The organism is Thiomicrorhabdus hydrogeniphila, assembly GCF_054656895.1.
This window is the reverse complement of sequence record NZ_BAAHXL010000001.1, coordinates 173,014-230,684: the sequence shown is the minus strand read 5'-3', so window position 1 is coordinate 230,684 and position 57,671 is coordinate 173,014. Positions and strand designations below refer to the sequence as shown.

General features: G+C 38.9%; 51 protein-coding genes, 2 tRNA genes and 3 rRNA genes (2 of these 56 only partly in view). 13 read left to right on the top strand and 43 right to left on the bottom strand.

All coding sequences use genetic code 11. The annotated features are described in order from the left end of the window. A protein-coding gene (locus tag ACYQ0E_RS00955) for a methyl-accepting chemotaxis protein (RefSeq protein ID WP_460186392.1) crosses the window boundary here: on the bottom strand, positions 1 to 424 show its beginning. It extends 1,289 nt beyond the left edge of the window; the window shows 424 of its 1,713 coding nt (coding positions 1-424); it begins with the start codon at positions 422 to 424; its stop codon lies beyond the left edge, outside the window. A 313-nt stretch (positions 425 to 737) separates the two neighbouring features. Between ACYQ0E_RS00955 and ACYQ0E_RS00950 the strand changes: the two genes are divergently transcribed. Continuing rightward, positions 738 to 1,604: an HDOD domain-containing protein gene (locus ACYQ0E_RS00950; protein ID WP_460186391.1), complete on the top strand. Its 867-nt coding sequence runs from the start codon at positions 738 to 740 to the stop codon at positions 1,602 to 1,604. 132 nt (positions 1,605 to 1,736) lie between these two features. Further along, the gene (gene recG / locus ACYQ0E_RS00945) at positions 1,737 to 3,809 is read left to right on the top strand and encodes an ATP-dependent DNA helicase RecG (RefSeq protein ID WP_460186390.1); all 2,073 of its coding nucleotides are present in this window, start codon (positions 1,737 to 1,739) and stop codon (positions 3,807 to 3,809) included. A 160-nt stretch (positions 3,810 to 3,969) separates the two neighbouring features. Here recG and ACYQ0E_RS00940 read toward each other — a convergent pair whose 3' ends face one another. Beyond that, positions 3,970 to 5,169, bottom strand: a complete 1,200-nt coding sequence (locus ACYQ0E_RS00940) for a methyl-accepting chemotaxis protein (protein ID WP_460186389.1) — start codon at positions 5,167 to 5,169, stop codon at positions 3,970 to 3,972. A 213-nt stretch (positions 5,170 to 5,382) separates the two neighbouring features. On the opposite strand from ACYQ0E_RS00940, the gene ACYQ0E_RS00935 reads away from it, so the two are divergent. After that, entirely contained in the window at positions 5,383 to 5,991 is a 609-nt protein-coding gene (locus tag ACYQ0E_RS00935; RefSeq protein WP_460186388.1) for a chorismate--pyruvate lyase family protein, read from the top strand. Between the two features lie 145 nt (positions 5,992 to 6,136). Here ACYQ0E_RS00935 and ACYQ0E_RS00930 read toward each other — a convergent pair whose 3' ends face one another. After that, a complete protein-coding gene (locus tag ACYQ0E_RS00930) occupies positions 6,137 to 6,724 on the bottom strand; it encodes a rhodanese-like domain-containing protein (RefSeq protein ID WP_460186387.1) in 588 nt (195 codons plus the stop codon). 115 nt (positions 6,725 to 6,839) lie between these two features. Continuing rightward, positions 6,840 to 7,955 carry a hypothetical protein gene (locus tag ACYQ0E_RS00925; RefSeq protein WP_460186386.1) on the bottom strand — a complete coding sequence of 372 codons (1,116 nt, stop codon included), beginning with the start codon at positions 7,953 to 7,955 and terminating at the stop codon, positions 6,840 to 6,842. A 16-nt stretch (positions 7,956 to 7,971) separates the two neighbouring features. Here ACYQ0E_RS00925 and ACYQ0E_RS00920 point away from each other — a divergent pair, with 16 nt between their 5' ends. Beyond that, entirely contained in the window at positions 7,972 to 8,478 is a 507-nt protein-coding gene (locus tag ACYQ0E_RS00920; protein ID WP_460186385.1) for a hypothetical protein, read from the top strand. A gap of 73 nt (positions 8,479 to 8,551) precedes the next feature. Here the strand turns inward: ACYQ0E_RS00920 and ubiA are convergent, their stop codons facing one another. The 17 genes from ubiA to mnmG form a co-directional block, all read right to left on the bottom strand. Further along, positions 8,552 to 9,409, bottom strand: coding sequence for a 4-hydroxybenzoate octaprenyltransferase (ubiA, locus tag ACYQ0E_RS00915; RefSeq protein ID WP_460186384.1), 858 nt, complete (start codon positions 9,407 to 9,409; stop codon positions 8,552 to 8,554). A gap of 28 nt (positions 9,410 to 9,437) precedes the next feature. After that, a complete protein-coding gene (locus ACYQ0E_RS00910) occupies positions 9,438 to 9,692 on the bottom strand; it encodes a hypothetical protein (RefSeq protein ID WP_460186383.1) in 255 nt (84 codons plus the stop codon). 27 nt (positions 9,693 to 9,719) lie between these two features. After that, positions 9,720 to 11,090, bottom strand: coding sequence for a bifunctional UDP-N-acetylglucosamine diphosphorylase/glucosamine-1-phosphate N-acetyltransferase GlmU (gene glmU, locus ACYQ0E_RS00905; protein ID WP_460186382.1), 1,371 nt, complete (start codon positions 11,088 to 11,090; stop codon positions 9,720 to 9,722). A 249-nt stretch (positions 11,091 to 11,339) separates the two neighbouring features. Next, positions 11,340 to 11,774, bottom strand: coding sequence for a F0F1 ATP synthase subunit epsilon (locus tag ACYQ0E_RS00900; RefSeq protein ID WP_460186381.1), 435 nt, complete (start codon positions 11,772 to 11,774; stop codon positions 11,340 to 11,342). A gap of 6 nt (positions 11,775 to 11,780) precedes the next feature. Further along, complete coding sequence (gene atpD / locus ACYQ0E_RS00895) at positions 11,781 to 13,163, bottom strand: F0F1 ATP synthase subunit beta (RefSeq protein ID WP_460188684.1); 1,383 nt, start codon at positions 13,161 to 13,163, stop codon at positions 11,781 to 11,783. Between the two features lie 28 nt (positions 13,164 to 13,191). Further along, positions 13,192 to 14,055, bottom strand: a complete 864-nt coding sequence (gene atpG, locus ACYQ0E_RS00890; protein ID WP_460186380.1) for a F0F1 ATP synthase subunit gamma — start codon at positions 14,053 to 14,055, stop codon at positions 13,192 to 13,194. A gap of 15 nt (positions 14,056 to 14,070) precedes the next feature. Next, positions 14,071 to 15,612, bottom strand: a complete 1,542-nt coding sequence (atpA, locus tag ACYQ0E_RS00885) for a F0F1 ATP synthase subunit alpha (protein WP_460186379.1) — start codon at positions 15,610 to 15,612, stop codon at positions 14,071 to 14,073. Positions 15,613 to 15,627: 15 nt separating this feature from the next. Continuing rightward, positions 15,628 to 16,164 carry a F0F1 ATP synthase subunit delta gene (locus tag ACYQ0E_RS00880; protein ID WP_460186378.1) on the bottom strand — a complete coding sequence of 179 codons (537 nt, stop codon included), beginning with the start codon at positions 16,162 to 16,164 and terminating at the stop codon, positions 15,628 to 15,630. 10 nt (positions 16,165 to 16,174) lie between these two features. After that, positions 16,175 to 16,645, bottom strand: coding sequence for a F0F1 ATP synthase subunit B (locus ACYQ0E_RS00875; protein ID WP_460186377.1), 471 nt, complete (start codon positions 16,643 to 16,645; stop codon positions 16,175 to 16,177). A 61-nt stretch (positions 16,646 to 16,706) separates the two neighbouring features. Continuing rightward, a complete protein-coding gene (gene atpE, locus ACYQ0E_RS00870) occupies positions 16,707 to 16,997 on the bottom strand; it encodes a F0F1 ATP synthase subunit C (protein ID WP_040727240.1) in 291 nt (96 codons plus the stop codon). A gap of 150 nt (positions 16,998 to 17,147) precedes the next feature. Then, the gene (gene atpB, locus ACYQ0E_RS00865; RefSeq protein WP_460186376.1) at positions 17,148 to 18,002 is read right to left on the bottom strand and encodes a F0F1 ATP synthase subunit A; all 855 of its coding nucleotides are present in this window, start codon (positions 18,000 to 18,002) and stop codon (positions 17,148 to 17,150) included. Positions 18,003 to 18,013: 11 nt separating this feature from the next. Next, positions 18,014 to 18,370, bottom strand: coding sequence for an ATP synthase subunit I (locus tag ACYQ0E_RS00860; protein ID WP_460186375.1), 357 nt, complete (start codon positions 18,368 to 18,370; stop codon positions 18,014 to 18,016). Further along, complete coding sequence (locus tag ACYQ0E_RS00855) at positions 18,357 to 18,644, bottom strand: AtpZ/AtpI family protein (protein ID WP_460186374.1); 288 nt, start codon at positions 18,642 to 18,644, stop codon at positions 18,357 to 18,359. Before ACYQ0E_RS00855 ends, ACYQ0E_RS00860 begins: the two co-directional genes overlap by 14 nt. 249 nt (positions 18,645 to 18,893) lie before the next feature. Next, entirely contained in the window at positions 18,894 to 19,763 is an 870-nt protein-coding gene (locus ACYQ0E_RS00850) for a ParB/RepB/Spo0J family partition protein (protein WP_460186373.1), read from the bottom strand. Between the two features lie 18 nt (positions 19,764 to 19,781). Then, entirely contained in the window at positions 19,782 to 20,549 is a 768-nt protein-coding gene (locus tag ACYQ0E_RS00845) for a ParA family protein (RefSeq protein ID WP_460186372.1), read from the bottom strand. A 28-nt stretch (positions 20,550 to 20,577) separates the two neighbouring features. Beyond that, entirely contained in the window at positions 20,578 to 21,231 is a 654-nt protein-coding gene (rsmG, locus tag ACYQ0E_RS00840; RefSeq protein ID WP_460186371.1) for a 16S rRNA (guanine(527)-N(7))-methyltransferase RsmG, read from the bottom strand. A gap of 6 nt (positions 21,232 to 21,237) precedes the next feature. Further along, positions 21,238 to 23,136, bottom strand: a complete 1,899-nt coding sequence (mnmG, locus tag ACYQ0E_RS00835; RefSeq protein ID WP_460186370.1) for a tRNA uridine-5-carboxymethylaminomethyl(34) synthesis enzyme MnmG — start codon at positions 23,134 to 23,136, stop codon at positions 21,238 to 21,240. A 384-nt stretch (positions 23,137 to 23,520) separates the two neighbouring features. Here mnmG and ACYQ0E_RS00830 point away from each other — a divergent pair, with 384 nt between their 5' ends. Together ACYQ0E_RS00830 and ACYQ0E_RS00825 are read left to right on the top strand one after the other, a co-directional pair. Further along, positions 23,521 to 25,623: a TonB-dependent receptor plug domain-containing protein gene (locus ACYQ0E_RS00830; RefSeq protein WP_460186369.1), complete on the top strand. Its 2,103-nt coding sequence runs from the start codon at positions 23,521 to 23,523 to the stop codon at positions 25,621 to 25,623. Between the two features lie 38 nt (positions 25,624 to 25,661). Next, positions 25,662 to 26,261 (top strand): hypothetical protein, encoded by a 600-nt coding sequence (locus ACYQ0E_RS00825; RefSeq protein WP_460186368.1) that lies wholly within the window; start codon positions 25,662 to 25,664, stop codon positions 26,259 to 26,261. A gap of 60 nt (positions 26,262 to 26,321) precedes the next feature. Here the strand turns inward: ACYQ0E_RS00825 and ACYQ0E_RS00820 are convergent, their stop codons facing one another. The 11 genes from ACYQ0E_RS00820 to ACYQ0E_RS00770 form a co-directional block, all read right to left on the bottom strand. Next, positions 26,322 to 26,627, bottom strand: a complete 306-nt coding sequence (locus ACYQ0E_RS00820) for a hypothetical protein (RefSeq protein WP_460186367.1) — start codon at positions 26,625 to 26,627, stop codon at positions 26,322 to 26,324. Positions 26,628 to 26,650: 23 nt separating this feature from the next. Further along, positions 26,651 to 26,974, bottom strand: a complete 324-nt coding sequence (locus ACYQ0E_RS00815; protein ID WP_460186366.1) for a DUF4282 domain-containing protein — start codon at positions 26,972 to 26,974, stop codon at positions 26,651 to 26,653. Further along, a complete protein-coding gene (locus ACYQ0E_RS00810) occupies positions 26,971 to 27,135 on the bottom strand; it encodes a hypothetical protein (RefSeq protein WP_460186365.1) in 165 nt (54 codons plus the stop codon). Before ACYQ0E_RS00810 ends, ACYQ0E_RS00815 begins: the two co-directional genes overlap by 4 nt. 16 nt (positions 27,136 to 27,151) lie before the next feature. After that, on the bottom strand, positions 27,152 to 27,988 hold the full coding sequence (gene queF, locus ACYQ0E_RS00805; protein WP_460186364.1) for an NADPH-dependent 7-cyano-7-deazaguanine reductase QueF: 837 nt from the start codon (positions 27,986 to 27,988) through the stop codon (positions 27,152 to 27,154). A gap of 4 nt (positions 27,989 to 27,992) precedes the next feature. Next, entirely contained in the window at positions 27,993 to 28,394 is a 402-nt protein-coding gene (locus ACYQ0E_RS00800) for a hypothetical protein (protein WP_460186363.1), read from the bottom strand. Positions 28,395 to 28,558: 164 nt separating this feature from the next. Next, positions 28,559 to 28,673: ribosomal RNA gene (gene rrf / locus ACYQ0E_RS00795) — 5S ribosomal RNA — on the bottom strand. Positions 28,674 to 28,871: 198 nt separating this feature from the next. Further along, positions 28,872 to 31,735, bottom strand: a 23S ribosomal RNA gene (locus ACYQ0E_RS00790). A gap of 591 nt (positions 31,736 to 32,326) precedes the next feature. Beyond that, positions 32,327 to 32,403: transfer RNA gene (locus ACYQ0E_RS00785), tRNA-Ile, on the bottom strand. A 42-nt stretch (positions 32,404 to 32,445) separates the two neighbouring features. After that, positions 32,446 to 32,521 (bottom strand) — tRNA-Ala (locus ACYQ0E_RS00780). A 69-nt stretch (positions 32,522 to 32,590) separates the two neighbouring features. Beyond that, a 16S ribosomal RNA gene (locus ACYQ0E_RS00775) occupies positions 32,591 to 34,136 on the bottom strand. The 16S, 23S and 5S rRNA genes sit together here with 2 tRNA genes alongside, the layout of an rRNA operon. 576 nt (positions 34,137 to 34,712) lie before the next feature. Beyond that, entirely contained in the window at positions 34,713 to 36,443 is a 1,731-nt protein-coding gene (locus ACYQ0E_RS00770) for an ATP-binding protein (RefSeq protein WP_460186362.1), read from the bottom strand. Positions 36,444 to 36,611: 168 nt separating this feature from the next. Here ACYQ0E_RS00770 and ACYQ0E_RS00765 point away from each other — a divergent pair, with 168 nt between their 5' ends. Beyond that, positions 36,612 to 37,757, top strand: coding sequence for a histone deacetylase family protein (locus tag ACYQ0E_RS00765; RefSeq protein WP_460186361.1), 1,146 nt, complete (start codon positions 36,612 to 36,614; stop codon positions 37,755 to 37,757). An 88-nt stretch (positions 37,758 to 37,845) separates the two neighbouring features. Here the strand turns inward: ACYQ0E_RS00765 and ACYQ0E_RS00760 are convergent, their stop codons facing one another. The 10 genes from ACYQ0E_RS00760 to rpmH all read right to left on the bottom strand — a co-directional run bounded on the left by ACYQ0E_RS00760 (position 37,846) and on the right by rpmH (position 48,040). Then, positions 37,846 to 38,160 (bottom strand): hypothetical protein, encoded by a 315-nt coding sequence (locus tag ACYQ0E_RS00760; RefSeq protein WP_460186360.1) that lies wholly within the window; start codon positions 38,158 to 38,160, stop codon positions 37,846 to 37,848. 219 nt (positions 38,161 to 38,379) lie between these two features. Beyond that, the gene (locus tag ACYQ0E_RS00755; protein ID WP_460186359.1) at positions 38,380 to 38,973 is read right to left on the bottom strand and encodes a YigZ family protein; all 594 of its coding nucleotides are present in this window, start codon (positions 38,971 to 38,973) and stop codon (positions 38,380 to 38,382) included. After that, positions 38,973 to 42,038: an efflux RND transporter permease subunit gene (locus ACYQ0E_RS00750; protein ID WP_460186358.1), complete on the bottom strand. Its 3,066-nt coding sequence runs from the start codon at positions 42,036 to 42,038 to the stop codon at positions 38,973 to 38,975. The genes ACYQ0E_RS00755 and ACYQ0E_RS00750 overlap by 1 nt, the downstream gene beginning before the upstream one ends. Then, positions 42,035 to 43,135 carry an efflux RND transporter periplasmic adaptor subunit gene (locus ACYQ0E_RS00745; protein WP_460186357.1) on the bottom strand — a complete coding sequence of 367 codons (1,101 nt, stop codon included), beginning with the start codon at positions 43,133 to 43,135 and terminating at the stop codon, positions 42,035 to 42,037. Before ACYQ0E_RS00745 ends, ACYQ0E_RS00750 begins: the two co-directional genes overlap by 4 nt. Positions 43,136 to 43,294: 159 nt before the next feature. Next, complete coding sequence (locus ACYQ0E_RS00740; protein ID WP_460186356.1) at positions 43,295 to 43,882, bottom strand: histidine phosphatase family protein; 588 nt, start codon at positions 43,880 to 43,882, stop codon at positions 43,295 to 43,297. 12 nt (positions 43,883 to 43,894) lie between these two features. Further along, a complete protein-coding gene (gene mnmE / locus ACYQ0E_RS00735; RefSeq protein ID WP_460186355.1) occupies positions 43,895 to 45,256 on the bottom strand; it encodes a tRNA uridine-5-carboxymethylaminomethyl(34) synthesis GTPase MnmE in 1,362 nt (453 codons plus the stop codon). A 111-nt stretch (positions 45,257 to 45,367) separates the two neighbouring features. Further along, complete coding sequence (locus ACYQ0E_RS00730; RefSeq protein ID WP_460186354.1) at positions 45,368 to 45,697, bottom strand: hypothetical protein; 330 nt, start codon at positions 45,695 to 45,697, stop codon at positions 45,368 to 45,370. An 8-nt stretch (positions 45,698 to 45,705) separates the two neighbouring features. Further along, positions 45,706 to 47,385, bottom strand: a complete 1,680-nt coding sequence (gene yidC / locus ACYQ0E_RS00725) for a membrane protein insertase YidC (protein WP_460186353.1) — start codon at positions 47,383 to 47,385, stop codon at positions 45,706 to 45,708. 43 nt (positions 47,386 to 47,428) lie between these two features. Next, a complete protein-coding gene (gene rnpA, locus ACYQ0E_RS00720) occupies positions 47,429 to 47,851 on the bottom strand; it encodes a ribonuclease P protein component (RefSeq protein WP_460186352.1) in 423 nt (140 codons plus the stop codon). Between the two features lie 54 nt (positions 47,852 to 47,905). Further along, complete coding sequence (gene rpmH, locus ACYQ0E_RS00715) at positions 47,906 to 48,040, bottom strand: 50S ribosomal protein L34 (protein ID WP_040727210.1); 135 nt, start codon at positions 48,038 to 48,040, stop codon at positions 47,906 to 47,908. 583 nt (positions 48,041 to 48,623) lie between these two features. On the opposite strand from rpmH, the gene ACYQ0E_RS00710 reads away from it, so the two are divergent. Next, entirely contained in the window at positions 48,624 to 50,975 is a 2,352-nt protein-coding gene (locus ACYQ0E_RS00710) for an APC family permease (RefSeq protein WP_460186351.1), read from the top strand. 92 nt (positions 50,976 to 51,067) lie between these two features. On the opposite strand, the gene ACYQ0E_RS00705 is transcribed toward ACYQ0E_RS00710, so the two are convergent. After that, the gene (locus ACYQ0E_RS00705) at positions 51,068 to 51,511 is read right to left on the bottom strand and encodes a YqaA family protein (protein ID WP_460186350.1); all 444 of its coding nucleotides are present in this window, start codon (positions 51,509 to 51,511) and stop codon (positions 51,068 to 51,070) included. A gap of 170 nt (positions 51,512 to 51,681) precedes the next feature. Between ACYQ0E_RS00705 and ACYQ0E_RS00700 the strand changes: the two genes are divergently transcribed. The 5 genes from ACYQ0E_RS00700 to recF all read left to right on the top strand — a co-directional run. After that, positions 51,682 to 52,497 (top strand): sulfite exporter TauE/SafE family protein, encoded by an 816-nt coding sequence (locus ACYQ0E_RS00700; RefSeq protein ID WP_460186349.1) that lies wholly within the window; start codon positions 51,682 to 51,684, stop codon positions 52,495 to 52,497. A gap of 474 nt (positions 52,498 to 52,971) precedes the next feature. Next, entirely contained in the window at positions 52,972 to 54,351 is a 1,380-nt protein-coding gene (gene dnaA, locus ACYQ0E_RS00695) for a chromosomal replication initiator protein DnaA (RefSeq protein ID WP_460186348.1), read from the top strand. A 19-nt stretch (positions 54,352 to 54,370) separates the two neighbouring features. Then, on the top strand, positions 54,371 to 55,480 hold the full coding sequence (gene dnaN, locus ACYQ0E_RS00690) for a DNA polymerase III subunit beta (protein WP_460186347.1): 1,110 nt from the start codon (positions 54,371 to 54,373) through the stop codon (positions 55,478 to 55,480). A gap of 242 nt (positions 55,481 to 55,722) precedes the next feature. After that, the gene (locus ACYQ0E_RS00685) at positions 55,723 to 56,616 is read left to right on the top strand and encodes a cation diffusion facilitator family transporter (protein ID WP_460186346.1); all 894 of its coding nucleotides are present in this window, start codon (positions 55,723 to 55,725) and stop codon (positions 56,614 to 56,616) included. Further along, on the top strand, positions 56,613 to 57,671 hold the 5' portion of the coding sequence (gene recF / locus ACYQ0E_RS00680; protein ID WP_460186345.1) for a DNA replication/repair protein RecF. It continues 36 nt past the right edge of the window; the window shows 1,059 of its 1,095 coding nt (coding positions 1-1,059); its start codon is at positions 56,613 to 56,615; its stop codon lies off the right edge, out of view. Before ACYQ0E_RS00685 ends, recF begins: the two co-directional genes overlap by 4 nt.

Sequence of the window (57,671 nt, the reverse complement as noted above, 5' to 3'; positions counted from 1 at the left end):
CATCTAGCTCTTCAGAGACTTTATTTGTGATATCTGTGGCAAACTTTACCACTTTTATCGGTTTACCATTTTCGTCTAATACCGGATTATAGCTAGCCTCTAACCAGACTCCCTCACCGTTTTTCTTATGTCTATAAAAACGACCGGAGCAAGGAATACCAGCATTAAGGTTAGACCAGAATTGTTTATATTCGGCTAAATTTATCTCTTTACTATCTACAAAAATCTTATGATGTTGAGAAACGATTTCTTCTAAGGCATATCCCATCGTATTTAAGAAATTATCATTAGCGCTTAATATTGTTCCATTTAGATCAAATTCAATAATCGCTGCTGTTTTATCTAATGCAATTAAGAAAGAGCTTTGATCTGTTAACTTGAGCTGTAAGGACTTAACCTCGTTTTGATAACGTCTACAAAACATACCTATTTACCTCTTTAATGGTCTTAACCAACTACTTAGCATGTTCTTTTGCACGTAAAGTAATTCATTATTAATTTCTGGATTTTATCTAAGCGAATTACATACCAAACCTTTAAAAATTGATTAAATCAACTAAACGATAAGTATTTTTGTTGTCTGGTTCATTTTTTTCAATATGCTTTAAAGAATGATTTACTTTAAAATAAAAATTACATATGCATAGTGATTCACTTTAATTATGGTAAATACTGACTTTAAGAACGCTACTCGTTGTATAACAATTTAATATAGTTCACAGATAATGGTACAGTAAATGAAAGAACAGCTTGCTATAGCGGCATCAATCTTGACTAAAGTTAAGCTGCCAAAAATTTCAAATGAAGTATCTACCCTTCAAAATGAATCGTTTAAACCAGATCCCGATATTCTTACTATTGTTCAGTGTATTAATCGTAATCCAAAGCTTTTTACAAAATTCCTAAGTGTCGCGAGCTTTATGGCTAAAAAAGAGATCGTAACGGCTAGACAGGCCGTAGATACTCTGGGAACAAAAGGTATTTTTACCATTTTCTTTTCTAGTGCCATTGAATTTAGTTTTCAGGCTAAAGGTGATTCAGAAATTATTGTGAATCATGCCGTAAAAATAGCCACCGCAATGGCCGAACTCTCTAGAAAACTAAAAGACTTTAAATCAAGCGATGCCTATCTATACGGCTTACTTTATAACGTTGGCTACATTGTATTAAGCCAATACGCTCCTGAAAGATACAAAGCCTGTTATTTAGCCAGCTTAATGACCCCTTCCAAATGTCCAGAAATGGAGCTTGAAGCGTTTCGTACGACCAGCGCGCACATTGGCATTTACGTTGCTAAAAAATGGCGTGTTAAAAACTCAATTTACTGTGGAATTCTTTTCCAAAAAGAAGATGTTCAAAAATGTCCCAAAGGTGAAAACCAGGCCTATGAAATGATAAATCTATTAAATATTGCGCGCATGATTGTTTCTGAAGCCGAAGATGCTCGCTATGTGACTGAGGAAGTTAGAGAATCTGCAAAACGCTCTATGGAACGTTTAGACATCAGCAACCTTCAAGTTATAAGAGCTCAACAAAAAGTAAAAGAACTTGGTAAACAACTCCTATCTTTTCCAGAACCTCCTCCTGAAAGCGAAGAAGCCTAGCTTTTGCGCAAGATATAAAATTGCATTTAATGAATTTTAACTCAATCCTTTAAATTCAGCTTATTTCCAACCATTTCTACCAGGCCTGGTAGATTTTGATAGAATTTAGTAAATTTCATTAAGATCACGACTATGCTTGCAGAACTTTCTTTAGATAACTTAAAAGGCGTGGGTGCTAAACAGCTTGAGAAACTCAGCAAACTCGGTTTATTTGTTGTGCAAGATTTACTGTTTCACTTACCCATAAGATACCAAGACAAAACCAAAATTACCGCTATTGAAAAAGCACTTGTTGGAACCGAAATTTTAGTTGAAGGCGAAATATTTTCTCAAGCATTAACTCGTGGTAGAAGAAACAGCCTTCTCGTTAAGATTCAATCTGAAAACGGGGCTTTTTTAACCTTACGATTTTTTCATTTTCATTACCGCCAAGCACAGCAATTTACCCGCGGTAAGCATTTACAGGTTTTTGGCGAAGTTCGCTCTGGCCCTAATGGGTTGGAGATGGTTCATCCAAGTTATCAGTTTATTAACCTTGGCGACTCTCCAAAGCTAGAAACCACGCTCACCCCGACCTACCCTACAACAGAAGGATTAGGCCAAGTTTCATTATTAAAACTAATGAATCAAGCGATTGATTTACTCAAACAAAACCCGCTTAAAGAACTCTTACCCATACAGTTACTTAATGAATTAAATCTACCTGATCTAAATCATGCTTTGCTCACCTTACATCAACCCCAACCTACTGATGACTTAAGCAAAATCAAACAATTTACTCATCCTGCACAACAACGTTTGATTGTAGAGGAGTTAATTAGCCAACAAGCTGGACTACAACTATTACGTCAAACGGAACAAAAACGGTTCGCCCCCGCATTACCGCCAAGCCAAAACAGCAATGCCTTATTGGCTAGTCTACCGTTTATGCTGACTAACGCCCAACAGCGGGTTTTACAAGAGATACAACACGATTTAGCTCAACCTCATCCAATGCAAAGACTGGTACAAGGCGATGTGGGTTCAGGTAAAACCGTTATTGCCGCCTTAGCGGCCATTCAAGCGGCAGATGCAGGTTATCAAGTGGCAATAATGGCGCCAACAGAAATATTAGCCGAGCAACACCTTAATGCTTTTTTAGAGTGGTTAGAACCGCTTAATATTCCAGTTGCTTGGCTCAATGGTCGTATGAAAACAGCAGAAAGACGTTATCAACTGGCACAAATCGCTTCAGGAGAAGCCAACGTCATTGTAGGGACGCATGCGCTTTTTCAAGATGCCGTTGAATTTAAAAAACTGGGTTTAGTAATTATAGATGAACAACACCGTTTTGGCGTGCATCAGCGTTTAGCTCTACATGAAAAAAACAGTGACAAAAACATTCACACTCATCAGTTAATTATGACTGCTACGCCTATCCCAAGAACCTTAGCTATGACCGCTTACGGCGATCTAGATTTATCTGTTATAGATGAACTGCCACCAGGGCGTAAACCGATTGATACCGCAGTATTAAATAATGAAAAACGCCACCAAGTGATGGAACACCTTTACGCCAAATGCAAAGATGGGGTGCAAGCTTACTGGGTTTGTCCGTTAATTGAAGAGTCTGAACTATTGCATGCTCAAGCCGCAGAAGTCACTGCCACGCAATTTTCCGATTATTGGCCAGATTTAAAAGTTGGCTTGGTTCATGGACGTTTAAAAGGCGAACAAAAAGCCTTAGTCATGAACGCGTTTAAAGAACATCAACTTGATTTATTAGTAGCCACAACCGTGATTGAAGTGGGCGTTAACGTGCCTAATGCCAGTTTAATGATTATTGAAAATGCTGAACGTTTAGGCTTGGCTCAACTTCATCAGCTTAGAGGCCGTGTAGGACGTGGAGACTTGCAAAGCCACTGTGTTTTACTTTATCAAGCGCCACTATCCGAAACAGGTAAAGCCCGCTTAAATATTATGCGAGACACCACGGATGGCTTTAGAATTGCCGAAGAAGATTTAAAAATTAGGGGGCCTGGTGAAATACTCGGTACCAAACAAACTGGTGGCTTACAATTCCGTATTGCAGACCTTAAACGAGACAGCCAATGGATTCCTACCGCTCAACATTGGGCAAGTCTATTAGTCTCTGACAATCCAAAAATTGTAGATGCATTACAAAGCCGCTGGGTTGGCCATAAAATAGATTACCAACACGCTTAACTTCTCTTTTACGAAATTTTTTCACCTTTTTAATTCGCACCACACTCAGTGCAAAGGTCTCTATTAAAATTACTATTTCAGCAAGTTCATTTTATCGCTTTAGTGGTACGCATTAACTCAAAGCGACATAAACTCTTAATTAAAAAATATAAACTTGTCATTATTTCGTTTTAAATTGTCCAATTAATTTGCTTAGCTGATCAGATAAATCGCCAACATGAGTACAGGACTGAAAGGTTTGTTGTGCTCCATGTGAAACATTAATGGCTACATTACTGATTTGTTTAACATTACTACCCACTAATTCTGCTTGTTTTTTCTGATTGTCTGAGGCATAAAAAATTTGTGAGTTCATTTTATGTATATTGCTTACTGCCGTTTCTATCATTTTTAATGATGAACCCGCTTCATGAACTTGCTTAACACTTAAGGTTGCTTTATTACTACCCAAAGTCATTACACCAACGGCTTCTCTTGCCGCTTCTTGTAGCTGAGTGATGGTCGATTCTATTTTGATTGTGGATTCTTGTGTTTTGCTGGCTAAAATTCGTACCTCGTCGGCCACAACGGCAAAACCACGACCATGTTCACCCGCTCGCGCTGCTTCAATTGCCGCATTTAAGGCAAGAAGATTCGTTTGCTCAGCGATATCTTTAATGACATCTAAAATACTTCCAATAGTATCGCTATCGTGCTCTAAACGTTTAATTACTTCAGCCGCTTCTTGAACTTGCTGAGCCAGAGCTCCAATTGAAATAACCGTTTCATTCACCACCAAGTTGCCTTTTTCTGTTGCGCTATTGGCTTCATCAACAGAGTTTAAAGCACCTTGTGCTTGGCTAGACATCTCTTCAACAGCGCGGTTCATAATCTCAACGGCTTTTGCAACATTATCAGTATCTGTTTTTTGCTGATCTACTCCCGACTGGGTAGATTGCGTAACAGTAACCATGTCATCAGATGCCAGCGAGAGTTGTTGCGATACATGAGCGATACGTTCAATCATATTGCGTAAATTTTGTGACATTAAATTAAAGCTATTTGCCATGTCACCAATAAAGTCGTTGCTTTCCAAAGAACATTTGTGTGATACATCATTATTACTGATTGCATTAGCCACCTCTCCAATACGTTGTAGGCGTCTTAATAGCATTTTATTTAATAACCAGAAATTGATTAAACCGATACTGATACCGGCAATAATGCACGACAGAATAAACCACATCAACATGCCTTCTTTCCACTCTACAAAGAGGTTGGCAAAAATGGGAAATATCACCCCCATTAAAAAGCCAAATGTCATAAAGGCTAAAAACATACTTCTTAAAATACTGGGCTTACTAAAATCAAATGAAATCATTACGTTGTACCTTAAACAAAACTATATTGTTTAATGCAAAGCAATATAGAGTCCAATTTTTATCTATAAGTTTGAATTCATGCATAATCTATTAAGAAAATACTTATATCCCTAAAAGAAAATACGCTAATTTGGTTTGCTGGCAAGCGTAAGAGTGGTTTACAATCTTCACATCTGACTTTAAGCCCCTTTTTAAAACACTAGGAATCTGATATGCCTTTAGATAGAGTCTCTAAAATTAAAACCTTAATGCAAGAGAACAAAAGTGCTACGCGTTCCGTTTTACCTCAATTTTGGAAACCCGCCAAACTCATTAGTCGCATTACAACCTCCAAGCCCATGCAAAAATGGTTAATGACTCCAACCTCTTTAACGTCAAAATTAAGAGAAGTATGCCCAAGTTTACATGTCGTCATTATTTCTGAAAAATTAGAAGAACCATTATTAAGTGAAGCTAATGCACTTGGTATGCAAAGAAATGAAGCGGCCTGGGTTAGATGTATATTTTTAAAATGTAATGAGCAGAACTGGGTGTATGCTCGCACAATTATTCCTAATTTATCACCCGATAATCCGTGGTTTGATTTACAAAATTTAGGCACAAAACCTTTGGGGGAAGTCTTATTTGAGTTGCCAAGCATTCAACGCTCTGACTTTGAATTTGCTCGTAACACTTTAGATTTTTGGCCGTATTTGATGGAAAATATAAACATGTCAAATCTAGCTAAACAACCTGGATTTGCACGCAGGTCTATTTTTAAACAACAAAATGCACCTTTATTAGTGACTGAAGTGTTTTTACCAGGCCTGGTAAATCCTTAAAAGAGTCATTTATTATGAACGTTGAATAAATCAATTAAATGTATTTTTACCAGGCCTGGTAAATCTTTTAAATATAAAAAAGGCTCAATATTATGAGCCTTTTATTAGTAACAGCCGTTTTCAAACTTTAATTTAAGTCTTCAGTTTAAAAATCACCTTCAACTGTTGGAAAACCAAGCGCTTCCCAATCTAACATTCCACCACGATAGTAGTAAAAATTACCCGCTGGAAACCCTTCTCGAACCGATGCTTGAATGGCAATTGGACTTTGTGGGCAAACCGGGCCATTACAAAATGCCACGATTTTTTTAGCCTTTGTACAATCCCACTTACCGTTAGTGGTTTTAGAGCAACCCATCTCATCTAACCGCATAGAAACTTCGGTATAAGGAATGTTCTTGGCACCAGGAATCGTACCTTCTACAAAATTATCTTGTACACGCATATCCAACAAAATAAAATCAGGATCATTCATGCTTTTCAGCAATTCTATTTCCGTAATCGGGTGTACGCCTTTAACTGGAATAAGAGGCTGTAACCAACCTGAATTTTTGGCGCATTTAGTCATTTGACGAGTAATCACCATATCTTTACCATTTACTTTAACAGTAAAAGAAGTATCACCACGGTCTTCACTCATAATTCGCAGGTTTTCTTGCCCTGCTGCAGAAACATTTACCCCTACAACGGCTAACGTTAATGCCATGATTTTTATTGTTTTCAAGAGCGTCATACTAATATCCTCATTGCTATATGTTTTTATAGGTTCTCTTTTGCAACCCTATTTTTATTATAAGGATATCGCCGTATAGCGCCCAATTAATCCTTTTTAACAAGCCCTTCAAAAACTATGATTTATAAAAACGCATTTCAAGCATCATACGTAAACTGTAAATGGGTTCATTAAAGTGATCACTTTCATACCATGTAACCCTTGGCTCTATTTCACCAAATAGCCAGTTTTTATACAGCTGTTGTCTAACATTTACCCCCACTCCAACATTTTCAAACGTAACACCTTCGTTAATCGCGCTCCAGTTCGTATCTAAATAATAAGCCCTAACGGTGTAAGGAGATACCGTTTGGAATAAAACCCCTTTTTGATTCAATAATACTTGCCGGTCTTTACGCCACCAAGATGCGGTAGTTTGGCTACGTGTTACCCATTCTTTACTCGTTTGATAGTCGAAAACATGCTGCCCTTCCCAAGCAAATCCCTTCTCTCTTTCTAAATACAGCGTTTGCGTGCCGCGATTAGTGAATGCTTTATCCGCTTTTTTTATATAACGTACTTTGTATTTAGCGTACGGATTAGGTTCAATATAGTTAATAAACTTTAAACCGATATCGATTTGGCTAAACATATTCTTAGAATCGCCCAATAAAAACCGTCCCGCTAAAGAGTTTTCGGAATCATTGGGATTAGTGGCATTACTGCTTGAACGTGGCGTACTGCTAATGCTGTTTAAACTATTGGTTTGATTCAATTCTTCTTCATCAAAAGAAGAAACTAAAATTTTCCATCTATGATTCGTTTTTGGTAAATCGATTTGCGCTCTATAATTCACACCTCCGGAATTAGAACCTTTGCTGTAAATAGTAAACGGCGTGTACACAATAATTTGATTACCCTTATACACAGCATCCAAATCTTTACTGCCAAAAAAACGGTCTATTCCCTCACCAAACGATTGTACATAGTTGCCAACATAAGACTGGGTTTTTGATAAATTGCTGAGGTAATATTGAAGTTGTGAGCTGGGTATTTTTTCTAGTAATGGTTTGTCATCTTCTATTTTGCTAGGTTTATCTTCAATAACGCTGTCTGATTCATTTTGATTAGACCTTGTTTGAGATGTTTGCTCATCTGCTAAACTGACCGTAGAGATTAACGCACTTAAGCAAAATAAACCTTTTATAATAGGTCGCTTAACTCTATGCAATATACTGTCTTTTAATAACATGAAACGAACCTAATTTATGAGCGATAAAATCAATCAAATCCAAGCAACTTATTTTCCTGCTGAAGACAGAATACTCTTAAAAATAAAAACACTCAATGAACAGGTTTATCTTGCATGGATAACCCGTCGTTTTATGAATATCCTTATTCCCGTTTTACATGGTCAACACCCTACAACGGGTAAAACCCTGTTTGATGATAAAGCGAGTCAAGTACAGCAAATGGAAACTGAAAAAACACAACTTATTGGTGATTTTCAAAGCGAATACCAAACCCCTGAAGATCCAAAGTATCCATTGGGCGAAACCCCAATATTATTGGCTAAAATTGCCTTTAAAGAGATGTATACAGGTAATGCTCAGTTAGCGCTTGAACCAGAAAAAGGTCAAGGCATTATTTTGCCCTATCATGCAGATCTACTTGGCCCACTCATCAAGATATTTTCTCAAGCACTTGATGCTGCAGACTGGACGCTAGATATAGATCCCATTTTAGAAGTCCCTAAAGAAACCCGTTTGCAGTAAATTTAACTGTTTTTGAAATTCATGATTCTTTTCGCTTTTACTAGGCCTGGTAAAAGTAAATTTTACGCTAGTTTTAATGAGAATAAGCGAGATCTAAAACAATACCCAGTAATACAATCACCCCAATCCAATGATTTTGAATAAACACGGTAAAAGCAATTTTATCGTCATGTTGGGCAAGACGTTTTAAATCATAGATAAACCATGCTGCGACAATGACCAGGCCTGTAAAATAGATTGCGCTTAAACTAAATAAAAAACCTACCCATACCAATAATAACAACATGATTAACTGAAAAAATGCGGTGATCGGTACCAGTTTGTCTGCAAATAAAATAGCGGTGGATTTTACGCCAATTTTTAAATCGTCTTTTTTATCGCCAACGGCATAGGCGGTGTCATAAATGAGTGACCAAATCATGGTGGCCGCAAAGATTGGCCAAACTTGCCAGGGTACGTCATTTTGAACAGCCGCAAATGCCATAGGAATGGCCCAGGCAAACGCCGCGCCTAAAAAGGCTTGTGGCCAATAGGTGTGGCGTTTCATAAAGGGATAAAGTGCGGCCAAAAAGACCGCGCCAAATGAGAGGTAAACGGTAAGACTATTAAGCGTTAACACTAAACCAAATGCGATTAAACAAAGCACGCCAAAAAACACTAATGCCGCTTTGGCAGAAATTTCGCCCGATGCAAGCGGTCTATTACAGGTACGTTCCACGTGGCCATCAAAATTGCGGTCGGCAAAGTCATTAATTACACATCCGGCGGAACGCATCAATATTGCGCCAAATACAAACACAAATAACAAATAAAAGGATGGCATTCCATCAGAAGCCAACCATAGCGCCCATAAAGCTGGCCACAACACCAAATAAGTGCCCACAGGACGATTTAATCGAGTTAGAGCAATGTACGAACGTATTTTATTCATAGGGTGCTTGAGAGGTCTTTATATTAATTTAATCTAGGTTTTGTATCATTATCATAATCTCATCGTAAATTACGGGTGAGATTTCTAGATTAGCTTGTACTTGGCCTTGTCTATCTGAATAATTTAATAACACTTTGTTATTCTCTTTTTGCCAAGCAATCACATAACCGTAAGCAAGCAATTCTGTTTGCCCAACATCTTGATGTGTAATTTGCCAGGCCTGGTTTGCCATCTCTTTTTTAAATGGCTCGCAGAGTTTACCTTCGATTTGAAAATGTTTCATGGCTTATCCTAAAAGCTTAGATGGCTATTATTTATTCTTTTTAACAGGTTTCTGCCAAGTTGAAATGGTTAACTGTTTTGATCGTGAAAGTGTTAATTGTGCTTCTGGTGCATCTTTGGTAATGGTAGAGCCGGCACCAATTGTGGCATCATCACCAATTTGTACGGGCGCAACCAACTGGCTATCGGAACCCACAAATACACGGTCACCAATAATGGTTTTATGTTTATTTACACCGTCGTAATTACAGGTAATGGTACCAGCACCAATATTAACCCCTTTGCCCATATCCGTATCGCCAATATAGCTTAAATGATTGACCTTAGAACCTTCACCAATAATGGCTTTTTTGGTTTCGACAAAGTTACCAATTTTAGCTTCATTACCTAATTCTGTACCTGGGCGTAAACGGGCATAAGGGCCAATAATACAATCTTTGCCAACTATGCAGTCTTCAAGATGGCTAAATGGGTGAATAACGGTGCCATCTGCTATTGTGACGTTTTTTAAGATGCAATTAGCGCCAATTGTCACGTTTTCACCTAAAGTGACCAGGCCTTCTAAAATGCAATTTACGTCAATTTCAATATCCACTTGCGCAATAACTTCACCACGAATATCAATACGATTTGCATCAATTAAGGTTACACCTGCTTGCATCAATTGAATGGCTTGTTGTTTTTGATAACGACGTTCTAAATCTTGTAACTGAACCTTATCGTTCACGCCTAAAACTTCAATCTCAGAAGTGGGTTGTGTGGTTTGTACTGTAAAGCCATCATTAACCGCCATAGCAATAATATCGGTTAGATAGTATTCACCCTGAGCATTATCACTGCTTAATTGCGATAACCAATCATTAAGTTGCTGGCCTTTAACAGCCATAATACCGGTATTGACTTCATCAATTAACAGTTGCTCTACTGAGGCATCTTTTTGCTCAACAATCGCCTGCACGACACTGTGTTGATTACGCACAATACGGCCATAGCCAGTTGGGTTATTCAAGTTAATGGTTAGTAATGCAAGAGGGTTTTCAGATGAAACTAAAGACAATAAATCTTGCAAAGTTTGCAGTGAAGTAAGCGGTACATCACCGTATAAAATTAATACCGTATCGTCAGTATCAATCAAATGTGTAGCCATTTGCACAGCATGCCCTGTACCCAATTGTTGTTCTTGCATAACAAAGCTAAGGTTATCACCATTAACACGCTGTTCAACCAACTCAGCACCATGACCAATGACCGTAATAACCGAATCTGAATGCAAAGATTCTGCAGTATCGATTACATGTTGTAAAAGTGACTTTTGAGCTAATGGTTGAAGTACCTTAGGCAACTTAGAACGCATACGAGTACCTTTACCCGCAGCAAGAATAACAACTTTTAAAGCCATAGCTTTATATTCCTTAGAAACAAAAATATTTATATAAAAAAGCATTTTCTTACATAAATATTCTTTAAGCAAAATAGATGTATTTGTTAGATTAGTTGTAGTTGATTGTGGAGCAAGGTCAAGGAAACGTAAGTGAGTGTAGTGAACTACACGACACGTCGTTGACGAAGAGATTGCCCGCAAGCGACACAAATAATCAACAAAGAAAAAAAAAGCGGCTTGTAAGCCGCTTTTTCATTAGGGTAAGAATTAAGCCAACCCAGTTTTATGCAAACGATCACGAAGTTTCGAGATTGCTTGTATTTGAGCAACGGCTTCTGCTAACTCTACTTGAGCACGAGCAATGTCGGTCTCAGATTTAGCATTGGTCATTGCATCTTCAGCACGCTGTTTAGCTGCATTCGCTTCAGCTTCATCTAAATCAGCAGCACGAATAGCAGTATCCGCAAGAACGGTTACCACACTTGGCTGGATTTCGATAATGCCACCGCTGATGTAGAAGTGATCTTCTTCATCGCCGCTTACAACACGGACTGTTCCAGGCTTCAAAGAGCTTAGAAACTGGGTATGGTGAGGCATAACACCTACCTCACCATCGGCAGCCTGTGCATAAAGCATCTCAGCTTTACCTGAGAAAATTTCACCTTCTGCACTTACAATATCTACTTGCATTGAGACTGCCATAATTAATTACCCTTGGTATTTTTTCGCTTTTTCTAGAACTTCGTCAATGTCACCAGCGTACATAAATGCTTGCTCTGCAACATCGTCCATTTCACCACTTGCGATCATTTTGAAACCACGAATAGTTTCTTTTAATGGAACATAACGTCCATCTTCACCAGTGAATACTTTAGCTACGAAATATGGTTGAGAGAAGAAACGTTGCATTTTACGTGCACGTGCTACTAATGAGCGATCTTCTTCTGAAAGTTCATCCATACCTAAAATGGCAATAATATCTTTCAACTCTTTATAACGTTGTAGCGTTTGCTGAACGTTACGAGCTACATCATAGTGCTCTTGACCAACAACTAATGGATCAAGTTGACGTGAAGTTGAATCTAGTGGATCGATTGCAGGATAAATACCTGTTTCAGCGATACTACGATTCAATACAACAGTCGCGTCTAAGTGAGCAAATGTAGTAGCAGGAGCAGGGTCAGTCAAGTCATCCGCAGGTACGTATACCGCTTGGATAGATGTGATAGAACCTGTTTTAGTTGAAGTAATACGCTCTTGTACCTGACCCATCTCTTGTGCAAGAGTTGGCTGGTAACCTACCGCAGATGGCAAACGACCTAACAATGCAGATACTTCCGTACCAGCAAGTGTATAACGGTAGATGTTATCTACGAAGAACAGGATATCACGACCTTCGTCACGGAAGAACTCAGCCATTGTTAAACCTGTAAGGGCAACACGTAGACGGTTACCTGGAGGCTCATTCATCTGACCATAAACAAGAGCAACTTTATCAAGTACTCCTGACTCTTCCATTTCATAATAGAAATCGTTACCTTCACGAGTACGCTCACCTACACCAGCAAATACTGAGTAACCTGAGTGTTCGATCGCGATGTTACGAATAAGTTCCATCATGTTTACAGTTTTACCAACACCGGCACCACCAAATAAACCTACTTTACCACCCTTAGCGAATGGGCAAATAAGGTCGATAACTTTAACACCTGTCTCAAGAAGTTCTTGAGAAGCTGCTAATTCATCAAATGCTGGAGCTTCACGGTGAATAACATTCTTTTGTTCTGCTTCAACTGGTCCTGCATTATCAATTGCATCACCTAGAACATTGAAGATACGACCTAGCGTTGCTTTACCTACTGGTACAGAAATAGCTTCGCCAGTATTTGTAACAGCCATGCCACGCTTTAAACCATCAGATGAACCCATCGCGATAGCGCGAACAGTATCATCACCGATTTGTTGTTGAACTTCTAGAGTTAGGTCTAGCTCTTCAACTTTTAACGCGTCATAGATCTTTGGTAAATCAGCACCTTTAAACTCGACGTCGATTACCGCGCCGATGATTTGTACTATTTTTCCGTTCATAATCTTTAACCTTTTATTGAAACTATCAAACTTATACGGCTGCAGTACCAGCAACAATTTCTGAAATTTCAGCAGTGATCGCTGCTTGACGTGCCTTGTTGTAAGACAGTTTCAAGTCATTGATCATATCGCCTGCATTATCAGTAGCAGATTTCATTGCAACCATTCGAGCACCTTGCTCACAAGCTGAATTTTCTACTACTGAACCAAATACAGTTGCTTCAACATAACGACGCATTAATGTATCTAATGCCGTTTTGGCATCAGGTTCATATAAATAATCCCAATGTCCAGCGTCTGTTTTTTGTTCAGCCTCTAGAGGTACTAATTTACTAATAGTTGGATCTTGTGTCATTGTGTTCACAAAAGCATTTGCAGCTAAATAAACTTCATCAACTTCACCCTCATCAAATTTGTCTAAAACAACTTTAATGGTACCAACTAAGTCCTCAATATGAGGTGCGTCGCCTAAGTCAGAAACAGTTGCAACAACATTACCACCGTAACTACGGAAGAATGTTTGTGCTTTGTTCCCAACTAATGCAAGCTCAACTTCAACACCTTGCTCTTTCCATTGCTTAAGCATAGGAAGAGACTTACGGAATAAGTTTGAGTTTAAACCACCACATAGACCTCGATCAGAAGAGATCATAATAATAGCAACACGTTTAACTTGATCACGTACTTGAGTATAAGGATGCTTATACTCAGGATGTGAACCAGCAACATGGCTAATGACTCTCTTCACTTTTTCGACGTATGGTTTCGTCGCTTCCATGCGAGCTTGCGCTTTACGCATTTTAGACGCCGCAACCATTTCCATGGCTTTAGTGATTTTTTTGGTATTTGTTACGGAGCCAATCTTGGCTCGTATTTCTTTACTACCGCCTGCCATGGCCTACCCCTTATCTTAGTAAACGCCGTTTGCTTTGAATGATTCGATGCAAGCTTTAACGCCAGAGATGATTTCATCATCCCATCCGCCTTTAGCATTGATCGCATCAGCAACCGAAGCGTGTTCAGAATTTAGGTATGCATGTAATGCTGCTTCAAATTCAAGTACTTTAGAGACTTCAACATCATCTAAGTAACCTTCGTTAGCGGCATATAATGACACGGCCATTTCTGCAATAGTAAGTGGGAAGAATTGCTTTTGCTTCATAAGTTCAGTTACACGTTTACCACGCTCTAACTGTGCTTTTGTCGCTGCATCTAAATCTGATGCAAACTGAGCAAATGCCGCTAGTTCACGGTATTGTGCTAAGTCTAAACGAATACCACCACCAAGTTTCTTGATTGCTTTAGTCTGAGCAGCACCACCAACACGTGATACAGAAAGACCAGCATTTACCGCAGGACGGATACCTTGAGAGAACAAGCCTGTTTCAAGGAAAATCTGACCATCAGTAATCGAGATAACGTTAGTAGGTACAAACGCAGATACGTCACCCGCTTGTGTTTCAATAATTGGTAATGCTGTTAATGAACCAGTTTTACCTTTTACTTCACCGTTAGTAAATTTTTCAACATAATCCGCAGATACACGAGCTGCACGCTCAAGTAAACGAGAATGTAGATAGAATACATCACCAGGGAATGCTTCACGTCCAGGAGGACGACGAAGTAATAATGATACTTGACGGTATGCTTGGGCTTGTTTTGTTAAATCATCATAGATGATTAACGCATCTTCACCACGGTCACGATAGTATTCACCCATCGCACAACCGGCATAAGCTGCCATGTATTGAAGCGCAGCAGGATCAGAAGCGTTAGCCGCAACAATCACTGTGTTCTCCATTGCACCGTATTCTTCTAATTTACGCGCTACGTTATTTACTGTAGATGCTTTTTGACCCATCGCAACGTATACACATTTCACGCCAGTATTCTTTTGTGAAATAATTGCATCGATAGCGATTGCAGTCTTACCAGTTTGACGGTCACCGATGATTAACTCACGTTGTCCACGTCCTACTGGAATCATAGAATCGATTGATTTAATACCAGTCATCATTGGCTGATCAACTGATTGACGGTCAATTACACCAGGAGCGATACGCTCGATAGGTGAAGTAACCTTAGTATCAATTGGACCTTTACCATCGATTGGACGACCTAATGCGTCTACAACACGACCGTTCATTTCTGGACCAACTGGTACTTCTAAGATGCGACCAGTACAGGTAACTTTGTCACCTTCAGAGATATGGGTATATTCTCCAAGTACAACAACACCTACAGAATCGCGCTCTAAGTTAAGCGCCATACCAAAAGTGTTCTCGTCGAATTGAACCATCTCACCATACATCACATCTGATACACCGTGAACAAGTACAATACCGTCAGCTATGCTAACAACAGTACCTTCACTGCCAGACTCAGCTGAACCGTCAAAACCTTTAATACGGTCTTTGATCAGGCTGCTGATTTCAGAGGCATTCAATTGCATGTTTGTTCCTCTCCATTATTGGGCGATTGCTGCGCCAAGTTTGTTTAGTTGTGATAACGCTGAACCATCAATAGCCCAGTCACCCACAATAATTTTAATTCCTGCTATTAGTGAGTCATCAACTTCATAGTTGATTTCTACTTCAGCATCAAACTTAGCATTTAAAGCAGCACTTAATTTTTTCTTCTGCTCGACAGTCGCTTTTCTTGCTGAAATCACCGTTGCACGAACACGTTTCTCTTCAACTGCTTTTAAAGCTTCAAAAGCTTCAGCAACTTCAGGTAACGTATTCAAACGTTTATGTTCAGCCATTGCAGCTAGAAGGTTTTTGCCTTCTTTAGTCAAGCTGTCTCCCATAACACCTTCATATACAGAGATAATACTTTCTTCTGTGTAAGATGGGTTATTCAACATTGCAGCCATAGCATCATCACTTGTGATAGTTGCTAAGTTTGCAAGTTGTTCGGACCAGCCCGCTAAGTTTTGCTCTTCTAAACTAAGAGCAAAAACTGCTTCAGCGTAAGGTCTTGCAATTGTCATTAATTCTGCCATAGAGTTATCCTTAGATCTGTTTTACTAAGGCTTCAAGCATGTCGTTATGCGCAGCAGCATCAACTTCTTTTGCTAGAATTTTCTCTGCACCAGAAATTGCAATTGATGCAACTTCTTTACGAAGATCTTCTCTCGCACGACTAACTTCTTGCTCTATTTCTGCTTGGGCGGAAGCTTTAATACGGTCAGCTTCTTCAGTGGCTTTTACTTTCGCATCTTCTACGATTTCAGAACCACGCTTTTCAGCTTGACTTAGTACGTTTTGAGCTTGAGATTTAGCTTCTTTTAAGACTTCTTTAGCCTTCTGTTCAGCTAACTCAAGTTCATGCTTACCTTTCTCAGCGGCAGAAAGTCCGTCAGCAATTCTTTTCTGACGATCTTCCATTAGCTTAGAAAGCGGCCCCCACAGCACCTTGTTCACAAACCAAATTAAAGCAATAAATGCAATAATCTGGATGAGAAGCGTTGCGTTAATACTCACAGTGGTTACCTCGCCATTCGTTATTAATTAAATAAGTAGTACAGTTAAAGCATACTAAGGGTTATGCACCAATAGCAGCTTGCATTGCACCAACGAATGGGTTAGCAAATAAGAACCACATTGCGAATGCTAGGATGATGAATGGGAAAGATTCCATCAAACCAGCAAAAATGAACATATTAGTCATTAATGCTGGACGCATTTCTGGTTGACGAGCAATCCCTTCAAGAGTCTTAGAACAAATAAGACCCCAACCAATTGCCGAACCTAAACCAGCCGCAGCCAAAATTACACCTACACCAATTGCAGTTGCAGAATAGATATCAGCAATCATAGTAGCAGTTACTTCCATCGATTTTCTCCAAAGTTAAGTTAAAAATTAAAAGTTAATAAAAAGCTTTTTACTCAGTATTCTAGACACTTAGTAGGTGCGCTTAAACCCTTGGTGGCTCAGTGTACTTCTACACTGAGCCGCCTATTCTTATCATTGCTACTTAGAGACCTAGTGACCTTCGTCGTGAGCCATACCTAAGTAAACAATTGTTAGCACCATAAAGATGAAGGCTTGAAGAGTGATTACCAATAAGTGGAAAATCAACCAACCTAAATCTAATAGAACTTGTAACGGTGCCCAGAATAGGGCAGCGGCACCCACTGCTAATGTTCCACCAATCAAAGCGATCAGTAGGAATACCAATTCCCCTGCGAACATGTTACCGAACAAACGCAGAGCAAGAGATAGAGGTTTAGAAACTTCTTCAATTAACGTCATTACAACGTTTACTGGAATGAAGAACTTTCCGAATGGGTGAAATAGGAACATCTTAGCGAAGCCTACTACACCTTTAATTTTAATGTTGTAGTACAGAATCAGTGCAAACACAACTGCGGCCATACCCAATGTTGTATTCAAATCTGTTGTCGGTACTATCTTCAGATGAGCATGAGCATCACCTGTCACAATTTGAAATAAGTACGGAATTAGATCTACTGGAATTAAATCCATGAAGTTCATTAACCAAACCCAAATAAAGATTGTTAATGCTAACGGAGCAATAAGTGGATTATGCCCTGGGAATGCATCCCTGACATTTGTAGAAACGAAATCTAAAACAGATTCTACAAAGTTCTGAAAGCCACCTGGCGTACCAGACTCTAATTGCTTACCTAAACGTGCAGCCACAAATATAATCAATGCGCCTAATAAAAGACTTACAGCAATTGTGTCAAGGTTTAATGCCCAAAACGTCATTTGTCCTTTATCAATTGCTTCTTGTGCCTCAGCATTTAAAGCGAGTGTATTGTTAGTCAAGTGATGTTGAATATACTCGACAGTTCCCATCTTTTCAGCACTCAAGGGTCTACTCCTTAATCAGTCAAACGTCTTTTACCTTTCAAATCGAAAAGCTTTCCAAGCTGCATTAACACAAAGGTAATGACAACAGGAAAGGCTTCACTCTTATCAAGAAAAGACAGCCCCAAAACAAATAACACAGCTAATAGAACAAATCTAATCACTGCACTCATATATAAAACTAAAATCCCGTTTTTAGGGTCTTCTGTCGTACTTGCTTTTTGAAATGTGTACGTTAGCATCCATACATTAATCATTCCAATAAGCATTCCGTACGCTGCCCCAACGGGTTGGCCTAACAGACTGTAAATCATTACCATAACCAAGCCAATCATGGCTTGTATTTTTATGGCTTTATCAAGATTTTTCACTGTCTTGCTTCTCTTGATTTACAGGCTCTACATGGTTAAGCCTACTTGTTAATCTGTGTACTTTTTGCATACCACCAACAAAACCTAATACGGCGCACAACAACATAAATATTGGTGTTGTTTCAAATATTTGGTCTATGGCGTATCCAACCAAAAAACCTGCTATTAACATTGAGGTGAATATTGAACCTGCACTTAGCAGTAAATAATTCACGGCTGGTGATGGTTGCGCAGCTTTATTTTTTTTATCTTTATCTTGCTGCAATTCACTCACCTTATGGCAAACTCTGTTAATAATACGTTTTCATTGAACTAAGTTCAACCTAAATGGGCGCTCATGATAATGTTTTATCGGCTTAAAAGCTAGCCTATATAGCTGATATTTTAGTTTTTTTATACCATTATCAGTTCTGCTAACCATATAGTGTGATTTAATTTTAAATAAACACAACATAAGTAAGTAAATTAGGTAATTGCTAGCTTGGGTAATAAATTTTATTAATATCAATATTTTTTAAAAAAATTAAAATAATTTCATTAATCTATTCAGTTCTTCCAAATCACTGTAGCTTATTTCAATTTTCCCACGGCCATTTTCTTTGTGGTTAATTTTGACATTTGCACCCAACTTATCAGCCAATACATTTTGAGATTGCATAACCTGTTCTATATTAGGAATAGCGCGTTTTTTAGCTTCTGTAATCAGTTTTTTAGGGACTAATATTTGTTGAGCCGCCTCTTCCATTTCTCTTACAGACCAACCTTTTTCAATTGCTTTGTCAGCGAGAGCTTGTTGAGCATCTTCAGGCAGACTAATAATAGCGCGGGCATGACCCATGCTAATTAATCCTTGATGTAAGGCGGTTTGGATATTTTCTGGCAGTTTAAGTAAACGCAATAAGTTTGATACTGCAGCACGTGATCGTCCAACGGCATCGGCGACAGTTTGCTGTGTTAAATCAAATTCTTTTAGTAATCGTTTTAACCCAATAGCGGTTTCTATAGGGTTAAGATCTTCACGCTGAATATTTTCAATAAGTGCCATGGCTAACGTGGCTTGGCTATCCGCTTGGCGAATAACAACTGGCACCTTGTCTAGCCCTGCAAGTTTTGATGCTCTCCAACGTCTTTCACCCGCTATAATTTCATATTTATCTGTACCAATTGGACGTACAATTATTGGCTGAACAACACCTTGAACTTTAATAGAGTCGGCTAATTCTTTAAGAGCGGTTTCTGAAAATTGTTGTCTTGGTTGATATTGACCTGGTTGAAGCTGATCAACAGGTAATTTCTCAATACGTAAATCAGCACTACTGTTTTCTGATTTTTGTTTTGCGCCAAGCATCGCATGTATGCCGCGATTTCCCATTCCTGAACGTTTTTTTACCACGAAACTCTACCTTTATAGTTATAACTGGGTTTTACGAATTAATTCATTGGCAAGTGCTAGGTATGCAATTGCACCATTTGACGTTGCGTCATAGTCAAGTATTGATTCCCCGTAACTTGGGGCTTCTGCTAGCCGAACATTACGTGGAATAATGGTTTGCAAAACCTTCATTCCAAAGTGTGTCACCAATTCATTGGACACATCATTAGCAAGGTTGTTACGACGGTCATGCATGGTTCTAAGCAGGCCATCAATATGCAGTGTTCCATTTAACTGACTTTGCACCGTATCAATCGTATCCATCAATGCAGACAAGCCTTCCAATGCAAAAAATTCACATTGAACAGGTACAACAATGCCGTCGGATGCGGTAAGGGCATTTAAAGTCAACATATTAAGCGTTGGTGGGCAATCAATAATAATTACATCGTAATTATCACGCACTTTTTTAAAGGCTTTACGCATTCTTTTAGGCCCCATATCTTCTTCAAGAAGCGTGACTTCGGCCGCCGTTAAATCTCCGTTAGCGGGCATTAGGTCAATATTGGCTTGTTCAACATGAACAATAGCCGCTTTTGCTTTTAACTCACCCACCAAAACTTCAAAGATTGAAGCGTTAAGTTGTTCTTTATCAACGCCAATAGCAACGGTAGCATTTCCTTGCGGGTCTAAATCTACTAATAATACATTCTTACCCAAACGCCCCAATGCGGCTGCCAAGTTCACACTGGTTGTGGTTTTACCTACGCCGCCTTTTTGGTTTGCTACTGCAATAACTCTTCCCACGCTGTTTGCCTCTAAGTGGATTTTTTGATTAAGATTGGTATTCTGACTGTTTTATAGCTTTAACTAAAGTGCGCTCTGCATTTAAGTTAGGTACATGTAATTCATTTATTTTTTCTATTTTTACCAGGCCTGGTAATTTCTCTTCTAATTTTGATAAATCTTCAAATTCTTTTTGGCCTTTCATAGCCAACCAAGCACCATTAACAGGAATTAAATGATGCGTCCAAAATAACATATCTTCCATGGAGGCAAAGGCTCTTGAAATGACGCTATCGTATAAAAATTCTGGTTTATATTCTTCTACTCGGCTATGAATCACCTGGGTATTAACCAAAGCTAACTCGGCTTTAGCTTGAATTAAAAAACGCGTTTTTTTGCTGTTGCTGTCTAATAAATCTATTTGCTTATCTGGATAACAAATGGCCAAAGGAATCCCTGGCAATCCTCCTCCTGTACCCACGTCAATAATTCGTTGGCCTTGAATATAAGGCACGACAGCTAAACTGTCTAATAAATGCTTAACCAGCATTTCTTCTGGATCTCGTATAGCCGTTAAGTTGTAAACCTTATTCCACTTTTGTAGTAAGGTCAAATACGACATTAATTTACCAATTTGATCATCTGTTAAATTAAGTTCTAATGTCGTCACGCCTGAAACCAAAAGGCTTTTAAGGTGGTCCATACTCTATTAGGCCTGCTTTTTCTGTGAACGAAATTTTTTAATTTCAATGAGTAAAATTGAAACGGCGGCAGGGGTAATACCTTGAATGCGCCCCGCCATACCTAAATTATCAGGCTTATGATCGCGCAATTTCTGTTTCACTTCATTTGATAAACCTGAAATTTTATCTAAATCTAAATCATCTGGAATTTTAACCGACTCAGATCTTTTCATCTTATCAATCTGTTGTGTTTGGCGCTCAATATAGCCTGAATATTTTGCTTCTATCTCAATTTGATCTATCACGCCCTCATTTTCAACACCATCACCAAATACATCTAACGTTGCTAAGGCGTTATACGCCACATTGGGGCGTTTAAGTAAATCAAACAGAGTTTGTTCTTTACTTAGAGGTAAATCCATTAATTCTTCTGCTTTTTTAGCTTCCGAATGTGATGGATAAATCCAAGTGTCTTTGAGTCGTTGAACTTCTTTCTCTAAGCTTTCTAATTTGTTTTCATAAGCACACCAACGATTGTCGTCAACCAAGCCCATTTCTCGTGCTACTGGTGTTAAACGTTGATCTGCATTATCTTCACGCAACATAAGACGGTATTCAGCTCTTGAGGTAAACATACGGTAGGGTTCATTGGTACCCATCGTAATTAAGTCATCGACCAATACACCCAAATAGGCTTCATCTCTACGTGGGTACCAGGCCTCTTTATTTTGAGCTCGACGTGCCGCATTAATACCTGCCAATAAACCTTGGGCAGCCGCTTCTTCATAACCGGTTGTGCCATTAATTTGCCCTGCAAAATACAAACCATTAATGGCTTGTGTTTCAAGAGTTGGTTTTAAACCGCGAGGGTCAAAAAAGTCATACTCAATCGCGTAACCTGGGCGCATGATTTTGGCGTTCTCTAAACCTGCCATTGAGTGCACAATTTGTAATTGCGTTTCAAACGGTAAACTGGTTGATATACCGTTTGGATAAAGTTCATTAGTGGTTAAACCTTCTGGCTCAATAAACACTTGATGCTTGTCTTTATCTGCAAAACGCATCACCTTATCTTCAATAGATGGGCAATATCTTGGACCAACACTGTCAATTTCACCCTGATCAGAATACATGGGTGATTTATCAAGTGAAGCCATAATGGTATCGTGCGTTTTAGTATTGGTGTACGTGATATAGCAAGGCATTTGCTGTGGGTGCATAGACGCTTTGCCCATGTATGAGAAAACTGGAACAGGATCATCACCAGGTTGAATCTGCATGGCTTCAAAGTTAACGGTTCTGGCATCAATTCTGGGTGGCGTACCCGTTTTTAAACGGCCAACGGGTAAATTGAGCTCACGGAGTTTTTCAGCCAAACGATTAGCGGGTTCATCCCCCGCTCTGCCACCTTGATAGTTTTGTAACCCAATATGAATACGGCCTGCTAAAAATGTTCCAGCCGTTAAAACGACTTGGCTGGCGTAAAACGCTAATCCAATTTTAGTCATAACGCCACGAATTGAATCGCCATCTAAAATCATATCTTCAACAGGTTGTTGAAAAATCGTTAAGTTCTCTTGATTCTCTAAACGCATACGAATCGCTTGACGATACAATACGCGGTCGGCTTGAGCGCGCGTTGCTCTTACAGCAGGACCTTTTGAGGCGTTTAAAATACGAAACTGAATCCCAGCTTCGTCAATGGCCATTGCCATAGCACCGCCCATGGCATCAATCTCTTTAACCAAATGGCCTTTGCCAATACCACCAATGGCTGGATTGCATGACATTTGCCCTAAGGTATCAATGTTATGAGTCAATAAAAGGGTATTTAACCCCATTCGAGCTGATGCTAAAGCGGCTTCGGTACCCGCATGTCCACCACCAACAACAATTACATCATATGTAGAATATGCAGAACTCATAACGCACCTTTAAAGCACTGATACAGCTTTGAGAGACCTTTGCACGAGTTATAAGCAAAGGCAAAACATCTCCATAAATAAAACCGTATAACAGTATTGATATTTTAACCACTTAAATAGCCAGATATTTTAGCATACGAATCAACATTTTGCGTATCTTCAAATGCCTCTAAAAAACAAAGTTTGTAGCAAATTCTTATTTACCAGGCCTGGTAATTTGGTTATTGATTTAATTTCCATGTCATTTGTTGGCACAATGTGCTTAAATTTAATCATTGTACGAAGTTAAACGTAGCTGTTGGGGCATATATTGCTTATAGATATTTAATCGGAATATCGGTATTAGTCTTAAAAACGAACTTTCGTTTTTCTTTAGGGGGCTTTATGGTTTCAACAATAAAAAAATTGAGTACTGTTTGTGCATTGCTTATCTGCACACAAACAGTGAACGCCGCTGTTTCGACAAAAATGAAAAACATTGATATCTATTCCGATGCGGCAAAGTTTCAAAATACTGACATACTGCCTCCGTTACAAAAATCTCACCCAGACATCACATTACAAATACAAGAAATTAACCAAGTTGCAGGAACCCAAGGTGACCCCTTAAAAACACTCAGCACTCTACCTGGTGTGGTTAACGCCTATTCAAGTTCAGGTGCTGGGTTAAATAATGGGTTTTATGTACGAGGTAGCGACAGTAACGATAATGCTTTATGGGTAGACGGGGTTCCCATAGGTTATGCGTTTCATCTAGGAGGTTTATATTCTGTTATCAATCCAGATATATTAGCCGAACTTGATACTTACCAAGGTGGTTTTGGCGTTGAATTTGGTGATAAATTAGGCGGAGCCATTAATATTACCACCAGAACACCTAACCTTGATAAAACCGAGCAAAGCTTACAGTTAGGGTTTTATGATAGCTCTTACCGAATAGAAGGACCGTTAACAACCAATACGAGCGCTTACTTTGCCATTAGACGAAGTTACTTTGATCTTTTGTTACCACCAACAGGAACGTTAGGTAATAGTGATATTCACTATACTCAATTTCCTCAATTTTGGGATATACAAGCCAAACTGCATCATAGGCTAAAAAATGGATTTATCGATTTTAGTGTTATAAGCTCACAAGACCAACTTACTCTAAATATAGACAATGATGGCGACATTATTAAAGATCCCGCCATTGCTGGTAACCTAGGAGGAGATTACGGTTTTTCAACCTACTCGCTTAACTGGCAGCAATATTTAAATCAAGATTGGCAACAACAAATACGTTTTGGTTTACTTAGTAACCAATCTCATCGTTATATTGGTACACAATTAAGCAGTGACCCTAGCCCTAATAAGCCCTTTAGTAAAAACATTGATGGTCAAAACTGGTTTTTACTTCCACAGTGGAACTACCTAGCAGGCAATCATTTTGTTGTTAAGATGGGAATAGACGCTTATTCATACGCTTATAAGTTTAATGGTTACTGGTATCAAGAGTGCCAAGAAGGTTCCGTAGATTGCAATCTGACTCGTTTAAATAAAGCGTCACTCAATGAAACCATTAATGGTTCAGAAATATCACCCTACATTGAATATAAAAGGGACATAACCGACAAACTAAGATTAACACTTGGTCTCCGTAACAGTCATGTTTCAATTGAACATCATCAACTCAATGCTCTATCTCCAAGGTTAGCTTTAGATTATAAGTTGTCTAATAGGCTGTTATTTAACCTGAAGTGGGGAAAGTTTGTGCAAAAGCCAGACTTTAATCAGCTCACTACCGCTTTGGGCAATCCAAACTTATCTTTCAGACAAGCAGAGCACCGTATTTTAGGCCTAAAATACAAATTATCACCAAAATGGACTGTGCAAGCTGAAGTGTATCAAAAACCGATGATAGACTTAATTTCAACCAGCCTTATTGATCACTATACCAATCAAGCAAAAGGTGAAGCGAAAGGGTTTGATGTGCTTGCAAAACGTGAATATAAAAACGGAGCTTTTGGCTGGATTAGTTACGCTTACTCAGACTCAAGGCGTACCGATTTGCCTGGTGAGTCATCTCGCCCTTTTGATGGTGACCAAACACATACCTTAAGTGCAGTATGGAACCAACCTATGACAGGCAGTTGGAATAAGTGGCGTTGGGGTACAAAAGTAAATGCCAGTACAGGTCAACCTTATACCAAAGTGATTGCCAAACACATAGAAACCTTACCTGATGGCGTAACAACTTACTGGGTACCCAATTATGAATCTACAAATAATTCAAGACTCCCCTTTTATTTTAGGCTTGATGTGTCTATGGAACGAAACTGGAGATACCAAGATTTAAACTTAACAACACGTTTTGAGCTTATCAATATTAATGCTTTAGTCAGACAGAATGTCTTAGGTTACTTGTATAATTCAGACTATACAGAAGTAGAAAAAGTGTATGGACTACCTTTTTTACCCTCATTTAGTATTCGCGGCACATTTTAGTTAAAAGTATTTTACCAGGCCTGGTAAAAGGAGATTATATGAAGTTTCAATATGCACTCTATGCAATTATTGTGGGTATATTTTTATCATTAACGGCTTGTTTTAGTTTAACAATGAAAGAATATGACGATTTAAATACTAACCAACGTTTTATTTTAAATAAACCATTAACGATTGCCGCGGATTCTGCTCGCTCTTATATACAAAATGGCCAACGACTAGGCAGCGGTGGATTTAACCATAGAGAACAACATTGTCGTTTAGAAGTAAAAAACTTAAGTGACAAGCAACAAATTATTCATCCTGAAAGTTTTAAGATTAGCTCTATTGAAATTGACGAGGAGATGATTGCTCAAAATAAAAGCAAACAAATCCAGTTAGCCATGAATGATTATGCGCAAGTACAGTCTGACATGCCATTAATTACGCCAATAAACCTTGCCGATAGCACTACTGAACGACAAGAAACTATGGATTTAGTACATTTAAATCTTACGTCTAGCACTCAACCTAATGTAATGCGTCTTACTTGTTCGGGTTCATTGAGTAATGGAGATCTTCAAGATGCTCCAGAAAGCTATCGTCCCGATTTAAAACAAATAAATCATATATTGGGTGATGTTGGCCATATTGAATAACTGAAAGTTTTAGATTTACCAGGCCTGGTAAATTTACGTGAATATAAAAACGGCTATGGTTTACTGTGGCCGTTTACCATTTGGATTCGGACGCATAGTAAGTAACTCTTCAACTTCATGTTGAGAATACCCTCTACTAAAAGCAAATTGAGCAAGTTGATTAGCTCTTTCTTGTAGTTCCTGTGGATGAGTGCCATTTTCAATGGCTTCTTCTAACCATTCTGATAATAGATCAATAGTACCCGCCTCTTCTTCATTATCATCCGGCCCTTGCTTTATTAAGCGCGCGAGATTTAAATCAAAAGAGTTTAATAACTGCTGAGCTTTTAATGTATTTTTGATATCAATAACATCGTGATTAGACAAAGTAGATTCCTTTAAGATTCACGTTAATGCAAAACTAACGCATCTCTCATTTGCATAAATGCGATTAAAAACTCAAATAACAAACGCCAAAATAGTTCGGCAAAAATAAATGACACTAAAAATAAAACAAACCATTTTATTTTAGTAGAGGTGCTTACTACATTAGAGACTACATGCGTGCCTGCATCAATAACAGATTGCATACCTTCAACTTTTTGTACTAAAAGCTTTTTAAGCCAAAGCATAAACCAGTAAATGCCCAAAGGTAAAACAATAGCCCCTAAATAATAAAATACAATTAAAACTTCAATACTAATGAGAATATTAAATTTAAAAAAATCCATCATTTGAATTTACCAGGCTTGGTTTGTTTTTTTAATTTATATTTAGGGTTGTTGTCATAAATATCATCCCAACCTTCATCTTCAACACCAATATGCCTTTCGGGTTTAATTATTGAAGAATCTATAACCCATTCATAACCAAACAAGCCAACGATTTTATTCATAATTTTTAATAACATCTTATTGGCGTAGTGTTCTAGATATATCAAACTCTTCTTCAAAATTAGAGCGATAAGGGTTTATATCCAAACCACCGCGCCTAACATACCGAGCATATACCGTTAGTTTGTCTGGTGCGCAAATATTCATAATATCAGTATAAATGCGCTCAACACACTGTTCATGGAACTCATTATGCTCTCTAAAAGAGATTAAATATCTTAATAGTGATTCATGATCAATCGCCAAACCTTCATAGCGTATAACAACTGATCCCCAATCTGGCTGGCCAGTCACGAGACAATTTGATTTTAATAAATGGCTATTCAGTGTTTCAGAAATATTCTGAGGGTCGTCAGCCAGTTTTAGCAATGTATTATTAATTGTATACTCAGTTATCTCAATATCAATAGAATCTAAGTTTGTACCAGGCAGTTGAGCAAGTAAAGATTCATCAAAATCTAAGGTTCTTAAATCTACAGAAACCTCATCACCACAAGCAGAAGAAAGATCAGTAACCCATAAATCTACAACCTCTTCAGGTGTGTTAAAACGTGTACCATTAAAAGAATTAAGATAAAGCTTAAAGGATTTAGATTCTATTAAAAATTCACTCTCTGCAGGAATTGCAAACTCAGCAATGGCAACGATGGGTTTACCTTTAGCATTGAGCCAAGACACCTCATATGCCGTCCAAATATCTAAACCAACAAAAGGTAAGTTGCCTTTATTAATATTTAGTTCATCTCGTTTTTCTTGACGAGGAATTGGAAATAATAAATTAGGATTATATACACCACAGTAAGGCGATTCCTTACCTAATAAACTGTTATCAGCGGTGCCGTTTGTAAATTTCATAAATCTATCCCGCCACATCAAAATTACGTAAAGCTGTACGGTATGAATTAAATGGATTCAATAAAGAGTCCGCGACAATAATAGCAAATCCTATCCAATGAAAAAAAGTGGGTTCCTTACCTTCAACAAACCACAAGTACGTCAATAAACCCGTCGCTAAAATTAAAGTCAATACAGCCCAAAACTGATCAAGTAAAAAAGCTAAAGCACTCACGTCACCAGACTTAAACATCTCAATAAACAAAACAATCACTGCTATGGTAATAAAAACATAGCCAACAGTACCTTGTAAACTAAGTTGTAAGTATTCAGCAACAATTAAAAAACCAATGATAAAAAGCATCCAAGGAACTTTATTTATCACCGTCATAACATTACTTGATTTAACCGTCACTTCAGAACCCATACCAACTCCTATAAAATTTTAATATTGTACTCAATAAGTAAACAAACTACGAATTACGCATCTTCAAACACCTAAAATATAAAAGATATCATAATCCCTTATGAAGAATTAAAGGCAAAAAAAAACCCGCTATATCTAGGATATAACGGGTTTTTAGAATATAAGCTTGGCAATGACCTACTCTCACATGGGACCTCCCACACTACCATCGGCGCTAAGACGTTTCACTTCTGAGTTCGGAAAGGGATCAGGTGGTTCCATCTTGCTATTGTCACCAAGCAATTTGGTGTTACGGGCTGATTGGTATCAACCTCGTAAAATTCTTTGGAATAGATCGTCTATTCATAAACCTGATTTCTCAGCCTTACTTTAATTTGGTTTCATATATATTCTTGAATACTCAAGGTATACCATAACTACTTTAAACTCTTAGTTACGTTCTCTTCTTCACTTTTACAAAAGTTACTTTTGAGTTGTATAGTTAAGCCTCACGGGTAATTAGTACAAGTTAGCTTCATACATTACTGCACTTCCACACCTTGCCTATCAACGTCATAGTCTTTAACGGCCCTTCAGAAGACTTATAGTCTAGGGAAATCTAATCTTGGGACAGGTTTCCCGCTTAGATGCTTTCAGCGGTTATCCTTTCCGAACGTAGCTACCGGGCAATGCTATTGGCATAACAACCCGAACACCAGCGGTTCGTCCACTCCGGTCCTCTCGTACTAGGAGCAGCCTCCCTCAAATTTCCAACGCCCACGGCAGATAGGGACCGAACTGTCTCACGACGTTCTAAACCCAGCTCGCGTACCACTTTAAATGGCGAACAGCCATACCCTTGGGACCGACTTCAGCCCCAGGATGTGATGAGCCGACATCGAGGTGCCAAACACCGCCGTCGATATGAACTCTTGGGCGGTATCAGCCTGTTATCCCCGGAGTACCTTTTATCCGTTGAGCGATGGCCCTTCCACACAGAACCACCGGATCACTAGAACCTGCTTTCGCACCTGCTCGACGTGTCAGTCTCGCAGTCAAGCACCCTTTTACTCTTGCGCTCATTGCACGATGTCCGACCGTGCTGAGGGTACCTTCGCGCTCCTCCGTTACTCTTTAGGAGGAGACCGCCCCAGTCAAACTACCCACCATACACTGTCCCTGACCAGGATTCACTGGCCTAGGTTAGAACCTCAATAATATCAGGGTGGTATTTCAAGATTGGCTCCACTCTAACTGGCGTTAAAGTTTCAAAGCCTCCCACCTATCCTACACAGATAGTATCAAAGTCCAGTGCAAAGCTGTAGTAAAGGTTCACGGGGTCTTTCCGTCTAGCCGCGGGTACGCAGCATCTTAACTGCGATTTCAATTTCGCTGAGTCTCGGGTGGAGACAGTGTGGCCATCATTACGCCATTCGTGCAGGTCGGAACTTACCCGACAAGGAATTTCGCTACCTTAGGACCGTTATAGTTACGGCCGCCGTTTACCGGGGCTTCGATCAAGAGCTTCGCATAAGCTAACCCCATCAATTAACCTTCCGGCACCGGGCAGGCGTCACACCGTATACGTCATCTTTCGATTTTGCACAGTGCTATGTTTTTAGTAAACAGTTGCAGCCACCATTTTATTGCAACCCTCTAGAGCTTACGGAGCAAGTCCTTAACCTAAGAGGGCGTACCTTCTCCCGAAGTTACGGTACCATTTTGCCTAGTTCCTTCACCCGAGTTCTCTCAAGCGCCTTAGAATTCTCATCCTGACCACCTGTGTTGGTTTGGGGTACGATTCTTTATTACCTGAAGCTTAGAAGCTTTTCTTGGAAGCATGGCATCAATCACTTCGTCCAAAAGAGGACTCGTCATCACATCTCAGCATTAAAAGTCCGGATTTACCTAAACTCTCTGCCTACTTGCTTAAACTTGGACAACCATCGCCAAGCTGATCTAGCCTACTCCGTCCCTCCATCGCAGTAATAAAAAGTGCAGGAATATTAACCTGCTTCCCATCGACTACGCCTCTCGGCCTCGTCTTAGGGGTCGACTAACCCTACGTCGATTAACGTTGCGTAGGAAACCTTGGTCTTTCGGCGAGGGAGCTTTTCACTCCCTTTATCGCTACTCATGTCAGCATTCGCACTCGTGATACCTCCAGGACACTTTACAATGCCCCTTCGCAGGCTTACACGACGCTCCTCTACCATGCCTTACGGCATCCGCATCTTCGGTATATTACTTAGCCCCGTTAAATCTTCGGCGCAGGCCGACTCGATCAGTGAGCTATTACGCTTTCTTTAAAGGGTGGCTGCTTCTAAGCCAACCTCCTGACTGTCTGAGCCTTCCCACATCCTTTCCCACTTAGTAATATTTAGGGACCTTAGATGGCGGTCTGGGTTGTTTCCCTCTTGACTACGGACGTTAGCACCCGCAGTCTGTCTCCCATGATTGCACTTGTTGGTATTCGGAGTTTGCAATGGGCTGCTAATCCTTGACGGACCGCTAGACCATAACAGTGCTCTACCCCCAACAGTGATACATGAGGCACTACCTAAATAGTTTTCGAGGAGAACCAGCTATCTCCGGGCTTGATTAGCCTTTCACTCCGATCCACAGCTCATCCCCGCATTTTTCAACATACGTGGGTTCGGTCCTCCAGTACCTGTTACGGCACCTTCAACCTGGCCATGGATAGATCGCCCGGTTTCGGGTCTACACCATGCAACTATTCGCCCATTTAAGACTCGGTTTCCCTACGACTCCCCTATTCGGTTAATCTCGCTACATAATGTAAGTCGCTGACCCATTATACAAAAGGTACGCAGTCACAGAACAAGTCTGCTCCTACTGCTTGTACGTACACGGTTTCAGGTTCTATTTCACTCCCCTTCAGGGGTTCTTTTCGCCTTTCCCTCACGGTACTGGTTCACTATCGGTCAGAAGAGAGTATTTAGCCTTGGAGGGTGGTCCCCCCATGTTCAAACAGGATTTCTCGTGTCCCGTCCTACTCGATTTCACTGATAAAAGAATTTCGCATACAGGACTATCACCTTGTATCGTTGGACTTTCCAGACCATTCTACTATTCTTATACCAGCTTAAGGGCTGGTCCCCGTTCGCTCGCCGCTACTTAGGGAATCTCGGTTGATTTCTTTTCCTCCGGGTACTTAGATGTTTCAGTTCCCCGGGTTAGCCTCCTGCAAGCAGGATATCCATAAATGGATGGGTTTTCCCATTCGGAAATCCAGGGATCAAAGTATGTTTACTGACTCCCCCTGGCTTATCGCAAGTTACTACGTCCTTCATCGCCTTCTTCTGCCTAGGCATCCACCGTGTACGCTTAGTCACTTAACTATACAACTCAAAAATAACCTTATGCCTTTTGTTCACTCCACATGCTCTGGTAGCTATACGATTTATTGAACATGCTTCTGTGTATAAGGTCTGATGAGTGTACGTAACTAAAAGTTTTAAAACGAACGACATGACTCGTTCGTTTTCGCTGTCATGATATACGCTTGAGTATTCTCAATTATATATTTTACCTATACTTGATAATTTCTAAGCCTAAGCTTAAAAACTATCCAGTTTTGCGTGGTAAGCACCTGGAAGGGATACTTACCACACTCACCTCTCAAATTGTCGGCTGAGAGGTGAGCTTCTCATTGATTGAGTTTTTAGACCAACTACAATGCTTATTGATTACTCAATAAGTAGAGCTTGTATTTAAAACCTCAATCGAGAGATCTATTCCAAATTGTTAAAGAACTTTCAGTGTTTTCCACTGTAAATAAATTCTAAAGTTTTTACTTTAAAACGTATTGAGAGTGAAACGCATGTTTGTTTTTTTTGCACTTTCTATTTTTGATTGAGGTTGGATGTTTTTAGTTGCGAAGTTTGCGATGAGCAAATGAGCAAGTAAAAAGATTCAAGATCAACAAAAATTGGTGGGTCTGGGTGGATTTGAACCACCGACCTCACCCTTATCAGGGGTGCGCTCTAACCAACTGAGCTACAGACCCAAATCTAATATCTAATCAGATAAAATCTAATTAAGTAGAATTTGGTGGAGCTATGCGGGATCGAACCGCAGACCTCCTGCGTGCAAGGCAGGCGCTCTCCCAGCTGAGCTATAGCCCCAGTTAATTTCATGTAATTCAGAGACAATTTATGTGAAAACTCACTTAAGCTCGTAACCATCTTTATCTTAAAGGAGGTGATCCAGCCCCAGCTTCCGCTAGGGCTACCTTGTTACGACTTCACCCCAGTCATGAACCACAAAGTGGTAAGCGCCCTCCCGAAGGTTAAGCTACCTACTTCTTTTGCAATCCACTCCCATGGTGTGACGGGCGGTGTGTACAAGGCCCGGGAACGTATTCACCGCGACATTCTGATTCGCGATTACTAGCGATTCCGACTTCATGGAGTCGAGTTGCAGACTCCAATCCGGACTACGAAGGGTTTTTTGAGATTCGCGCACTGTTGCCAGTTGGCTGCTCTTTGTACCCCCCATTGTAGCACGTGTGTAGCCCATCCCATAAGGGCCATGATGACTTGACGTCGTCCCCGCCTTCCTCCGGTTTATCACCGGCAGTCTCATTAGAGTTCTCAACTAAATGGTAGCAACTAATGATAAGGGTTGCGCTCGTTGCGGGACTTAACCCAACATCTCACGACACGAGCTGACGACAGCCATGCAGCACCTGTATCCAAGCTCCCGAAGGCACGAAACTATCTCTAGTAACTTCTTGGTATGTCAAGGGATGGTAAGGTTCTTCGCGTTGCATCGAATTAAACCACATGCTCCACCGCTTGTGCGGGCCCCCGTCAATTCCTTTGAGTTTTAATCTTGCGACCGTACTCCCCAGGCGGTCAACTTATCGCGTTAGCTTCGTTACTAATCTTTTTAATAAGACCAACAACTAGTTGACATCGTTTACGGCGTGGACTACCGGGGTATCTAATCCCGTTCGCTACCCACGCTTTCGCACCTCAGCGTCAGTTTTAAGCCAGGAAGTCGCCTTCGCCACTGATGTTCCTCCAGATATCTACGCATTTCACTGCTACACCTGGAATTCCACTTCCCTCTCTTAAACTCTAGACTACCAGTATCAGATGCAGTTCCCAGGTTGAGCCCAGGGCTTTCACAACTGACTTAATAATCCGCCTACGCGCGCTTTACGCCCAGTAATTCCGAATAACGCTTGCACCCTCTGTATTACCGCGGCTGCTGGCACAGAGTTAGCCGGTGCTTCTTCTAAAGTTAACGTCAAACAATATAGGTATTAACTATACTATCTTCCTCACAATTGAAAGTGCTTTACAACCCTCGGGCCTTCTTCACACACGCGGTATGGCTGCATCAAGCTTTCGCTCATTGTGCAATATTCCCCACTGCTGCCTCCCGTAGGAGTCTGGGCCGTGTCTCAGTCCCAGTGTGGCTGATCATCCTCTCAAACCAGCTAGAGATCGTTGCCTTGGTAAGCCATTACCTTACCAACTAGCTAATCTCACGCGGGCTCATCCTATAGCGATACCTTCCAAGGAGAGGGCACCTTTACTCCGTAGAGCATATTCGGTATTAGCATACGTTTCCATATGTTGTCCCCAACTATAGGGTAGATTCCCACGCGTTACTCACCCGTCCGCCACTCGACGCCTAGAAAAACAAGTTTCTCTATCGTTTCCGTCCGACTTGCATGTGTTAAGCCTACCGCCAGCGTTCATTCTGAGCCAGGATCAAACTCTTCAGTTTAATCTTGCTGATATATTTTAATTCCATCTCTGGAAATAAACACTCGGAATTGACAAAGTGAACATGATAAATAAATAATAAATTATTTATTACCAAATACATAATTTGTCAAAAATCGAGATTTTTTATTTGGTTACTCACTCAAGGAGTTTCCACATAAATTATCTCTGAATTACCTGATTTTTAAAGAACTTAGGTCTCTTCGAGAAGACTAAACAAGGCGACTCAGTCGCTTGCTTTTCCTTCTCGGTAAGCCGCCCATTATAAGTTGTTTTCTAATTCGTTGTCAACAATTTATTTTAAATTATTTTCAACTCGTTTTCTTCTCAACTTAAATAACGTTGTGCTTAACACGCCGTTATTTGGCGGTGTTCTCAACCACTTCTTTCTTCCTACTAAGTAGGTCGTTTTCTGTGTCTGCGTTGGAACAGGTGCGTATTCTAGTCATTTCCACAAACAACGCAACCCTTTTATTCACTTTTTTATACTTTTTTTACGTTTTTATTAAAATATCCTTTTAACCCCATCTTACCCACTACTTATCCACAGAGTTATTCACATTATTAATCTATTTTGTTATTTATTGTGGCTTTTATTATTTAGATAGGTATCTAAAGTGGCATATAGAAGTGGCACATTAATGGGCTTTGATAAAAATTCGTCTATACCTGCCTTGATAAAACGTTCCTTATCTGCAGCAAACGTATTTGCTGTTAATGCAACAATGGGCGTTTTTGTGCTTTTAAGACTGGTTTCATTCTCTCTTATTTTTATTGTTGCTTCAATTCCACTCAGGTTAGGCATGTTTTCATCCATAAGAATGAGATCGTATTTGTTAGGTAGGTATAGCTCGACCGCTTCTTGCCCATCATTTGCTAGCTCAATAGACAGTCCTATTCTTTCAAGAAGCTTAATAATGAGTAATTGATTTGTTTTATTATCTTCAACAATCAGTACGTGACCTTGTAAGCCTTTTTGATCTTTTTCTACCGGTACTTTTTTATTTTCAATTTTAGAGATTTGGGCAGGGATGATTATTGTAAAGTTACTTCCCTTACCTACTTCACTGTTTACATTTATTACCCCACCCAATGTTTTGGTTAACCCTGTACATATTGATAAGCCCAGTCCTGTACCACCATACTCTCTGGTCGTTGACGAATCTGCTTGAATAAAGGGTTCAAATATTTTATTTATTTTATCCTTCTCTATTCCAATACCTTGATCTTTTACTGAAAGCGTTAATTGTTCAGAGGCTAAGTCATAACTTAATGTAATAAATATATCTTTATGGTTTCCAGAGAATTTAATGGCATTTGATATTAAATTATTAACAATCTGAGTAATTCGGGTAGGGTCACTTAATACTTTATGTGGGATTTCTCCATCAGTGTTAAAAATCAGTTTAATAGATTTGTTTTTTGCTGGCACTTTAAACAAATTAATGGATTGATTAATTCGCTCTACCGGATCAAAGGCTATCTTTTCTATATGAAGTTGATTACTTTCAATTTTACTAAAATCTAAAATATCATCGATTATTTGCAATAGATCATTTCCCGAATTAGATATGGTATGCAAATGTTGAATTTTTTCTTTGTCGGTCTCATTGCTTAATAGGATTTGAATAAATCCGATAATTGCGTTCATTGGAGTACGAATCTCATGGGACATATTCGCCATGAACTCACCCTTTAACTTATTGAGTTCTTTTAAATCTGAAATGAGATTAGTATTTTTATAGTTGAGTTCTAAGTTATTCATTACCGATTTTCTAACGTCATAGCTAGACTGAACGGTAAAAAAGGTGAAAACAATAATAATAAATGCTTCTGAATAATGGCCAATGCTTATAAATGAATAAATAACAGGCAAAGCAAGAAGTGCCGTAAAGGTATACAAGTAAAGTGAAATTGTAGCTAAAGAAAAGATAGTTGCTGCCAGGATACCAATGGTAAAAATAATGGTAAACATCATGACAACATCACTGGATTCGGTAAGAACATATAGAGGCCCTAGCGCCCCCCATCCTAATGCAGAAATAGCGATAAAGAATAGGTATCGATATTTATCCCTAAGCATTTGTTCATCACAGGCCTTATTTCTCTTTAAAAAAAAATTTGCCACAAGCTGCCGAACGAATTGTTGAACCAACATAAAACCAGCCCAATAAAGAATGGAAACAGACTCAATTTCAAGATATATAACAATCGCAACTAGAGATATTGCGACAATATTACCGATTGTAATGGTTTTTGTTTTTTCTAAAGCTTGCCTGAAACTTTGGTATTCAACTTCGTTAACCACCGTTAACTACTCCAAATAAAATTTATCCAATCAGAATAACAAATTACAACTATTTACGTAAAAAATTTAATTTAGCAATGCATAAATAAACATTTCTAGTTTGAATCATTCTCAATAGAACGATACCCTACCTATGACCAACTAAATTAAATAGGGTAGGTAATAAACATGTCTCAGCAATCTCGTAGAGAATTTATTCTAAAGGCCTCATCACTATTGGCAGCAAGTTCCGTATCAGGTTCCCTGTTAGCTAATGACCATACTCCTACTGATTCTAAAAAAGTTGGAGTGGTACTTGATCAACTTTTCTTTAAGCATAATAGAGTTGACCATCCTGAAAATGCTAAACGGCTTATTGCTATAGACAATGCGTTAACTGAAGCCAACCTATGGAAACAACTTACCCCTGTAAAAGGACGTTTTGCGGTTAATGAAGAATTACTACTCGCTCATTCCCAAGGCTATATTGATGAGATAGAAATTTTAAGTGATGATGAAGAATCTTTTTTTGATGAATACAAACAAGATACCTACATTAATAAATACACCTTTGATGCCGCTAAAATGGCCGCTGGTAGTAATATCAATTTAAATTTAGCGGTATACGATAGAGAAGTTGATACCGGCTTTGCACTCTTAAGACCTCCAGGACACCATGCTCTTGAGAATAGAGCCATGGGGTTTTGTATATTTAATAGTGACGTTATTGCCGCTAGAGCATTACAGAATGAACGTGGTGTGAAAAAAATAGCGATTATTGACTTTGACGTACATCACGGTAACGGCACACAAGATCTTACGGCCAACGATCCTTCTATAATGGCCATTTCTATTCATCAGCATCCTTACTGGCCATTAACAGGTGCATTAGAATTTACAGGCAATGATGATGCAAAAGGCACAATAGTAAACTGCCCATTTAATACTGGAGCGGGTGACAATGCTTATTTAGGTGTCTATGATCAAGTTATTCACCCAAAACTGGTTGAGTTTCAACCTGAACACATTATTGTGTTTGCTGGCTACGATGCGCACTGGCAAGACCCTTTAGCACGCCATGAAGTGACTGTAAAAGGGTTTAACCAATTAGTGGATAAATGTATTAATTCTGCCAACCAACTTTGCAATGGCAGAGTAAGTTTTACTTTAGGCGGTGGTTACAAACTAAAACCACTTGCCGAAAGTGTTGTTGGAACCTTTCACACTCTTTTAAATAATCCTGAAAAAAACTTAGATAAGCTTGGTGCGGGTCCTATTGCTCAAAACGACTATCTTGACCAAATTGAAATTATTAAAAAACACCATTTAGGATAAGAGTAAATCAAGCCAAAGAGCAGTAGAGTTACAGATGTTCTTAATAAGAATAACTAAACATACACAAATGGCTTGATAACCTATAACACTATTGATCGTTTTGCATTTTTCCCATGCCAGGACGATCTTGTTGATGCATATAACCACGTTTAGCAGGTGGCTGATCTGGTAAAACAATACCTTTTTGTTTAGCACGTAACTGCATTTTTTGGTGATGCACTTGACGCAACTGTTGTTTTTCTTCAGGCGTTTTAGCGGCTCGCATCTGAGCTTGGTGTTCTTGTCTTTCTTGCTGAGTCATTAGCTGGCTACCATAAATAGGATCAACTTCATTTGCCATAACCGGCAGAGATAATGTTAACAATCCAGCAACAAATACACCTTTAATCATCTGTCTATACATAACACACTCCTTTGCTATAAAAATTTAAGAGAACACTTGTCTCACTTTTATTATATACCTAAAGAAATTTACGTAAAAAATGAATAAATTTGATTAAAGATAACGTCTTTACAAAAGAGTAGATGTTTAAAATTAAAGGTAAATAAAACAATGAGTAAATTACCAGGCCTGGTAATTTGTGAATTCAATTAGGCAATGAGTGAATTAATGATGATTAAATCAATGTTTAAACTGGCATTGATGAGCTTCAAGCTGCTGAATAACCGATTTTGACTCTATTGTAGGCACAACAAGTTGCATTTGTACTTGTTGTGAGTAGTCTATTTGTTCAATATGTCCTTGCGCTAAACTGACCCAATGTCGAACTGATTGTTCCAAGGCAAAATCACAAGTGACGGTAATTGTATCCATCTCAATTTGTTGCTCAGTGGGTAATATTTCCATTACCGCTTGAGCAGCTTGACCGTAAGCACGCGTTAAGCCACCGGCGCCCAGTTTTATGCCGCCAAAATACCGCACGACAATGATCATAACGTCGCCAATGCCTTTGTGGTTAAGCACGTTTAATATTGGTTTGCCTGCTGTACCTGATGGTTCACCATCATCACCCATCCCTGCATTCGCGGCGCAAGATGGGTTTCCAATTAAATAGGCCCAGCAATGATGCCTTGCATCTGGGTACTGGGCTTTAATTTCTTCAAGCCAAGCCATACCCTCTGCTCGGGTTTGAATGCCTTTCGCATAGGCAATAAAACGGCTCTTTTTTATTTCAATTTCTGCAACCGTTTGTTCGGTAGGTATAGGATAAGACACTAATTTACCTTAATTCTATTCCACACTGAATATAACGCGGGCAAAAAGAGAATAGTTAATAAAGTACCTACGCCAATTCCACCAATCAGTACATACGCCATTGGCCCCCAAAAGGTTGAATGGGTTAATGGAATAAAGGCAAGCATAGCGGCAATAGCCGTTAATAATACTGGGCGCGCTCTGCGTACGGTTGCATCTATAACAGCTTCAGACTGTGAATAGCCTTGTTCTAGATGATCATTGATTTGCCCTGTTAAGATTAATGTATTACGCATTAAGATACCTGCCAAACCAAGTAATCCTAAGTTGGCTACAAAGCCAAATGGTTGGTTAAACAACACCAAAGCTAGCACAGCACCAATCAAACCCAGTGGTGCAGTAATCAACACCATAAACATAGTGCTAAACGATTTAACCAATAACATAATTAATAATGTCATAGCCAATATCATGAGTGGCACTAATACTTTAATGGAATCTTGTGCTTTGGCAGACTCTTCTACTGAGCCACCTACATCAATACGATAACCTAATGGCAATTTATCAATAATAGGCTGCATCTGTTTTTCAATAATTCCAGAAGCAACAGGAGGTTGAATACCAGGGATTAGCTCACTATTTACAGATAGATATAATTCTCTATTTCTACGTTCTAAAAGAGGGTCTTCATATTTAACGTTAATATTGCCTAATTGTTCAATTGGCAAGGTTGTGCCATTTGCTGTCTTGATCATTAAGCTACCCAATTCAGATACTTCTATGCGGTCTGTTTTATTGGCACGAATCATAACGTTAACGGTTCTAATATTTTCGCCCACTTGAGCCGCAGTGACACCTTGTAATTGTGCCTGTAGTTGCTGAGCAACCTCTTGGCTAGTTAAACCTAATTGAGCTAAACGCGCTTTGTTCATATCAAGATGCAACGTTGGTACACGCGCACCCCATTCTAAATGGGGGTCAACCGCAAAGCTTTGTTTAGCAATAAGTACTCTAAGTTCTTCAGCGACGGTTCGTAATTCTTTAGGGTCAGGACCAACGACTCTAAAACTTACAGGCCAGGTAACAGGCGGTCCAAATAATAATGGATGAACACGAACTCTGGCTTCTGGAAACTTACCTTCGTTAACCAGCTTACGCAATTTGGCTTGTAGCGCTTCACGCTCGTCTTTACCTTGTGTCACTACCACTATTTTGGCAAAAGAAGGATTAGTCAGTTCAGGGTTAAGTGCTAAAAAGAAGCGTGGTGCACCACGACCCACATAAGAAGACAGTGACTTAACTTCATCATACTGGTTAATTACGGCTTCTACTTTTTTGGTCACTTCATTGGTAACATTAATTCCTGTACCTTCTGGTAAAGAGATATCTACCATCAATTCAGGTCTGTCAGAACTTGGAAAGAACTGTTTAACCACCAATTTATTCATACCAACCACGGCCAGTACAAAAATAACGACGGTTAAGAGCACAACAATAAATTTTCTGCGAACACAAAAAGTAATTAAGTTGCGTAATGCTCGGTAAAAACGGGTGTCGTATGGATCTTGTTTATTAGGGTTGTGTTTCAGCTTTTCTGGTAAAAGCTTAACCCCTAAATATGGCGTAAAGTAAACCGCCACTATCCACGAGGCAATAAGTGATATACCTAATACCCAAAAGATATTACCGGCATATTCACCCACTCGCGAATTGGCCAAACCAATGGGTAAAAACCCTGCCACGGTAACCAAAGTACCAACCAGCATTGGCGCAGCTGTTACACTCCAAGAATAGGCTGCTGCTTTAGCCTTATCCATGCCTTCTTCCATTTTTACCAGCATCATTTCAATGGCAATAATGGCATCATCCACCAATAAACCTAAAGACAAAATTAACGCGCCCAAGGTAATTCGGTCAAAATTAAGACCATCAATAAACATAAACAAAAATGTCATGGCTAAAGTCAGAGGTACTGCCAACGCCACAATAAGTCCAGCTCTAAGTCCAAGGGCTATTAAACTGACAATTAATACCACAAATAAGGCGGTAACAAACTTTACTTGAAATGTACTTACCGCCGCGTTAATGGCATTTGCCTGATTCGTCAGTTTATCTACTTTAATACCAAGAGGTAACTGTTTGTTGTATTGTTCTTCAAATGATTTTAGGTTTTTCTCTAGTTCTAAACCATCTGTACCAGATGCCATAACAACACCTAGCAAAATTGTATCTTGCCCTTTATCTCTTACCAAATAGGTTGGTGGGTTTTCATATCCACGAGAGACTTTTGCAATATCTTGAACAAATACTTGCTTGCCACCAATAATGAGGGGCAAATGTTTAATTTGTTCAACAGCGTCTTTTTGGGTATCGAGCCCTTGGCCCGTTCTTATATATAATCTTGGACCATTCGTTTCAATAAACCCTGAATCCGTAATGGATAATTGTCCATTAATTGCTTGAGTAAGTGACTGTAAGCTTAAACCGAGTTGTGCGGCACGTTCTTCGTCTATATCAATAAAGATTTTTTCATCACGTTCACCAATAAGATTAACTTTTTTAACGCCACTTACATGCCGAAGCGCTATTTGCATCTTATCCGCTTCACGCACTAATTTCTCTTGCGGCCAACCTTTAGCCGTAAAACTATATAACGTGAAATAAACATCATCAAAGTCATCATTAAAAAATGGCCCCTGTACACCAGAAGGCAAGCTCATTGCCTCATCACCCAAACGTTTACGAACTTGATAATACAGTTCGGTTGACATACCTGGAGGGGTTTTATCTGAAAAGCTAACCAACATATCAACACGGCCGGCGCGTGATTTGGTTTCTACTTTGTCAAAGTATTGAACTTGCTCTAGTTGTTTTTCAAGCGGGTCGGCAACTTGATTTTGTATCTCTAAGGCACTTGCTCCAGGCCATACTGCAGAAACCACCATAGTGTTTACGCTAAACGTTGGATCTTCTGCGCGTCCCATGTGTAAAAAGGCATAAATTCCGGCAATCGCAATCATTAAAATAAAATATAAGGTTAGCGATCGTTCTTTAACAGCGTAGGCTGAAACATTAAAACGATTCATTCAGCTGACTCCCTAACCGCTTCACCATCATTTAGCAGATGCGCACCTAAACTCACTATGGTTTTAACACCACTAAAATCACCTTCAACCCAAGCCCAACGACTAGACAGGCTTTTAACTTTAACAGGTACACGTAAAACCTTACCGTCTTTTACCTGCCAAACAGATGCAAAATCAGCTTGTTCATATAATGCTGTATTAGGTATTTTGATTAATGAATGATTTGTAGCAAATATCAGCTTAGCTGTTTGCCCTAAACTTAACGAATTTAATACGTTTTGTTGCATTTCATCATTTGGTTTAAACGCATAACTCGCTTTCCAAGTACGGCTAACAGGGTCCGCTTCACCAGATATCTCACGTAATTCCATTGGATACGTTTTATCTGAACCAAACACTTGGGCTTGAGCTATTTTTGGTAGGCCTGGTAGGCGGTTTTCTGGAATGGCAACCGTTACTTCTCTAGAACCTTTTAGAGCCAAAACAGCTACGGTATAACCGGTTGCCACAACCTCATCTTCTTGAGCGTTAACACTTAAAATTTTACCCTGGCCTGGTGATTTTAACGTGGTGTATTGCAATTGATTAGCTGCTTGAGTTTTCGTAAGTTTTTGAGCTTTTAAGCGTTCAAGTAAAACGGTTAATTGAGTTTGTGCTTGGTCAATGGTTTGTTGAGAGATTAAATTACGTTCTAACATTTTTTTGTAGCGTTTTAATTCAAGCTGAGCATTTTCAATCTCAGATTCAGTTGAACGTACATTGGCCGCAGCGACATTCACGGCTAACTGATAATCTGTAGGGTCTAATGTAAAAAGGGTTTGTCCTTCTTTAACGTTATCGCCGGCATTAATTAAGCGTTTTTCTATTTTGCCATTTACTCTAAACGCTAAGTTAGATTGGTAACGAGCCGAAACCGTTCCAACCAATGACCAAGTAGGTTGAGCCGAAGCGGCATCAATCTTTATGGTTTTAACAACGGGCACAACCTTAGCAGGCTGTTCTGCATCATTATTACACCCTGTCAATAAACTACTTACAAACCCAGTTACTAAAAGCCCTAAAGCCAAATTACTAACCGTATTTTTTGTTACTGACATTGTGTTCTCCAACATGTAATAATTACTGCTATTTTAAGCTAGGCATAAGATAAATAATACCGTCATACCAAATTTTGAGGTGATCTATTCAAGTGAATAGTTGCTGTTACTTTTGGTCATCTTAAATAAAGCGACCAGGCCTGTAAATTTAAAAATTGATTAATCAAGCTTTGCTCTTGCAATAGTATCAAACAATCCATCGCCTAGGGGTTGTAATACAACCAACTCAGCAGGAGCTACACGAATAAGTGCAAGTTCTCCAACATTTGGTCTGTGTGTTACCAAAACAAGATTTCCCAGGCCTGTATAATTACCAATCATCTCTTTGATTTTAACCATATTTTCATTTGCTTTATCAGCGGTTAATGCTTTGGTTAAACGTAATAAAGGTTCAATTTTATAGTGGCCAAACGCAAGTTTTGCTGTTTCTTTCGTACGGCAGTGTGGGCTTGCAAGCACTTGTTCTATTTTTACATGGTGCTGGGTAAATTGTTCATTAACCGCTTTAGCTTGTTTACGTCCCAGTTCAGTTAAGTTTCTTTCTTCAAAACAAGAACTGTCTAAAATAAAAGAACTCCCCATTGAACGGTCAATGTCAGCATGGCGCATTAAAATCACTTTACCGCCCTCTTTTAGGGCTTGCCAAAATTTTGCGTTAGGGTCGGTAGAATCTTGTGCCTGTGCCGCTGAAACAATAAATAAACCAATAAAACCAACAATACTGTAAATTCGTTGATGTAAAGTCATGTTATACACTTACTATTTTCCAATGCAAAATGAGGTAAAAATTCTACCCAATAAATCATCTGAGGTAAAACGCCCTGTTATTTCAGATAAGGATTCTTGCGCTAAACGCAAATCTTCTGCCAAGAGCTCACCCGCGGCAAACGCTTCTAATTGATGTTGACCATTTTTTGTCCAATCTAAAGCCGTTTGCAAGGCGTCTAAATGTCGTTTTCTGGCCATAAAAACACCTTCTTCGGTTTGCGCATAACCCATTTCGGTTTTTAGATGTTCCTGTAAGGCATCTAAACCTAACTTATGTTTAGCAGATAACCATATCACTGTTCGTCCCGTTTCTTTTTCAACTTCAACCATTGGTGGGTGTTCAATTAGGTCAATTTTATTTCTAACTAAAGTCACAGGAATATGCTCTGGTAACTTATCTAAAATAATTTGATCTTCTTCATGAATCGCCTCACCCGCTTGCAACATAACCAACACTCGGTCTGCACTGTCTAACGCTTGCCAAGCTCTTTCAATACCAATTTGCTCTACTTGGTCAGTGGCCACACGAACCCCAGCGGTATCTAAAATATGCAATGGCATACCATCAATATTAATTTCTTCTTTTACAATGTCACGCGTTGTGCCTGCAATATCCGTTACTATGGCACTTTCTTTACCTGATAAGGCATTTAACAAACTCGATTTACCCGCATTAGGACGGCCTAAAATCACTACCGACATACCTTCACGCAATAACGCTCCCTGCTTAGCAGAGGCGAAAACAGCATGTAAACGATCCAAAATATGCTGTAACTGCCCCGCGACTTTACCATCGGATAAAAAATCAATTTCTTCTTCCGGAAAATCAATCGCTGCTTCCACAAAAATACGCAATTGAGTTAACTCTTCTACCAAGGTATTTACTTCACGAGAAAAATCACCTTGTAGGGAACGTAAAGCAGATTTAGCCGCTTGCTCTGATGAGGCTTCGATTAAATCGGCAATGGCCTCCGCTTGTGCCAAATCTAATTTATCGTTCATAAAAGCTTGTTTAGAAAACTCGCCTGGCTCTGCTAAACGCGCTCCTAGCTCAACCACTCTGGCTAAAAGCCACTGCAAAACTACAGGACCACCATGGCCTTGAAGTTCAAGCACATCTTCTCCCGTAAAAGAGTTTGGATTAGGGAAGTATAAAGCAATACCTTGGTCTAAAACCGCGCCATCTTCAGCATAAAAAGCTCCATAATGCGCATAACGAGGCTTAGGCTTTTTACCCAAAATAGCTTGAGCAATATCTGCTGCTTTTTTGCCCGACACTCGCACAATACCCACGCCACCTCTACCTGGTGCAGTGGCCACAGCAGCAATCGTTTCTATATTGTCAAATTCCATAATCTATCCAATCAAAATGTGCAAATGTCTTAAATCACCAAAACAAAAAAACGCCCAATAAAGGGCGTTTTAATGACTTGTTCAGTTTTTAGCCTTGGCCGTAAACGTAAACTACGCCACAATATTATACGTTGTGGTGTTGAGGTCAGTAATATATTCTTTTTCTGAAAAAAGTGCGATGGTTTTATCTAGCTTTTTCTTAGACGTAAAATTCATCTCTTCTTTTTCGCCATTGATGGCAAACGACAAAACATAAAGAGGCTTAGTGTTAACATCCGCCGCTTGATTAGTCGCTGCTACCGCAGGTGCCGCGCCATCTTCTAAAGGCAAGTAACCGTCTTTAGTTTTGTAGCAAATGGGTTTTGTACCATCTGCTACTAAAGATTCTACCTTGCCATACATTGGGTGATCTGTACCCAGTTTTTGATATGTTAAATGCATGATACCCTCTATTTCTCTTCGCCAGCTTCAATCTTACGTGTGATATACCACTGTTGTGTGACTGAAAGAATATTGTTTACTACCCAGTAAAGAACCAAACCTGCAGGGAAGAACAAGAAGAAAATTGTAAAAATGAATGGTAATAACTTCATCACTTTCTGCTGCATCTCATCCATCATCGCCGATGGGTTTAGTTTTTGCTGAATGAACATGGTAATACCCATAATGACAGGCAATATGTAATATGGATCTTGTGCCGATAAATCTTGAATCCACAGCATAAACGGTGCTTGACGCATCTCAACGGAGTATAAAAGCACCCAGTACAAAGCAATGAATACAGGCATTTGAATAAAGATCGGTAAACAACCACCCAATGGGTTAATTTTTTCTTCTTTATACAGCTTCATCATTTTTTGCTGAAAGACGGCTTTATCATCTCCGTAGTTCTCTTTAAGCTGTTTTAGCTTAGGCTGGAATTTTTTCATTCTCGCCATAGAACGGTAGCTGGTTTCAGATAGTTTATAGAACAATATTTTTATAAGAAGTGTTAATAAAATAATCGCCACACCCCAGTTACCCACAACACTATGAATTTTTTCTAGTAACCAAAAAATAGGTTCGGCAATAACGGTCAAAATACCGTAATCAATCGTTAACTCTAAACCAGGCGCAATCGCCGCTAACTTATCTTGTGACTCAGGCCCAATATAAATTTTTGATGTTAAGTCTTGTGTTTGTCCTGGCGCAACCGTTGCTAATGGCTCAAGAACACCCACCGCATAACGATCATCACCTAAAGGCTTGGCGTAATAGCTATTTTGGGCAGCTTGGTTAGGAATAATGGCTGTTAAGAAATAGTGTTGAATCATCGCAGCCCAACCACCCGTTACATTACGGCCTGTAATGGCTTGCGTGTTTAAATCTGAGAATGAGTGCTTAACGTATTTATCTTCGGCATTGCCATCGTATAAAACTGGCCCAGTATATGAGTGAATCATCATACTTGCGTCAGCGTTAAACTGATTACGCACAATTTGAGAATAAAGACTACCTTTCCAAGTTTCTTGAGAGGTATTTTCTACTTTATAGCCTAAATCAATAACGTATTTACCTTTGGTAAAGGTGTAAGTCTTAGTAACTTTAATACCATCTTTAGACCAAGTTAACGGAACCGTTAAAGTATCGCCCGTCATAACATAATTAGTTTTAGCTGTTTGGTAAACACTTTTGTGTGTTGGTGCTGGCAGTTCAGAATCTGGCTGAGTAGCAATACCATTTTGTGCGTAATAAACTAAAGAACCGGTATCAGACATTAATTGAAACGGTTTTGAATGATCGTCACTTGCACCGTATTTTAAAAGGTCTGCATCACGAATATCACCACCAGCTGTATCAATAATTACATCTAAGGTATCCGTTTTAACATGAATACGCTGTCCTTGAGCAATGCCATTTTGAGTAACAGGCACGGCATCATTTTGCACGCCACCTGTATGTGCAGCAGGCACATCAGAATTTGAATGACTTGCTGAAGCAACCGCATTTGCACTTGCAACAGGTACTTCTTGCGCGGTACTCGTTTCTAAGGTTTGCTGCGTTTTATGGGCTGTAAATTGAGTCCATTCAAGCCAAATCCAAGTTAACGTAAAGGCTAACGCTAACCACCAAACTGATCTCATATTCATGTGTGATACTCTTTGTGAACTTTAGTCAGAATCTCTATTTAAGTTATTCTGAAGGGCGATTTTTTAAGTTACTTTTTTTAATTTTACGAATTAGATGTAAAAAACTATTATGCAGAGTCTCATTATCTATCTCTTGCATACCTTTTTTACCTAAAACGACAATATCATACCCACTTAACTCTTTCTTATGTGAACGAAATGCCTCTCTGGCAATTCTTTTTACTCTATTTCGCCAAACGGCACGCTGTAACTGCTTTTTTGCAATCGCTAATCCAAGACGAGGATAAAGTTCATCATTAGGGCGAACAATAAATGTCCAATTACGATTACCAAAGCGTTCTGCTTGAGCAAACACATGAGAATAAGACTTGGGAGATAACAATCGATTAGACTTTGGAAAGTCATTTTTCGCTTGTTTAAAAGAGGGGGTCTCTGGAGGAGTCGATAACTCTTGATTAGAATTCATTACTATCTCCAGAAGATTTTTGCGCGCATGGGAAGATTCCCGACACTCAAACGCTTATGGTGTTAAGCGCTTACGTCCTTTTGCACGACGAGCCGCGATAACTTTACGACCATTTTTAGTCGCCATACGAGCACGGAAACCGTGAGTACGAGCGCGCTTGATTACGCTTGGTTGAAATGTACGTTTCATGTCACTTTCCTTAAAATTCTATTCCGGATTCGGAAAAACGGGAATTATATAGAGTTATCAACAAGAAAACAACATTTCTATAAAATAAATATCACTCTAAATCAATATAACTATAAACAAACGACTCAAGCTTGTGCCTTTTATAAAAAGAACTACAACCTATTGTGTTTAAAAGTCAAAAATTAATTTACCAGGCCTGGTAGGTTAATTTTAATCTAAAAAAATTATCTAATTTAAATGGATTCAAACGCCTTTTATATATTTTATAGCGGCTTATAGTTTAAACAATTATCTTTTAGGACGTTTTTAATGGCTCATTAAAATATTGAAACCTTTAAACGATAAAAATAGCTGCGAAATGACACATTTACATCGTTGAATTTTATTTTGATATGTATAAATCATGAATGTATTTTTATGCTTTAATTTAAGGCTATAAACATCAAATCTAGTTGCAAGCATAAATCAATACAATAGCCTTATCGTCATTAATTTGTAACCAGTTTATCAAATAAACTGCCCCTAATTAAACGTTGGAAACCAGCCATTGAATTATAAACCAATCAATCTTATAGACCATTTTTTGAATCAAATTCAAGCCAGTGCAGACCTACAAGGCGCGGGGTTCTGGTCTAGGGTTCACGTTATTAGCACGCTTAAAACAACATTAGCATTATTACCTTCTGTCGCTATTTGGTATCTATTGGTTGTGCAAGGCATGTCGGTTTTTTTGGGCTTTAAAAGCAGCAGTACGCTATGGGAAGTTTATTCTATTTTTCATATTTTAGCAGGCCTGGTCATTTTGCTTTTAACGGTATTTATAGCCCGCGTTTCTGAGCGCGCTAAAAGCCAAAATAAATTTAGATTGTTTGCCATATCCTTGTTTGGTTCTTTGTTTTTGATTCTTCTTTCTCCAACAGGCTGGGGTTGGATTGCACTGTTATTTTTAGGATTAAGTGCCGTGATTTATTGGTTAACTCCGTGGAATAAAGTCATAACACAGTTTCAACCTTTTGGTACTCACGCAGGCTCAACCATTGCGGTGGTATTGCAAATAACCGAAACCATTATACGGTTGCCTTATACTGAAATAAGAGCCCCTATGCTTAACTTATTAAAAGACTTTCTTGCCAAGATTGATAACGAAGAAAATCTACATAAAAAAGCTCAATTAGAGCGTTTTGCTTTAGACTTTTCTGAATATATTAAGCCATTATTAGGCGCTCTGTCTTACCGTTCTAAAACCTTAAAAAATGACGCTCCAGAACTCATGCAGTTTATAGAACGCTACCCACCTTTTCCACCCAATAAACGCTCCTTTTTTAATTCACCCGCTTATCTATTAAAAGCCGTTTTAGAGGATGAAAAAACAAAAGAAACCACTAAAATTTTATGGCTCAAATCAGCACTCATTTTAGCCAATCAAGTACCAAAAACCCTCAATACGACCCTAGGTGATATTGAGTTGTTTCTATTGAGCCTTCTTCTTGAGAAAAGCGAACATCACGAGCAAGAAATTAAAGATTTGCTTATTCGTTTTATGCAACGTTTTCACAACACGGATTTTAAACTCAATGTGTTTCAGCAAAATTCTTGGCTTAATGTTTTAGAAAAGATTCGTGACCTACCTGATGAAAATAATGATATTCGTCGTAAATGGTGCGGCTATCAATATCACTGGCCAGATTTTGCCAAGAGTTATGCTCATGACACTTTTTCTTATTCAAAAGAAAGAGAAGAAAAGCTAAAAATACTTACCAAAACTATTTGGACAAAAGTGGATGGCTCAGACACAGGACCTAGTTTAATAGGCATTAAATCAGATCTTTGGAAAATGGGTTTAATGGATGAGAATGATGATTTAAATCGCTTAACTAGCCATGAAGTAACGAAACAATTTACAGACAGTCTACAAGTTCACTCAAAGGGGATAATAAGCCAACAATTTTTAAGCGTTTTACTTGGTGAATACCGTTATGTTCTCTATGAGTTTATAAAAACGATTCCAGAAAACTATTTAGCGGAGTTTTTAGCTTTACTTACTGAAGATTCTCGCAAACAGTACTACCAGGCCATGAATAAACAATTTGACTTAAATATTGAGGCGCATTTTGAGGCACTTGTAAAAGCGATAAATCCTCAAACAATTGATGAAACGCCTTTACTTGAATTACTGTTACGCTATCTGCGAGCAGGCAACCATCAAGCGCAACTCATTTTGCGTCAAATTGACGAGTTTGAAGCTAGCAATTACATACAAGATCACGAACGCTACGAATACGATATTGAAAACAAACTTAATCAAGCAAGTCTGCACCGAGTGGATCATATTGAAGGTTTATTTACACAAATTCTGCAAGAACTTAAAAGTGATATAGAAGCTAGCCAAACGGATTTGCAAGCCTTTGTTGACCACTTAGGTTATAAATTTGGTGCTTTAATTTATAGTATGAACGCTTGTTTTTCGAATGAGGTGTTTGTTTGGTTTTTGCAAACGACACAAAACAAAAACAGCTTAATAGAAACAGAAGCCATTAAAAATCACTATTACGCACGCATTATGATGGAAGCAATATCTTTTCACCAAACAATGTTACAAGGCAACAAAGAAGCGGCTTTTAATGCTCTAAACCAACTCTTTATTTTGCACAGTGTGCGTTATCCTCTCAATAACAAAGCCACCCAAGCCTGTTTAGTCAGTTGCATGGAGATTATGTCACAAACCAAACTGCCCGCTGAAAACGTTCAAGCATTTCTTGATGCATTGAGCGCTCTGCCAAAAAATTACCCCAATCTAACACCTGAAAAGCAAGCTGAACTACAAGAAATCATTAAATTAGCTATTGCCAAATACAAACTAATAGAAAACCCACAGCTCACCCAAAACCAAAAAAGTTTCTTGAGCCGATTTATGATTGGCGCAGAAACGTTATAAGAAACAAGAAAACAAAAACCTAAATAAATTTAAGCATTTGTTGGAAAATAGTCACTACATTCATGTTTATTACATCCGTTTAGTACCTCGGTTTAGTGCATCAGCTTACTCACACCATAAGCCAATACCATATAACGACCAAGCTTACCTATTGTCACCAAGAGCAGAAACCAACCAAGCGAAACTTTTAACAGACCTGCAATCACAGTTAAAGGATCACCAATAATAGGTACCCAAGCAAAAAGTAAACTCCATTTACCCCAGCGGTCATATCTCTGCTTTGCCTTTTGCATCTCCAATGGCGAAATTTTTAAAACTTTAGTTGTTAACCAATCACCACCATAAAAACCTATTGCGTAATTCACCAAAGAGCCTAATACATTACCTAAAGTTGCTATAAGCACAAGTATTGGTAAAACATAGCCATTGGTGGCCAGCGCCACCAACACAATTTCAGAACCCACAGGTAAAATGGTTGCCGCTAAAAAGGCAACAATAAACATCCCTAAGTAGCCAAACTCTGCAAAATATTCCATTTAATCCATTACAATCTCTTATCAATCTATTTACACAGTGTATTCAAACTTCATGATTACTCAAAATTCATTTCGTTTTATTCCCTTAAAATAGAAAAGTACAGGCTACCAGGCCTGGTAAATTTTAATTTTCGTTTTTAACCCCCCTTTTAATTTAAGGTCACTTAACCATGCTTGATGCCAATATAATCATTGAAATAACCACTTATTTAGTCACAGGAGCGATTGTTGGTTTTGCGGCAGGTTTATTAGGTATTGGTGGTGGTCTATTGATTGTCCCTGTATTAAGCACGGCATTCATTTACTTTTTAGATATTCCTGAAGTTGTACATTTGGCAATAGGAACCTCTTTAGCCACGATTGTTGTTACCTCTTTTTCTTCCGTAAGAGCACATCATGGCCACGGTGCAGTTAGATGGGATGCGGTCAAGCTCTTAGCAGTAGGAACATTGTTTGGTGCATTTTTAGGTGGATGGAGTTCTCAATTTGTCAGCTCTGATATTTTAGGTAAGGTCTTTGGAATATTAGAGGTGTTGATTGCCATAAATATGTTATTAGCCTTAAAACCAAGCCCAAGTAGACAATTACCAGGCATGGTAGGAAACACCATAGCTGGTACGGCAATTGGTACCTTTTCTTCATTAATTGGTATTGGCGGCGGAACCTTAACGACACCTTACTTAACCTGGAATAATATATCAATGCACCAAGCCATTGCCACCGCTACAGCAGTTAGTCTGCCTGTAGCCATTGCAGGAACCATTGGCTTTTACATAGCAGGGCTAGATGCAACCAATTTACCAACCTATGCAACAGGCTATATATATTGGCCAGCTTTTTTTGGAATTGTTCTCGCAAGCTACTTCACAGCGCCATTTGGCGCCAAACTATCCCACCAACTGCCTGTTACGCTTCTTAAGCGTATGTTTGGTATTTTCTTAATAATTTTAGCCATAAAAATGTTATTTTTTACACAAAGTGCATAACCGCAGAAAAGCCATATATAACAGCAAGTTATCTATAGAGTATCTACAGTTATCCACATGGGTTATACCCAGAGTTATCCACAGAAAAAAACCTTGTTTTAAAGTTATTCACAGGTATACTTGTTTTCATAATAAAGATTACGGATAAGTTCGCACAACTTGTTGTAATAAAGTGACATTTTTATTACTAAGTTTTGCCGTTATCTCCTTGCTGTTTTGAGTAAAAAATATAAAAACAAATCATTTACTCATAGAAAACTGAGCTTTACTAAAAAATTATATAAATTCTTATATAACAGTAAATCCCAAGCTTTCTCCTGTTAAAAAATAGCCAAAAACAAATAAAACAATAACCTAATTTAACCGCGTTTACCCACCAAACAGAGTCGTTTTAAGGTAAAAATCGGTGTTTTGAAAATCAAAGAAAGCGTGTTCTTTATTTGATTTTCATTGGATACTTTTGAGGATACAATCTTGCCATCACTTTGGACCCAAAGTCTTAAACACTTAGAAAACGACCTAAACGACCAGCAATTTCATACTTGGATTAGACCATTACAAGCGATTGAAGAAGAGTCTGTTATTCGTCTATTAGCACCTTCTACCTTTATTTTGGATTGGGTTAATAAAAAGCTAATGGAAAATATTCGTCAAGCGGTGGCGATTGCAGCACCAACTAATACACCAGATGTGAGATTAGAAATTGGTGATTACGCCCTAGAATCACTTGAAGAACCTGAGCCAACCGTTCCGCAACCTTTACAAAACAAAACCAAAGCAGACAACAAACCTGAGCAAGATAAGGCCAAATCAACGACCAATAAAACCGGCATTAAGCACAACTTAAATACCAGTTTTACTTTTGAAACGTTTGTTGAAGGTAAAGCTAACCAGCTTGCCGCAGCGGCGGCACGTCAAGTTGCCGAAAACCCAGGTGGAAGTTACAACCCTTTCTTTATTTATGGTGGTGTAGGTTTAGGTAAAACTCACTTAATGCATGCTATTGGTAATCAATTAATGAAAGATAAGCCAAATGCTCGTGTGGTTTACTTACATTCTGAACGTTTTGTTGCCGATATGGTTAATGCACTACGTCATAACAAAATTGATGAATTCAAACGTTTTTACCGTTCTTTAGATGCTTTACTGATTGATGACATTCAATTCTTTGCTAATAAAGAACAATCCCAAGAAGAGTTTTTTCATACATTTAACACCCTTCTAGAAGGCAATAAACAGGTTATCTTAACCAGTGACCGCTTTCCAAAAGAAGTAGACGGTTTAGAAGATCGCCTTAAATCTCGTTTTGGCTGGGGCTTAACCATTGCCGTTGAACCACCTGAATTTGAGATGCGTGTAGCGATTTTATTAAAAAAAGCCTCTGAATTTGGTGTGGCTTTACCTGATGAAGTCGCCTTTTTTATTGCTAAACGTTTACGTGGTAATGTACGTGATTTAGAAGGCGCTTTAAAGCGTGTTGGGGCTTATGCTCAGTTTACTCAACAAGCCTTAACCGTTGATGTTGTTAAAGAAGCCTTAAAAGATTTGTTGGCATTACAGCAAAAAATGGTTACGCTTGATAACATTCAAAAAACGGTCGCTGATTATTATAAAATTAGAGTCGCTGATATTTTATCAAAACGTCGCTCTCGTAATGTAGCTCGTCCAAGACAAATCGCTATGGGCATTGCAAAAGAGCTTACTAATCACAGTTTGCCAGAAATTGGCGATGCGTTTGGTGGCAGAGATCACACAACAGTATTACATGCGGTTCGTAAAGTGAAAGAATTGCGTGAAACAGATCATCATATTGATGATGACTTTAACAGTTTAATTCGTATCATTACTAACTAGGACTCAAAAGGCACTTGGCATGAAAATCACTTTAACTCGTGAAAATCTTTTAAAAGTTTTGCAAACCGTAGGCGGTGTCGTTGAAAAACGTCAAACCATGCCTATTTTAGGCAATGTTTTATTTCAAGTTTCAGAAAACACCTTAACCGTAACCGCATCAGATTTAGAGATTGAAACCCGCGCTCAAACTGAACTAGAATCTTCTGAAGCCAGCCAATTTTCTATTACGCTTCCAGCCATGAAACTCATTAACATTGTGCGATCTTTGCCTGATGGCCTAACCATTGTTTTAGATTTTGATGAATCACGCTGTAATTTATCTGCTGGTCGTTCACGTTTTAAACTTTCTACTTTACCTGCCGAAGACTTTCCAACCATCGACTTAACACAATCAGATATGTCTTTCTCTTTGTCTCAGCACCAGTTAAAGCAGTTAATTCAACATTCTAGTTTTGCTATGGCAAGCCAAGATGTACGTTTTTATTTAAACGGTATGTTATTTGATATTAGTAACCAATCATTGCGTGTCGTTGCTACTGACGGACACCGTTTATCGACTTGTTCAACAGAATTGGCCATTGATGGTTTAACGCCTGTTCAAGCCATTTTGCCAAGAAAAGGTGTTTTAGAACTTTCTAAGCTAATTGGTGATGACGATGCGTTAATCGAATTTGCAATTGCTAAAAACTATTTAACCGTTCAATTTGAAGAAACTGTATTTACCTGTAAGTTAGTTGATGGACGTTTTCCTGACTTCCGCCGAGTAATTCCGCAACATAATGACCAACCTGTACAAACTGATCGCGAGTTATTACGCAGTTTATTACAACGTGCTTCAATTCTGTCTAACGATAAATTTAAAGGGATTCGTTTGGTGTTAAGCAATAACTTGCTAGCGGTAAATGCTTCTAACAGCGAACAAGATGAATCGCATGAAGATATGGCGATTGACTATAGTGGTTCAGATATGGAAGTTGGCTTTAACGTAAACTACATTTTAGATGTACTAAACTCAATGCATGAAGATTGTGTCACCTTATTAATGAAAGATGCTAATAGCAGTTGTTTAATAGAAACAACCACTGACACATGTTTTTGTCAGCACGTAATCATGCCAATGCGCCTTTAGTATTGGGTTATTTTGCTGATAAGGCGTCCATTTCTGCGTTAGAAAACGGTCATGTACAAATTGTACACTCCCTTATTTCTGCCTTGAACTGGCCAGCCTTATCAACAAACTAACTCCAAACTATTTATATTTAATTTTGTACTAACCACTCGCCTTATCAAACATCTCTTTTTTCTTTTTAATACAAATTGTATTCAAATAGTATTAGACTTTAGTTTTGCCAAACCTTACGCAGATTTTTTATGAAAAAAGCTCGCCTTGTTAGGATTACCACTTACATTACGGTTTTAGTTGCAGCCTTACTTTTGCTGCTTAAAAGTTATGCTTGGTGGCAAACTGAATCTGTGAGTATTTTGGCTTCATTACTGGATTCAGCCATAGATATTGCGGCTTCTATTATGATTTTAATTGCGGTGCAAATTGCCCAAACGCCGGCTGATAAAGAACATCGATTTGGGCACGGTAATGCAGAACCACTAGCCTCTTTGGCGCAAAGCGTTTTTATTGCAGGTTCTGCGGTTTATCTCATTATTTATTCTATTGATCGAATTACTGACCCCAAACCCATCTCTTCTCCTGACTTAGGTTTGGTTATTATGGTTCTCTCACTGATTTTTACCTTAGCGTTAGTTATTTTTCAACGTTATGTCATTCGTAGAACCCAATCAACCGTTATTAAATCAGATTCTTTGCATTATTTATCTGATGTTATGGCCAATATTCTTATTATTCTTACCTTATGGTTTAGCACCATCGATTGGCTTGACCCTGTACTTGGGTTTGCTATTGCCGCGTGGATTTTTTATTCTGCAATTCAAATTTCTATCGAAGCCGGCAATCAATTACTCGATCATGAACTCCCCCAAGAAATGCGAGATGAAATTAAAAACATCACTCTAAGCACCCCCAATGTACTGGGTATGAATGACTTACGCACTTATCAATCTGGTCCCAATCAATTTGTGCAATTTGATTTAGAATTAGATGACCATCTCACCCTATCGCAAAGCCATAAAATTGCTGAAAACGTCACCCAGCGCTTAAAGGCAAAATTTAGCGATATTGATGTCATGATTCATCAAGAACCCGTTAGCCTTAAGCATGACCCAGAGCACCATAATTGGGGTAAAGAGTGACCCAACTTACACAAATTTCTATTCAAAATTTTCGTAATTGTGAATCAGCTAACCTTGATTTAAGTTCAGGACTAAATTTAATTATTGGTAACAATGCCGCCGGTAAAACCGCCATTATTGAAGCCATTTGGTTAATGGCCACAGGGCGCTCTTTTCGTACTCAAAAATCACATCACCTAATCCAACACGAACACGCTTCAGCCACCCTTTTTTGTGAAGCAACTTCGAGCCATGATTTAAGTAAACAACACAAAATGGGTATTCAAAAAACAACCGACAACACCCTACTAAGAATTGATGGTGAAACAGTCAAATCACATGGACCTATTGCTAAACTTTTACCCATTCAATTGCTCACACCAGAAAGCCACAAACTGTTAGAAGAAGGCCCTAAAGCGCGTCGCCAATTTATGGACTGGGGCTGCTTTCATCAATCTGAAGCTTTTATGCCTTTATGGCGTAATTATCAACGTGGTTTAAAACAACGTAACCATGCATTAAAAAAACATTTACCTAAAGAACAAGTGCAATTATGGGACCAAACACTGGTAGAAAATGCCCAACAGATTGATGCTATTCGGCAAGAATACCTTGCTGATTTAACACCTTACTTAGTGACCTTTTGCCAAGCATTAATGCCAGAAATAGAATTTGAAGTGGTTTGCCAGTATCGTGCTGGCTGGCCTAAAAATAATGATGATTTATTAGCGTTATATCAAAGTAACTTTGCCAAAGACCAACAAGTAGGTCATACCCAATATGGCGCACACCGTGCCGATATTCGCTTTAAATTTAATAACCAAGAAGCCATGAATATTCTATCTCGTGGGCAACAAAAGTTATTTGTTTGCGCTCTGTTATTAGCGCAAGCTAGTCTGCATGAAAAAGTAGTCAATGAACCCGTTATTATGCTAATTGATGATTTACCTGCCGAACTCGATGAAATACACCGAACCAAGCTACTAGAACTGCTGCAAATTTTAAATATACAGCACATTATTACAACGACCTCAAAAGACCTGATCCCTATTCTTAATTCTCAAAATTACCAGGCC

What these genes read in the sequence shown, in the direction of transcription:
- atpE (WP_040727240.1), bottom strand. Translation starts at nt 16,997, where the DNA reads ATGGAAGTAACTGCTACTATGATTGCTGATATCTATTCTGCAACTGCA.
- ACYQ0E_RS00950 (WP_460186391.1), top strand. Translation starts at nt 738, where the DNA reads ATGAAAGAACAGCTTGCTATAGCGGCATCAATCTTGACTAAAGTTAAG.
- ACYQ0E_RS00750 (WP_460186358.1), bottom strand. Translation starts at nt 42,038, where the DNA reads ATGAATCGTTTTAATGTTTCAGCCTACGCTGTTAAAGAACGATCGCTA.
- queF (WP_460186364.1), bottom strand. Translation starts at nt 27,988, where the DNA reads ATGAAATTTACAAACGGCACCGCTGATAACAGTTTATTAGGTAAGGAA.
- ACYQ0E_RS00920 (WP_460186385.1), top strand. Translation starts at nt 7,972, where the DNA reads ATGAGCGATAAAATCAATCAAATCCAAGCAACTTATTTTCCTGCTGAA.
- ACYQ0E_RS00910 (WP_460186383.1), bottom strand. Translation starts at nt 9,692, where the DNA reads ATGAAACATTTTCAAATCGAAGGTAAACTCTGCGAGCCATTTAAAAAA.
- atpG (WP_460186380.1), bottom strand. Translation starts at nt 14,055, where the DNA reads ATGGCAGGCGGTAGTAAAGAAATACGAGCCAAGATTGGCTCCGTAACA.
- recG (WP_460186390.1), top strand. Translation starts at nt 1,737, where the DNA reads ATGCTTGCAGAACTTTCTTTAGATAACTTAAAAGGCGTGGGTGCTAAA.
- ACYQ0E_RS00800 (WP_460186363.1), bottom strand. Translation starts at nt 28,394, where the DNA reads ATGGGTTCTGAAGTGACGGTTAAATCAAGTAATGTTATGACGGTGATA.
- ACYQ0E_RS00765 (WP_460186361.1), top strand. Translation starts at nt 36,612, where the DNA reads ATGTCTCAGCAATCTCGTAGAGAATTTATTCTAAAGGCCTCATCACTA.
- yidC (WP_460186353.1), bottom strand. Translation starts at nt 47,385, where the DNA reads ATGAATATGAGATCAGTTTGGTGGTTAGCGTTAGCCTTTACGTTAACT.
- rnpA (WP_460186352.1), bottom strand. Translation starts at nt 47,851, where the DNA reads ATGAATTCTAATCAAGAGTTATCGACTCCTCCAGAGACCCCCTCTTTT.
- ACYQ0E_RS00900 (WP_460186381.1), bottom strand. Translation starts at nt 11,774, where the DNA reads ATGGCAGTCTCAATGCAAGTAGATATTGTAAGTGCAGAAGGTGAAATT.
- ACYQ0E_RS00880 (WP_460186378.1), bottom strand. Translation starts at nt 16,164, where the DNA reads ATGGCAGAATTAATGACAATTGCAAGACCTTACGCTGAAGCAGTTTTT.
- mnmG (WP_460186370.1), bottom strand. Translation starts at nt 23,136, where the DNA reads ATGAGTTCTGCATATTCTACATATGATGTAATTGTTGTTGGTGGTGGA.
- ACYQ0E_RS00940 (WP_460186389.1), bottom strand. Translation starts at nt 5,169, where the DNA reads ATGATTTCATTTGATTTTAGTAAGCCCAGTATTTTAAGAAGTATGTTT.
- ACYQ0E_RS00935 (WP_460186388.1), top strand. Translation starts at nt 5,383, where the DNA reads ATGCCTTTAGATAGAGTCTCTAAAATTAAAACCTTAATGCAAGAGAAC.
- ACYQ0E_RS00925 (WP_460186386.1), bottom strand. Translation starts at nt 7,955, where the DNA reads ATGTTATTAAAAGACAGTATATTGCATAGAGTTAAGCGACCTATTATA.
- ACYQ0E_RS00815 (WP_460186366.1), bottom strand. Translation starts at nt 26,974, where the DNA reads ATGATGGATTTTTTTAAATTTAATATTCTCATTAGTATTGAAGTTTTA.
- ACYQ0E_RS00930 (WP_460186387.1), bottom strand. Translation starts at nt 6,724, where the DNA reads ATGACGCTCTTGAAAACAATAAAAATCATGGCATTAACGTTAGCCGTT.
- ACYQ0E_RS00740 (WP_460186356.1), bottom strand. Translation starts at nt 43,882, where the DNA reads ATGACTTTACATCAACGAATTTACAGTATTGTTGGTTTTATTGGTTTA.
- rsmG (WP_460186371.1), bottom strand. Translation starts at nt 21,231, where the DNA reads ATGGACCACCTTAAAAGCCTTTTGGTTTCAGGCGTGACGACATTAGAA.
- ACYQ0E_RS00705 (WP_460186350.1), bottom strand. Translation starts at nt 51,511, where the DNA reads ATGGAATATTTTGCAGAGTTTGGCTACTTAGGGATGTTTATTGTTGCC.
- ACYQ0E_RS00760 (WP_460186360.1), bottom strand. Translation starts at nt 38,160, where the DNA reads ATGTATAGACAGATGATTAAAGGTGTATTTGTTGCTGGATTGTTAACA.
- ACYQ0E_RS00825 (WP_460186368.1), top strand. Translation starts at nt 25,662, where the DNA reads ATGAAGTTTCAATATGCACTCTATGCAATTATTGTGGGTATATTTTTA.
- ACYQ0E_RS00730 (WP_460186354.1), bottom strand. Translation starts at nt 45,697, where the DNA reads ATGCATTTAACATATCAAAAACTGGGTACAGATCACCCAATGTATGGC.
- ACYQ0E_RS00810 (WP_460186365.1), bottom strand. Translation starts at nt 27,135, where the DNA reads ATGAATAAAATCGTTGGCTTGTTTGGTTATGAATGGGTTATAGATTCT.
- mnmE (WP_460186355.1), bottom strand. Translation starts at nt 45,256, where the DNA reads ATGGAATTTGACAATATAGAAACGATTGCTGCTGTGGCCACTGCACCA.
- glmU (WP_460186382.1), bottom strand. Translation starts at nt 11,090, where the DNA reads ATGGCTTTAAAAGTTGTTATTCTTGCTGCGGGTAAAGGTACTCGTATG.
- ACYQ0E_RS00745 (WP_460186357.1), bottom strand. Translation starts at nt 43,135, where the DNA reads ATGTCAGTAACAAAAAATACGGTTAGTAATTTGGCTTTAGGGCTTTTA.
- ACYQ0E_RS00685 (WP_460186346.1), top strand. Translation starts at nt 55,723, where the DNA reads ATGAAAAAAGCTCGCCTTGTTAGGATTACCACTTACATTACGGTTTTA.
- ACYQ0E_RS00700 (WP_460186349.1), top strand. Translation starts at nt 51,682, where the DNA reads ATGCTTGATGCCAATATAATCATTGAAATAACCACTTATTTAGTCACA.
- atpA (WP_460186379.1), bottom strand. Translation starts at nt 15,612, where the DNA reads ATGCAATTGAATGCCTCTGAAATCAGCAGCCTGATCAAAGACCGTATT.
- dnaN (WP_460186347.1), top strand. Translation starts at nt 54,371, where the DNA reads ATGAAAATCACTTTAACTCGTGAAAATCTTTTAAAAGTTTTGCAAACC.
- ubiA (WP_460186384.1), bottom strand. Translation starts at nt 9,409, where the DNA reads ATGAATAAAATACGTTCGTACATTGCTCTAACTCGATTAAATCGTCCT.
- ACYQ0E_RS00830 (WP_460186369.1), top strand. Translation starts at nt 23,521, where the DNA reads ATGGTTTCAACAATAAAAAAATTGAGTACTGTTTGTGCATTGCTTATC.
- rpmH (WP_040727210.1), bottom strand. Translation starts at nt 48,040, where the DNA reads ATGAAACGTACATTTCAACCAAGCGTAATCAAGCGCGCTCGTACTCAC.